56 protein-coding genes and 1 tRNA gene (1 of these 57 running past the window's edge) are annotated in these 57671 nt (G+C 58.0%); 55 read left to right on the forward strand and 2 right to left on the reverse strand.

Features of this window, described 5'->3' with window-relative positions; genetic code table 11:
• The 12 genes from O6929_07460 to O6929_07515 form a co-directional block, all read left to right on the forward strand.
• On the forward strand, positions 1–636 hold a 636-nt coding region (locus O6929_07460; GenBank protein ID MCZ6480223.1), incomplete at its 5' end, for a class I SAM-dependent methyltransferase.
• Positions 637–1163: 527 nt separating this feature from the next.
• The gene (locus O6929_07465) at positions 1164–3581 is read left to right on the forward strand and encodes a DNA internalization-related competence protein ComEC/Rec2 (GenBank protein ID MCZ6480224.1); all 2418 of its coding nucleotides are present in this window, start codon (positions 1164–1166) and stop codon (positions 3579–3581) included.
• Positions 3582–3612: 31 nt separating this feature from the next.
• Complete coding sequence (xseA, locus tag O6929_07470; protein ID MCZ6480225.1) at positions 3613–4821, forward strand: exodeoxyribonuclease VII large subunit; 1209 nt, start codon at positions 3613–3615, stop codon at positions 4819–4821.
• A gap of 57 nt (positions 4822–4878) precedes the next feature.
• Positions 4879–5118, forward strand: a complete 240-nt coding sequence (gene xseB, locus O6929_07475) for an exodeoxyribonuclease VII small subunit (protein MCZ6480226.1) — start codon at positions 4879–4881, stop codon at positions 5116–5118.
• An 88-nt stretch (positions 5119–5206) separates the two neighbouring features.
• Positions 5207–6034: a TlyA family RNA methyltransferase gene (locus tag O6929_07480; GenBank protein ID MCZ6480227.1), complete on the forward strand. Its 828-nt coding sequence runs from the start codon at positions 5207–5209 to the stop codon at positions 6032–6034.
• A gap of 44 nt (positions 6035–6078) precedes the next feature.
• The gene (locus O6929_07485) at positions 6079–6915 is read left to right on the forward strand and encodes an NAD(+)/NADH kinase (protein ID MCZ6480228.1); all 837 of its coding nucleotides are present in this window, start codon (positions 6079–6081) and stop codon (positions 6913–6915) included.
• Positions 6916–7069: 154 nt separating this feature from the next.
• On the forward strand, positions 7070–8785 hold the full coding sequence (gene recN / locus O6929_07490) for a DNA repair protein RecN (protein MCZ6480229.1): 1716 nt from the start codon (positions 7070–7072) through the stop codon (positions 8783–8785).
• 499 nt (positions 8786–9284) lie between these two features.
• The gene (locus O6929_07495) at positions 9285–9758 is read left to right on the forward strand and encodes an energy transducer TonB (GenBank protein MCZ6480230.1); all 474 of its coding nucleotides are present in this window, start codon (positions 9285–9287) and stop codon (positions 9756–9758) included.
• Between the two features lie 15 nt (positions 9759–9773).
• Entirely contained in the window at positions 9774–12146 is a 2373-nt protein-coding gene (locus O6929_07500) for a penicillin acylase family protein (protein MCZ6480231.1), read from the forward strand.
• Between the two features lie 34 nt (positions 12147–12180).
• Complete coding sequence (locus O6929_07505) at positions 12181–13260, forward strand: site-2 protease family protein (protein MCZ6480232.1); 1080 nt, start codon at positions 12181–12183, stop codon at positions 13258–13260.
• A gap of 11 nt (positions 13261–13271) precedes the next feature.
• The gene (locus O6929_07510) at positions 13272–14288 is read left to right on the forward strand and encodes an AIR synthase family protein (GenBank protein ID MCZ6480233.1); all 1017 of its coding nucleotides are present in this window, start codon (positions 13272–13274) and stop codon (positions 14286–14288) included.
• A gap of 93 nt (positions 14289–14381) precedes the next feature.
• Positions 14382–14987, forward strand: a complete 606-nt coding sequence (locus O6929_07515; GenBank protein MCZ6480234.1) for a DUF4013 domain-containing protein — start codon at positions 14382–14384, stop codon at positions 14985–14987.
• Positions 14988–15392: 405 nt separating this feature from the next.
• Here O6929_07515 and O6929_07520 read toward each other — a convergent pair.
• A tRNA-Leu gene (locus O6929_07520) sits at positions 15393–15479 on the reverse strand.
• 522 nt (positions 15480–16001) lie between these two features.
• Between O6929_07520 and O6929_07525 the strand changes: the two genes are divergently transcribed.
• The 40 genes from O6929_07525 to ndk all read left to right on the forward strand — a co-directional run bounded on the left by O6929_07525 (position 16002) and on the right by ndk (position 55680).
• Positions 16002–16400 (forward strand): PaaI family thioesterase, encoded by a 399-nt coding sequence (locus O6929_07525; protein ID MCZ6480235.1) that lies wholly within the window; start codon positions 16002–16004, stop codon positions 16398–16400.
• A complete protein-coding gene (locus O6929_07530) occupies positions 16397–17209 on the forward strand; it encodes an SAM-dependent chlorinase/fluorinase (protein MCZ6480236.1) in 813 nt (270 codons plus the stop codon). Before O6929_07525 ends, O6929_07530 begins: the two co-directional genes overlap by 4 nt.
• 463 nt (positions 17210–17672) lie before the next feature.
• Positions 17673–19775 (forward strand): hypothetical protein, encoded by a 2103-nt coding sequence (locus O6929_07535; protein ID MCZ6480237.1) that lies wholly within the window; start codon positions 17673–17675, stop codon positions 19773–19775.
• Positions 19766–20920: a DUF4388 domain-containing protein gene (locus O6929_07540; GenBank protein MCZ6480238.1), complete on the forward strand. Its 1155-nt coding sequence runs from the start codon at positions 19766–19768 to the stop codon at positions 20918–20920. Before O6929_07535 ends, O6929_07540 begins: the two co-directional genes overlap by 10 nt.
• 63 nt (positions 20921–20983) lie before the next feature.
• Positions 20984–22441 (forward strand): DegQ family serine endoprotease, encoded by a 1458-nt coding sequence (locus tag O6929_07545; protein MCZ6480239.1) that lies wholly within the window; start codon positions 20984–20986, stop codon positions 22439–22441.
• A 12-nt stretch (positions 22442–22453) separates the two neighbouring features.
• Positions 22454–23302, forward strand: coding sequence for an RNA polymerase sigma factor RpoD/SigA (locus tag O6929_07550; GenBank protein MCZ6480240.1), 849 nt, complete (start codon positions 22454–22456; stop codon positions 23300–23302).
• A gap of 10 nt (positions 23303–23312) precedes the next feature.
• Complete coding sequence (locus O6929_07555) at positions 23313–24413, forward strand: DNA recombination protein RmuC (protein MCZ6480241.1); 1101 nt, start codon at positions 23313–23315, stop codon at positions 24411–24413.
• A 247-nt stretch (positions 24414–24660) separates the two neighbouring features.
• Entirely contained in the window at positions 24661–26172 is a 1512-nt protein-coding gene (locus O6929_07560; protein MCZ6480242.1) for a long-chain fatty acid--CoA ligase, read from the forward strand.
• A 22-nt stretch (positions 26173–26194) separates the two neighbouring features.
• On the forward strand, positions 26195–27208 hold the full coding sequence (locus tag O6929_07565; protein ID MCZ6480243.1) for an HD domain-containing protein: 1014 nt from the start codon (positions 26195–26197) through the stop codon (positions 27206–27208).
• 235 nt (positions 27209–27443) lie between these two features.
• Positions 27444–28004, forward strand: coding sequence for a winged helix-turn-helix domain-containing protein (locus O6929_07570; protein MCZ6480244.1), 561 nt, complete (start codon positions 27444–27446; stop codon positions 28002–28004).
• A gap of 64 nt (positions 28005–28068) precedes the next feature.
• A complete protein-coding gene (locus O6929_07575; GenBank protein ID MCZ6480245.1) occupies positions 28069–28443 on the forward strand; it encodes a hypothetical protein in 375 nt (124 codons plus the stop codon).
• A gap of 44 nt (positions 28444–28487) precedes the next feature.
• Positions 28488–28754 carry a hypothetical protein gene (locus O6929_07580; GenBank protein MCZ6480246.1) on the forward strand — a complete coding sequence of 89 codons (267 nt, stop codon included), beginning with the start codon at positions 28488–28490 and terminating at the stop codon, positions 28752–28754.
• Positions 28755–28969: 215 nt separating this feature from the next.
• Positions 28970–30139, forward strand: a complete 1170-nt coding sequence (locus O6929_07585) for an acyl-CoA dehydrogenase family protein (protein ID MCZ6480247.1) — start codon at positions 28970–28972, stop codon at positions 30137–30139.
• Positions 30140–30224: 85 nt separating this feature from the next.
• Positions 30225–30809: an LPS export ABC transporter periplasmic protein LptC gene (gene lptC, locus O6929_07590; protein ID MCZ6480248.1), complete on the forward strand. Its 585-nt coding sequence runs from the start codon at positions 30225–30227 to the stop codon at positions 30807–30809.
• Positions 30806–31318, forward strand: a complete 513-nt coding sequence (gene lptA / locus O6929_07595; protein MCZ6480249.1) for a lipopolysaccharide transport periplasmic protein LptA — start codon at positions 30806–30808, stop codon at positions 31316–31318. Before lptC ends, lptA begins: the two co-directional genes overlap by 4 nt.
• Positions 31319–31363: 45 nt before the next feature.
• The gene (gene lptB, locus O6929_07600; protein ID MCZ6480250.1) at positions 31364–32092 is read left to right on the forward strand and encodes an LPS export ABC transporter ATP-binding protein; all 729 of its coding nucleotides are present in this window, start codon (positions 31364–31366) and stop codon (positions 32090–32092) included.
• A 103-nt stretch (positions 32093–32195) separates the two neighbouring features.
• Entirely contained in the window at positions 32196–33620 is a 1425-nt protein-coding gene (gene rpoN, locus O6929_07605) for an RNA polymerase factor sigma-54 (protein ID MCZ6480251.1), read from the forward strand.
• A gap of 54 nt (positions 33621–33674) precedes the next feature.
• Complete coding sequence (gene raiA / locus O6929_07610; protein ID MCZ6480252.1) at positions 33675–34196, forward strand: ribosome-associated translation inhibitor RaiA; 522 nt, start codon at positions 33675–33677, stop codon at positions 34194–34196.
• Positions 34197–34290: 94 nt separating this feature from the next.
• Positions 34291–35148, forward strand: a complete 858-nt coding sequence (rapZ, locus tag O6929_07615) for an RNase adapter RapZ (protein ID MCZ6480253.1) — start codon at positions 34291–34293, stop codon at positions 35146–35148.
• Positions 35149–35152: 4 nt separating this feature from the next.
• Positions 35153–35971, forward strand: a complete 819-nt coding sequence (locus O6929_07620) for a lipoate--protein ligase family protein (GenBank protein ID MCZ6480254.1) — start codon at positions 35153–35155, stop codon at positions 35969–35971.
• A gap of 134 nt (positions 35972–36105) precedes the next feature.
• The gene (locus O6929_07625; GenBank protein ID MCZ6480255.1) at positions 36106–37740 is read left to right on the forward strand and encodes a tetratricopeptide repeat protein; all 1635 of its coding nucleotides are present in this window, start codon (positions 36106–36108) and stop codon (positions 37738–37740) included.
• A gap of 126 nt (positions 37741–37866) precedes the next feature.
• Entirely contained in the window at positions 37867–38436 is a 570-nt protein-coding gene (pgsA, locus tag O6929_07630; protein MCZ6480256.1) for a CDP-diacylglycerol--glycerol-3-phosphate 3-phosphatidyltransferase, read from the forward strand.
• A 1-nt stretch (position 38437) separates the two neighbouring features.
• On the forward strand, positions 38438–39670 hold the full coding sequence (locus tag O6929_07635) for an aspartate kinase (protein ID MCZ6480257.1): 1233 nt from the start codon (positions 38438–38440) through the stop codon (positions 39668–39670).
• Positions 39670–40068 (forward strand): helix-hairpin-helix domain-containing protein, encoded by a 399-nt coding sequence (locus O6929_07640; protein MCZ6480258.1) that lies wholly within the window; start codon positions 39670–39672, stop codon positions 40066–40068. The genes O6929_07635 and O6929_07640 overlap by 1 nt, the downstream gene beginning before the upstream one ends.
• Positions 40053–40757, forward strand: coding sequence for a segregation/condensation protein A (locus tag O6929_07645; protein MCZ6480259.1), 705 nt, complete (start codon positions 40053–40055; stop codon positions 40755–40757). Before O6929_07640 ends, O6929_07645 begins: the two co-directional genes overlap by 16 nt.
• Entirely contained in the window at positions 40754–41326 is a 573-nt protein-coding gene (scpB, locus tag O6929_07650) for an SMC-Scp complex subunit ScpB (GenBank protein MCZ6480260.1), read from the forward strand. Before O6929_07645 ends, scpB begins: the two co-directional genes overlap by 4 nt.
• A gap of 56 nt (positions 41327–41382) precedes the next feature.
• Entirely contained in the window at positions 41383–42462 is a 1080-nt protein-coding gene (pheA, locus tag O6929_07655) for a prephenate dehydratase (GenBank protein MCZ6480261.1), read from the forward strand.
• A gap of 80 nt (positions 42463–42542) precedes the next feature.
• A complete protein-coding gene (hisC, locus tag O6929_07660) occupies positions 42543–43706 on the forward strand; it encodes a histidinol-phosphate transaminase (GenBank protein ID MCZ6480262.1) in 1164 nt (387 codons plus the stop codon).
• Positions 43703–44716, forward strand: coding sequence for a 3-deoxy-7-phosphoheptulonate synthase (gene aroF / locus O6929_07665; GenBank protein MCZ6480263.1), 1014 nt, complete (start codon positions 43703–43705; stop codon positions 44714–44716). The genes hisC and aroF overlap by 4 nt, the downstream gene beginning before the upstream one ends.
• A gap of 111 nt (positions 44717–44827) precedes the next feature.
• Entirely contained in the window at positions 44828–45700 is an 873-nt protein-coding gene (locus tag O6929_07670; protein ID MCZ6480264.1) for a prephenate dehydrogenase/arogenate dehydrogenase family protein, read from the forward strand.
• A complete protein-coding gene (gene hflX, locus O6929_07675) occupies positions 45697–46833 on the forward strand; it encodes a GTPase HflX (GenBank protein MCZ6480265.1) in 1137 nt (378 codons plus the stop codon). Before O6929_07670 ends, hflX begins: the two co-directional genes overlap by 4 nt.
• 93 nt (positions 46834–46926) lie before the next feature.
• Positions 46927–47475 carry a CDP-diacylglycerol--glycerol-3-phosphate 3-phosphatidyltransferase gene (pgsA, locus tag O6929_07680; protein ID MCZ6480266.1) on the forward strand — a complete coding sequence of 183 codons (549 nt, stop codon included), beginning with the start codon at positions 46927–46929 and terminating at the stop codon, positions 47473–47475.
• Positions 47476–47652: 177 nt separating this feature from the next.
• Positions 47653–49008 (forward strand): ribosome biogenesis GTPase Der, encoded by a 1356-nt coding sequence (gene der / locus O6929_07685; GenBank protein ID MCZ6480267.1) that lies wholly within the window; start codon positions 47653–47655, stop codon positions 49006–49008.
• A 222-nt stretch (positions 49009–49230) separates the two neighbouring features.
• Positions 49231–49611 carry a hypothetical protein gene (locus O6929_07690; GenBank protein MCZ6480268.1) on the forward strand — a complete coding sequence of 127 codons (381 nt, stop codon included), beginning with the start codon at positions 49231–49233 and terminating at the stop codon, positions 49609–49611.
• Positions 49612–49634: 23 nt separating this feature from the next.
• Positions 49635–50411, forward strand: coding sequence for a hypothetical protein (locus O6929_07695; GenBank protein ID MCZ6480269.1), 777 nt, complete (start codon positions 49635–49637; stop codon positions 50409–50411).
• Positions 50411–52213, forward strand: a complete 1803-nt coding sequence (locus O6929_07700; GenBank protein ID MCZ6480270.1) for a fumarate reductase/succinate dehydrogenase flavoprotein subunit — start codon at positions 50411–50413, stop codon at positions 52211–52213. Before O6929_07695 ends, O6929_07700 begins: the two co-directional genes overlap by 1 nt.
• Complete coding sequence (locus O6929_07705) at positions 52214–52960, forward strand: succinate dehydrogenase/fumarate reductase iron-sulfur subunit (GenBank protein ID MCZ6480271.1); 747 nt, start codon at positions 52214–52216, stop codon at positions 52958–52960. It abuts the gene before it with no gap.
• Between the two features lie 43 nt (positions 52961–53003).
• Positions 53004–54185 (forward strand): ADP-forming succinate--CoA ligase subunit beta, encoded by a 1182-nt coding sequence (sucC, locus tag O6929_07710; protein MCZ6480272.1) that lies wholly within the window; start codon positions 53004–53006, stop codon positions 54183–54185.
• 93 nt (positions 54186–54278) lie between these two features.
• The gene (sucD, locus tag O6929_07715; protein MCZ6480273.1) at positions 54279–55154 is read left to right on the forward strand and encodes a succinate--CoA ligase subunit alpha; all 876 of its coding nucleotides are present in this window, start codon (positions 54279–54281) and stop codon (positions 55152–55154) included.
• Between the two features lie 100 nt (positions 55155–55254).
• Positions 55255–55680: a nucleoside-diphosphate kinase gene (ndk, locus tag O6929_07720; protein MCZ6480274.1), complete on the forward strand. Its 426-nt coding sequence runs from the start codon at positions 55255–55257 to the stop codon at positions 55678–55680.
• A 182-nt stretch (positions 55681–55862) separates the two neighbouring features.
• Here ndk and O6929_07725 read toward each other — a convergent pair whose 3' ends face one another.
• A complete protein-coding gene (locus O6929_07725) occupies positions 55863–56396 on the reverse strand; it encodes a hypothetical protein (protein MCZ6480275.1) in 534 nt (177 codons plus the stop codon).
• Between O6929_07725 and rpmF the strand changes: the two genes are divergently transcribed.
• The 3 genes in view from rpmF to O6929_07740 are tightly spaced (at most 36 nt apart) and all read left to right on the forward strand, a layout consistent with a single transcriptional unit that may run on beyond the window.
• Positions 56368–56550, forward strand: a complete 183-nt coding sequence (rpmF, locus tag O6929_07730; GenBank protein MCZ6480276.1) for a 50S ribosomal protein L32 — start codon at positions 56368–56370, stop codon at positions 56548–56550. The two genes, O6929_07725 and rpmF, sit on opposite strands and share 29 nt — an antisense overlap.
• Positions 56551–56586: 36 nt before the next feature.
• Positions 56587–57618, forward strand: a complete 1032-nt coding sequence (gene plsX, locus O6929_07735) for a phosphate acyltransferase PlsX (protein MCZ6480277.1) — start codon at positions 56587–56589, stop codon at positions 57616–57618.
• 8 nt (positions 57619–57626) lie between these two features.
• Positions 57627–57671, forward strand: partial view of a ketoacyl-ACP synthase III gene (locus O6929_07740; protein MCZ6480278.1) — the 5' portion only. 939 nt of this gene lie beyond the right edge of the window; 45 of the gene's 984 nt are visible here — the first part of the coding sequence; it begins with the start codon at positions 57627–57629; its stop codon lies off the right edge, out of view.

A 57671-nucleotide genomic window follows, 5' to 3' on the forward strand; every position in this document is an offset into this window, starting at 1 on the left:
GCGGAAGGCACGGACGAGATCGATCGCATCGCGAAGAGCCCAACCTCGATCTGGGCCGTGGTTCCGCGATACGGCAGGTTTCTGTTTACCCTGGTGATGATGTTCAAGCCCCGACGAATCCTGGAAGTGGGGATGGCAAACGGCGCGAGTTGCGCTTACATCGCCAAGGCGCAACTCTCCTACCTTCAGCAAGATGGGGCCCACGTGATCATCGACCCGTTTCAATCGACCCAGTGGCACAATGCGGGCCGCGCCATGCTTGAGCGCCTGGGGCTCGACAGAAACATCGAGGTGATCGAGGACTACTCGATCCATGCGATTCCAAATCTGGAGAAACAGGGCCAACGCTTTGACCTCGCCTTCATCGACGGGAATCACTGCCTCGATTACACCCTGGCCGACGTGTTGGCTAGCGACCGCGTCCTGCGCATTGGTGGACTTATCGTGTTGGACGATTCCAGGGCCTTCGGTGTGCGCATGGCGGTGCCCTATCTGGATCGTTACCGCGTCAATTTGACCCGGATCCAATTCGACAACTGGCTGGTGCACTGGTGGCGTGAGCACATCTCCGGGCGACGGCGAATGACGGTCTACCAGAAGAACAGCGAAGACGTTCGCGGGCCCGCGGGAACCTGACGCTGGCTGCCCATTCCCTGCATTCGTATGATCCCGCCTGCTTGTGCTTGGTCTGTGCGGTGCAGATGCAGGCTTTCTCACCTGGCTAGGACACCGGATCGCACCGCGCATCAATCGACTGCTGCCGCCACATCGTTCCAGCCGCACACCATCCTGCTGGTTTCTGCTTATGGCACCTCTCTCGCTGGCACTGAAACCTCACCAAGCACACACAGCTGGAGACTCCGAAGCAAAGAGACCCTCTCGGTTCCGACCCGAGAGGGCATCTCGTTTCATGCTGCACGAACAATTGTGCCCCAACGCCCATTTCCTGCTATTCCAACCCTATCAGGTCGTCTACCTTCCCTATCTCCTTTAAAAGCTCGGCCATAATTTCCAACTAAGTCGCTTCTAAAAAGTAAACATTCTTCCGGACGGGATTGCACCTGAGAGGGCATCTCCTTTTGTCTTGCGCCAACAATATAGAGGATTCTCTTCGATCACCATCGTCCCCTCATTTCCGGCGTCCTCTTCTCCCATTGGTTCTCATGTATGGGACCGGAGTGGTGGTCGGTCCCCTTCTGCCGATCGAGCCTCTTCTTCTCATATATATCCTTTTTCTCCTCTTGGGGACGGCGGGTTTGGCCTTGTGGACCAACCGTCGGATCCTCGCGACGATTCTCGTCCTTTTGGGGTTCCTTTTCTTCGGATCACTTCGATTGTTGCAGTCGGTCCACCCCCAAGGGCGGTTTCATCTCTCCAAGGTGTCCGATGCTTCGCTGACGGAGAAAGTAGAACTCGAGGGGATTATTGTGTCCCCGCCGGAAATCTTTCCTCCAGGAGGCGGGTGGCGGCGGGAGGGACGGCTCCGTTTCCTGTTGCAAGTGCAGGAGATCAACTTGGAGGGGGTTCGCTCCCCGGCTACTGGCGGTGCTCGACTCAGCATCATCGCTCCGGTCCAGGAGTACCAATACGGGCATCGGATTCGGGGGTATTTTCGGCTTCGCCGTCCGAGAGGGTATTGGAATCCCGGGGCCTTCAATTATCCCCGGTATGCCCTGACGAGAGGATTTTATTTGGAGGGGTGGGGTTGGGACAGGGGAGAGGTCCAGATCCTGGACCGAGCGGGGGGATTCTGGATTCTGCGGCGCGTTTTCGATCTCCGGAAGACGATGCTCAAGCAGATACGTGCCGGTTTCCCCGGTGAAGAGGGGGGAATGCTCCGTGCCATCGTCCTTGGAGACCGTTCTGGTCTGTCCCTGGAGACTCGGAATGTCTTCCTCAACTCGGGCACGTACCATATCCTCGTGATCTCCGGACTTCATCTCGGCTTTCTCGCTGGTGCTCTTTTTTTCTTGGCCCGCTGCCTTCGTCTCCCGCGCGCCGCTTCAAGCCTGCTCACCGTCCTCGGAGTGGTTTTCTACGCGCTTCTCACGGGTGGGAGCCCGCCGATTGTCCGAGCAGCCCTCATGGTGAGCCTGTACCTGTTAGCCCTCATCATGGGGCGGGACCGAGATCTCCTTAACGCGGTTGGTCTGGCGGCCTTCCTCCTTCTCCTCTGGAATCCTCTCTACCTCTTCGACGCAGGATTCCAGTTGACCTTCGTAGCGACAGGGGCCATCCTGGTCGTTCTTCACCGATTTGACTTCTCACGCCTCCGTCGCCTCTCGCGGTGGGTGTTGGCTTCTCTCGTGGCCTCGACGGCGGCGACGTTGGGGACTGCACCACTTCTTGCCCTGCATTTCAACAGAGCCTCCGTCACGGGGATCGTCGCTAACCTGCTGATCGTCCCGCTGGGCGGTTGCCTCACAGCGGCCGGGATGGCCTATAGCCTCCTCCTGCTTCCCCTTCAAGGTGGAATTCCCCTCCTTGCGTCGGGCGTTTCCTTTCTGGCCCGAGGGATGATGAATGTGGCATCCTTCTTTGCCGGGCTCCCCCTCGCTTCCATCCGCCTTTACACCCCCCCAGTATTGATGGTGCTCACGTGCTATACCCTTTTCGGTCTTATGGTCTTCCCGGTGGTGCGTCGTAGGGGGCTTGCTCTTGGAGTCACAAGCATGCTTCTTATAGGACAGGTGGCCTGGAAGTTATTTCCTATCGAGCGTCGGGGGATCGAGGTAACATTCCTCGATGTGGGGCAGGGGGATGCTATTTTTCTGGAACTGCCGGGCGGACGGACTATGTTGGTAGATGGGGGCGGCAATGTCGATGACCGCTTCGATATTGGGGAACGGGTAGTCCTTCCTTACCTCTGGCATCGCTGGGTGCGGCATCTCGATGTGGTGGTCCTCTCCCATTCGCAGCCTGACCACCTGAACGGGTTGCGAGCGGTGATTGAAAACATACCGGTGGGGGAGATCTGGGAGTCCGGGTATCCCTCTGCTTCCTCGACTTATGATTGGCTTCAGGCCTTCGTCCGAGAAGAGGGGATTCCCCTGCGGCGAATTACTCGGGGACAGAGCATTCAACTCGGTACCGAAGTGACGGTAACAGCCCTGCATCCACCCCGGTCCTTCTTGCATCCAAGGAAGGGACACCGTTCGGCCATTGTCAATAACAACTCCCTGGTCCTCCACGTCGATCATCCGGAGGTCCGTCTCCTGCTCACTGGCGATATCGAACGAGAAGGGGAGGCCTCGCTCCTCGATACAACCATGGTTCTCCAAGCAGACCTACTCAAGGTCCCTCACCATGGCAGTCGGGGGAGCAGTTCGATGTCTTTTCTCCAGCGGGTCAGGCCCCAGTGGGCCGTGATTCAGGCAGGCGACCGGAACCCCTTTGGACATCCGCATCCCGAGACCCTCGCACGGTACGCTGTACAGGGGGTCCAGGTTTTTCGTACGGATCGGCATGGGGCGATAACCTTTGCGTTTCGAAACGGCGCGGTGGCTATCAGGACGTATCGCCAACACCTCGGAGTCTGGGGAGGGACTGAAGTAGACTTCGTGCACCGGGGAAAGGTTTGACAAGGGAGGGGGGGTATGTTAAGTAGGGGCCGTGGAGCTTAGAAGGCCGCGCATCTACAGCGTCAGTGAGCTTACCTCCGAGCTCAAGATCCTCATCGAGGGTAGCTTTTCCGGGGTGTGGGTCGAGGGGGAGATCTCTAACTTCAAACTCCACACCTCGGGCCACATGTACTTTACCCTCAAGGATGACCGGGGGCAGCTCCGGGCGGTTATGTTCCGGGGGAGCAATCGAGCGATCCAGTTCCGGCCTGAGGATGGGTTGGTCGTCACCGTCTTTGGCAAGGTAACCATCTACGAGCCTCGAGGAGATTACCAAATCTATGTGGAATACATGGAACCCAAGGGGCTCGGGGCGCTCCAGCTCGGCTTTGAGCAGCTCAAGGCCCGCTTAGAGGCAGAGGGGCTTTTTGACCCCGCCCGGAAACGATCCATTCCCCTACTTCCTGGGAAGATCGGGATTATAACTTCCCCGACCGGTGCGGCAATCCGGGATATCCTGCAGATTATTCACCGGCGTTTCGCCAATGTGGAAATCGTGGTATTCCCCGTCAGAGTCCAAGGGGACGGGGCGGCCGCCGAGATCGTGGAGGGGATCGAGGTCCTGAACAAGCGGCGCGACCTCGATGTTCTCATCGTGGCCCGGGGAGGCGGTTCCATCGAGGACCTTTGGGCCTTTAACGAGGAAATGGTGGCCCGTGCCATTTATGCCTCCCAGACGCCGGTTGTCTCCGCCGTGGGCCATGAAACTGACTTCACCATTGCCGACTTCGTCTCCGATGTCCGGGCCCCGACCCCGTCGGCGGCCGCCGAGCTGGTGATCTCGAGAAAGGATGAACTCACCCAACGGGTGGATGATCTTCTGAGTCGTCTTGTGACTCACATGCGGTACCAAGCCGACAGGAACGCCGAGCGGCTGCGGAGTGTTGAGCGTCACCTCCAGCTGCTGAGCCCGTTAGAGCGGGTCAAGAGGCAGCGGGAACGGCTGAAGGAAGAAGCAGTGGGACTTCAATGGAGCATGAACCATCGCCTGGCCCTCTGGCGTGGAGAGCTCAGAACCTCGGTGGCGAAGCTCGATTCCTTGAGTCCGCTCGCCATTCTGGCACGGGGATACAGTGTCTGCCGGCGGCTTCCCGATCTCAGCATCGTGACTCGTGCCGCCTCTGTCGAGGAGAATGGGCGACTGGAGGTGCTCCTGGCCCAAGGGGGATTGATCTGTCGCGTCGAGGAGCGGCGGCAGTAGGCTCAAAGACTTGTCTTGGTGATTCCTGACGGATTGCAAGAGGAAAGTGGCCACCCAATGGAGGATGAAAAAGAGATCAAGTTCGAGGAGGCGCTGGCGAAGCTCGAGGGGGTGGTGAATCGCTTGGAGTCTGGTGAGCTACCTCTCGAGGAGTCACTCCGTCTCTTCGAGGAAGGAGTTCATTTCACGAAGCTGTGCGCCCACCGCCTGGAGGAGGCAGAACGGCGGATTGCGATCCTCAAGAAGGACGAACGGGGGGAGTTCTTCGAGGCGTCCTTTGAGGGAGCCGAGGGTTGAGCCGGGGGACGGTCTGGTGGCGGTGGTGACAGACACAGTGAGTCGTTCACGATCTGGTGGCTGATGGTCAACTGGTCGCGGCAGAGCGATGCATCGAAAACGTCTGGATCAGCGCTTACTGCAGGAGGGGCTGGTCGAGAGTCTGGAACGGGCACGAGGACTGATTCTCGCCGGACGGGTGTGGGTCGATGGTCGGAGGGTCGATAAGCCGGGAACCTTGATTGCGCCGAGCGCGGTGGTCAACGTCCGGAGACTGGAACACCCCTTCGTCAGCCGAGGAGGGCTAAAACTCCGGGCCGCGCTCGACACCTTTGGCATCATTGTCCAGGGTAAGACGTGCCTCGACGTGGGAGCAGGGACCGGTGGTTTTACCGATTGCCTCCTGCAGGCAGGGGCCTCCAGAGTCGTGGCCGTTGATGTGGGCCACGGCCACTTACACTACCGACTCCGAAACGATCCCCGGGTCCTCCTATTAGAACGGTTCAATGTCAGGCATCTCACTCCTCGCCACCTTCCATATCTACCCGATCTAGTCGTAATCGACGTTGCGTTCATTTCTCTTACACTCGTTTTTCCGGTCATAAGAGAGCTTCTTCCCGCTCACGGTGAAATCGTCGCTCTCATCAAGCCGCAGTTTGAAGTGGGCAAACGAGAGGTCGGCAAGGGAGGGGTGGTCCGGGACCTCCGAAAGCAAGGCGTGGCGATTCGTAGGGTGGCGGAAGCGGCGTGCGGGCTCGGTATGATGGTCAGAGGACTTTGCGCGTCGCCGATCGCGGGGGCGAAGGGGAATCGGGAATTCTTTATTCACCTGGCAAGGGATAGTGCACACGCAAAGGGTGTCGAAAACGTTGAACGGCTGATAGAGGAAACAATTAGCTCTCTCGACGCAAGTATTGTGGTAGGGAAGGCTCGTTGAGGTCTGACGTGGAGACAGGGGTGTTCCGGCGTGTCGGGATCGTAATGAAGCCGCATTGGCCAGAGGCGCGGGAGGTCCTTCGGCAGCTCATTCCCTGGCTCAAGGCGAAAGATCGTGAGGTCGTCCTTGACGTGGAAACGGCACATCTTGCCGGGACTGAGGAGACAGGGCTGGCGAAGGCTGATGTTCCAAGGGCGGCAGACCTTGTGGTCGTGCTCGGCGGAGATGGAACGCTCCTCTCAGTGGCCAGGTTGATAGAGTCTGGGGAGGTACCCATTCTCGGGGTGAATCTTGGTGGCTTGGGCTTCCTAACCGAGATCACGCTGGATGAGCTTTACCCGGTCTTAGGGGGAGTGCTTTCTGGGAAGTACCGGGCGAGTCGTCGCATGCTCCTGCAGGTAATGGTGCGCCGTGGTGGGGAGCCAATTGCCGAGGATATTGTCCTGAACGATGCGGTAATGACGAAGGCGGCCTTAGCTCGTATTGTCGACCTCGAGGTTTTCGTTGAACAGGAATATGTAACGACCTATCGGGCCGACGGTCTCATCATCTCTACTCCGACAGGCTCTACCGCCTACGGTCTCTCCGCTGGTGGTCCCATCCTCTTTCCTACCATGCATGCTCTCATTCTTGTCCCGATCTGTCCGCATACCTTGACCAATCGTCCGCTGGTCTTGCCTGAGGAGGTTGGGGTCCAGGTGGTGCTCAACTCTGAGAATGAGAATGTGTATCTGACACTGGACGGACAGGTGGGGTTTCCCCTCCAGTATCAGGATCAAGTGGAGGTCCGCCGAGCGGACCGAGAAATCACCCTGATCGTGTCTCCGAAGAAAAACTTCTACGAAATTCTTCGATCAAAGCTGAAGTGGGGAGAACGCTGACAGTACAGTTCATAGTTTAGAGTGTAGAGTTGAGGGTTCACGGTTTCGTCCGCGCACTCGCGAGCCGTCGGCTCACAGATAATTCTGTTCGAAAAACCCAAACCTACACGGGGCTCTGCTGATTGCTGACAGCTGACTGTGGATAGCTATTGAAATGTTGCAAGAGATTGCCATACGACACTTCACGATTGTAGAACAGGTACGCGCAAATTTCGGACCCGGCCTCAATGTCCTGACCGGGGAGACAGGGGCTGGCAAATCGATTGTCATAGAGGCCCTGACGCTTGCCCTGGGGGCGCGGGGGAGCTCAGAGATGATCCGATCTGGAGAAGAGGAGGCAGTGGTGGAAGCCGCCTTTAGCCTCCCGCACTTGAGCCCGGTAAATGACCTCCTCGACTCACAGGGGATCAGCCTGAAGGAAGAGGACCTTGTTCTGCGACGGCACCTGGCCAGGGAGGGAAGAAGCCGGGCCTATGTGAGTGGAACCATGACGGGGGCGGTTACGCTCAGGGGCTTGGGCGAGCATCTGGTGGACATTCATGGACAACAAGAAAGTGTTCTCCTGCAAAGTCCCCGCCGGCATCTCGAGCTGTTGGATGCTTTTGGTGGTCTCACAGAAGAGCTCCAAACCTATCACACCCTCTATCGTCGGTGGCAGACCCTGAAGGCAGAGCGGGAAGCGCTGGAGCGAGACGATCGGGAGAAAGCCCGATACAAAGATCTCCTGGAGCACCAGATTCGGGAGATCGATGCGGTCCATCTCGTGGAGGGAGAGGAGGACGCCCTGGAAGCGGAACGCGCCATCCTGACTCACCACGAGAAGCTTTTGCACGCGGTAGAGGAGGCTTATGCACGTATGGAGGGGGATGAGGGGGGGATCCTTCCCGGCCTCGCCGGGCTTGGCACGCGTCTCCGCGAGGCGGGACGAATTGATGCACGCCTCGCCCCCCTCGAAGGAATGGCAGAGGAGGGGAAGACCCTGCTGCAAGAGGTAGCACTTTCCCTCCGGGACTATCGAGAGCGACTTGATTTTGATCCTGAACGTCTGGAGGTCATTGAAGGTCGTCTCCACGCCATCAGCCGTCTCAAGAAAAAATATGGGGCCAGCATTCGCGAAGTCTTGAAATACCGGGAACAGGCAGCGCATGACTTGGAGCGGCTCGAGAGAGCGGAGGAGCGGCTTATGGCTCTCCAGGGGGAGATCGATACTGTTGAGGCAGACCTCTGGGAGCACGGAGAGTGCCTTTCCAAAGGGCGAAGGGAAGCGGCACAAAAACTCGCCCGGGAGATGATCAACGAGCTGCACGAGCTTGGGATGCCGCGGACGGATTTCCGTGTCGAGCTTAGGAGGACTATGGGAGAAGACCGGCGAGGCATGCTCAAGCCGGCCGGCCTGGAAGAGGGAGAGTTCCTTATTGCGCCGAACCCAGGCGAGGGTTTCAAAGCATTGGGGAAGATCGCCTCAGGCGGGGAGCTAAGCCGGATCATGCTGGCCTTGAAAAACATCCTCGCCTCGGTCGATAAAACTCCCACGTTAATCTTCGATGAGGTGGATGCCGGAATCGGCGGGAAGATGGCTGAGGTGGTAGGCAGGAAGCTCTGGAGGGTGAGCCGGGAGCGACAGGTGATCTGCATTACCCACCTTCCGCAGATTGCCGCCTATGCCGATACCCACCTCCGGGTAGAGAAAGGTCTGATCAGCGGTCGGACCGAGGCTCGGCTCATGCCGCTGTCCAGGGAAGCGAAAGTAGAGGAGCTAAGTCGGATGCTCGGGGGATCCGACACCTCCGCTACAGCCATAAAACACGCCCGGGAACTCTTTCAGAGCGCTGCGCGTTGGAAGCGACAGCACGGAAAGGGACAGGGATGACTGTAGGGCATGGGAGTATCAAGTGACGGGGCAAGACCACCCGCAATACATTCGAGCAGTTGGGGCTTCCGTACTGCTCCACCTGGTCTCTGCAGGTTTCTTCTGGAAGGTCCATATTGCGCCCCCCGCCTTCAAAACCCCATCACCTCTGATGGTACGTCTCGTTCCGACTACTCCGATCCCGCGCTTTATCGATCAACCCGACGCACCCCCGGCGGAGCGACCGATCAAAAGCCGAGATATCTCCCAGGTGACGAGTGAGGCTAGGGGTCCAGGAAAGATTCGGGGTCCGGTTACTACCCCCGAAACCTTAAAGTCGCCGACTCTTCCGCACTCGTCGCGTTCACCAGAGATTCAGAAAGTCTCTCCCCCAGTTTCTCCACCTGCCCGTCCTGAGCAACCCGCCAAATCCTCGACGCCGCCACCCAAACCCGATGCCGACCTCCAGGTAATTCGGCAGCCGACTCCTTCCGTGACCCCGAAGGCTCGCCCCTCACCAGTGCCCACGCCCGAATCGCCATTGGCACGCCTCTCCTTTCGAGACCAGATCGCTGCATTAGGGAGGGAGAGACTGTTCGGGAAGGAGAGGGAATTCGACGCGGGCCAATCTGGTAATACAGGTACTGACGAGCGGACTGTATCACTGGAAACTCAAAGTGCGGAGTTTGCCCCTTACCTCGCCACGGTAAAGCGTCGGATCGAGCAGCAATGGCTTGTTCCCCGTTATGCGAGAGAGGTGGGTCTCACAGCAAACCTTGTCATGCTCTTCAGTATCACCAGGGAAGGAAAGCTGGCTCAACTGCAGATCAACGAAAGCTCCGGCGTTTCAATCCTGGATGAGGCAGCGATCGAGGCGGTCAAGACCGCGGCCCCGTATGCCCCCTTTCCACCCCATTTCACGTTTCGGCAGCTCAACATCGTTGCGAACTTTCAGTATGTCACGCGGTCCGCTCCGGTCCCCCCTTCGCGGTGAGCCGGCGCGCCCGTGATGACATGGGTCGACCGGTACTCTCGGTTCCTGGTTGTCCTTGGTGCCCGTCTGCTCTCACTTCTCTTTCCTCAGATACGAGGCCGTCTTAGCCTCAAGCGGAGGGGTCGGGAGTCAGTCGCAGGCATCGATGGACCGGTGACCATTTCTCGGGACCATCTCGGAATTCCTACCATCCGGGCCCAGGCCACTTCAGACCTCTTCTTCGGCTTTGGGTACGCCATCGCCCAGGATCGGTTATGGCAAATGGATCTCTACCGGCGCGTGGCCCGAGGAAGACTGGCAGAAATCTTCGGGGACCTTCCGCTCGAAGTCAAGCCGGGAGCTCGGCTGGAACCTCCTTCAGTCGTTCAATTAGATTGCTTGCACCGGGCCTTGGGATTCTCTCGAGTGGCTCACGCCTCTCTGGAGGTCCTCTCTGGTGAGGCGTGTGCGGCTCTCGATCGGTATGCGTCTGGCGTCAACGCGGCCGTCGCGACAATGCAGAAGAAAAAATGTCTCCCCCTCGAGTTTTACCTGCTGGGATACGAACCGGAACCTTGGATGCCCGCGGATAGCCTGGCGATCGGCCGCTTCATCGCGTGGATGCTGTGTCTCGCCGCCAGGACGGAGCTCGTGCTGGCGCCCCTGGCACCTCATCCGGACCTTTCCTCCCTGTTGCCGGTGTACCCCGAAGGAGAACCGGTCATCGTTCCCGGGAGTGGATTCTTGGGCGGTGGTTGGGGGGGCAGTAACAGTTGGGTGGTGGGACCAGACCGGACACGAAGCGGGCGTCCCCTCCTCTGTAACGATCCGCATCTTCTCATGGGCCTTCCCTCCCTCTTCTACCAAGTAGCGTTGCGGGGGGCGGAATATCATGTGAGTGGAGCGACCATGCCGGGCATTCCAGCCGTGGTCGTCGGAGCAAACGCCGATGTTGCATGGGGTATTACATCAGCCGTGCCGGATGACGCAGATATTTACCGAGAGACATTGCACCCGTCGGACCCACAGTTGTATGCTTTTGATGGGGAGTGGTGCCGTCTCAAGGTGGGTGTGGAAGAAATCGCCATACGCGGTGGATCCACCCGCCAATGTACCATTCGGTATGTCCCTCACGGCGGGGCTGACTGTCCCCTCCTGAGCGATTTCCTTCCCCTCGAGGCTCCGCTTTCCCTCCGCTGGACGGGTCTCGAACCCTCTCGAGAGATGGATGCACTGCTTGGGATCTGTCGGGCTCGAGGCCTAGAGGAGTTTCGTGGGGCATTGCGGGACTTTGCCGTCCCTGCCCAAAATTTTCTCTATGCCGACCGGCAGGGAAACTACGCCTACTTCTGCGCCGGACGATTTCCAGGGCGCCCGCAAGGCGGGGGGCCCTTCCCCTTGAATGGAGCTTCTTCTTCCTCAGAATGGCAGGCGGATGTCCCCTTTGAAGAACTTCCATGCCTGATCAACCCGCCCTCCGGTTTGATCGTGACTGCCAACCACCGCATTGTGGATGATACCTATCCCCATGAACTGACTTACCTTTGGGAAGCCCCGTATCGGGCCCGACGAATCCTCGAACTGTTGGAAAGGCGAGAGCTTGACGTACCGGAAATGACAACCATTCAGGGCGATGTTTTGTCGCTGCAGGCCAAGATGGTGGTCACACAGGTGATTGCTCCTGTTGTCGGGGAACTTTGCGGGGAGGCCCGCCGAGCGGCAGAGCGGCTCCTTCACTGGGATTTTCGGATGACGACGGAGAGCGGGCAGGCGGCGTTGTACCACAGCTTCTATGAGCGCCTCCGGTTCCTGGTCTTTGCTCACCGACTCGACCAGGTGGCCCCGGATCTGTACCAGGGTTACTGCTCCCTTATGCATCTGTCGGTGATGCCCATGGACCGGATTCTGGAGGCGGGCGATCCTGCATGGATGCCCGAGGGGCGAGGTCCGGTGGTGAGCCAAGCGCTTGAAGAGGCGATGGCTTTTTTGGAAGAGAAACTGGGAGGGGAAGGGGAGTGGGCCTGGGGAAAGATTCATGCCTTCACCCTCCGGCACCCGCTAGGCGTGGGGCGTGGTCGGGGAAGCCGTTTGCTCAACGCCCTCCTGCAACTGAACCGCGGACCATTTCCCCATCCAGGCGATGGGATGACCGTTAACGTTGCCGCTTATCTCCTCTCGCACCCTTTCGAGCCCCTAGTAGGACCTGCCTACCGACAGATTGTGGACCTGGACGATCTCAACCGTTCCCGGTGGGTCATCCCAGGGGGAAGTTCTGGAGACCCGCTCTCTCCTCATTACAGTGATCAGTTAGAGGATTGGCGGTGCGGGAGGAACCACCCGATGTTCCATGATTCCATGTTTCCTGCGACTGTGCTAGAGCTGGTCCCGGCCGGCGGAAAAAATTTTTGACTCACCTCTGCGACGATGGTATAAGTCGAGAATTATGGCTGAGTGGGGATCGGAAGAAATCGGATTTTTCCTTGCCCGACAGCTCTCCGGTGTCTTTGAGATTGAGGAGTGGCAGATCCAGGGAGCGGGCGTTCGGTTTCATGGGACCCTCGTGGCTGAACCTGAAACCACGGTATCGGTCCTCCGCCAGCGGCTGGAGCCATACGGGTTTTCGCCGCTCCTCTTGAGCCAACGAGAGATCCTCATTCTCCCCACGCCCGCTGTAGGAAAGCGCACCGAAGCCGAGCGACCCTGGACCCAGATTCTGCTCTTCATTGCCACGGTCATCACTACCCTTTTCGTCGGAGCCATTCAGCTCGGAACCGATCCCCTCACCGACCCAACAAGCCTCTTGGCGGGGCTGCCGTTTTCTTTCAGCCTTTTGTCAATCCTGGGGGTTCACGAGTTTGGCCATTACTTCACGGCAAAACGATATGGGGTCCACGTCACCCTTCCCTATTTCATTCCCGCACCAGTCGGCCTCGGTACTTTCGGAGCTTTTATCAAGATGAAATCTCCGGTAATTGACCGGCGAAGTCTCTTCGATATCGGGATCGCCGGACCGATAGCCGGCCTCATTCTCGCCATTCCGATTTTGATGATTGGGCTTACCCTGTCCGAAATCGTCCCCACCCGTGGAGTAATGGGAATCTCCCTTGGATCCCCCCTCCTGTTTACGTTCGTCCAGGAAGTGACCTTGGGCCAAATTCCGGAAGGGATGGATATCGTGTTGCACCCAGTTGCGTTCGCCGGGTGGATTGGCTTTTTTGTCACCGCGCTCAACCTGCTTCCTATTGGACAGCTAGACGGCGGACACATTGCGTACGCCCTCCTGGGCCGCCAGTCTGAGAAGCTGGCCTTTCTCACCGCCATCGTGCTTGCCATTTTGGGAATCACCTTTTGGCCCGGATGGCTCTTCTGGGCCTTTCTCGCCTTCATGCTGGGGTTCAAACATCCCCCACCCATGAACGATGTGACCCCTCTCGATCCTCGTCGGCGCCTCTTGGCCGTGGGTGCTCTCATCCTCCTCTTCTGCTTGTTAACCCCTGCTCCATTCATCTCTCCCGAATTCTAAGGGAAGGACCGGTGGCGGACCGCCTCTTGGCCGGCAAGCTTCCGCGGGGCCTCCTGGCCTCTCTACTCGACAGGTATGCAAGCCCTGTTACAGGTGTGATTCTCGGGCCCCGAATCGGGGAGGATGCCGCGGCTATAGAGATGGCTGACCGCTATCTCGTGGTGTCGACCGACCCGATCACCTTTGCGACCCGCGATATCGGATATTACGCGGTAACAATTAACGCCAACGATGTCGTCACATGCGGGGCGAGGCCCCGGTGGTTCCTGATGACCCTCCTCGTTCCGGAGGGAGGCACCCATGCCGAGGTCGAAGGGCTTTTTGAACAGGTAGATGCTGCGTGTCGCCAATTTCAGGTCGGATTGATCGGAGGCCATACCGAGGTGACCCCGGGACTCGATCGGGCTGTCGTGATCGGAACGATGATCGGCGAGGTGGCGAAGGATCGCTTAGTGGTCACCTCTGGTGCACAAGTAGGAGATGATCTTCTCCTCACCAAGGGGATCGCGGTGGAAGGAACGGCTATTCTCGCCCGGGAGCGGGAAGGTTTTCTGAGATCACGCGGCTATGCTGAGGCATTCATCCAGCACGCTCAAAGATACCTCTACGATCCAGGCATCAGTGTTGCGGCAGAGGCGCTGGCAGCGGTGGAGACGGCGAGGGTGAGTGCGATGCACGACCCGACAGAGGGGGGACTTTCGGGTGGTCTGTATGAGCTCAGCGAGGCGGCAGGCGTGGGTCTCGAGGTGGACCAGGCCGAGATCACGGTCCTGGATGAGACCCGCGCTCTCTGTCAGGAGTTTCACTTGGACCCGTTGGGGCTCATCGCCTCCGGCGCTCTCCTGATCACCTGTCGCCCAGGAGATAGGGACCAACTGCTCGGGGCGGTGAGGGCAGCAGGGGTCGCTGTGCGGCATATCGGTCGCGTGGTCTCACCGTCGAGGGGCGTCCTCCTCATTGGGCCAGAAGGGGAAAGATCCTTTCCCGCCTTTGAACGGGATGAGATTGTGAAGAGTTTTGAAGAATAGGTATGCATCTCGCCATCTTTTGTTGCCTCTTGTTGTCCTGAGACTGAGGAAGCTGGGGGATCTTGGCCCAGGAGCAAAAACAGGAGTCTCTCCATGCGCCAGATGATCCTTGATGCCTTTCAACATCCGTTTCGGGACCCCCAAGCGGTTCGGAAGCTTCTCCTCGGTGCCGCCCTCAATATCCTACCGGTAGTAAACCTGTTGGCCCTTGGATATACGTTACGACTGCTCGAGCAGGTGCTCGGAGGAGAGGAGCAGCGCCTTCCCGAGTGGACGGGCCTCGGCGATCTATTCATCCGAGGGGTGAAAGTCTTACTTGTCGGTTCTGTCTACATGGCCTTTCCCCTGCTGCTCCTGGCTGCGGGGGCAGGTTCTTTCCTCTTCTCGATCGCCGCACTCCTCTCTGGGACGTTCGAGCCGATGGCCCAGGTACATCTCGCCCGGACGGGCCAGATTTGGCCGGCCTTTGCCCTCCCGCAGATCTGGGCTGAGATCCAGTTGGTCTTGCGTGACTACCTGGGCGCGCTCGCCATCTGGTACGGGGTCTTCTTTCTCATCGCCCTCGTCCTGTCCGGGACGGCACCTCCTCTGCTTTGGATCCTCGGCTCCTTCCTCGGCTTCTACCTGTATCTCTTCTTTGCTTCTTTGTTCGGACGCGCCTGTTCTCGGACCCGCATCGTTGGCTACCATCCCTCCTGAGTCTGTTGTTCCTGCCCGCGGTTTTCAATCAGAACATCTACCCTGTATCCTCCCACACTCTTCCCACGAATCATCCGGCCACCGCTCATCAACCAGGCCAATCTTCGCCCGCGATCCGTGAAGTGGGCTTGTAAGCAGGGGAAGGCGTGTGTAGAATATCGCACGACCTGTGGCATGGGTGGAACGGCAGATGATTCAAGGAGGGGTTGAACAGCGGCCCGCGATGCCGATTTCCTGAACCAAGAGCGCCCCCTTTCTTGACTGGTGTCGGTTTGCACATTAAAGGGGATATTCTTGAGGGAGAAACGGGCGATACGTTTGCTGACTGTTGGAAATTTTGGTGAGAATGGGTAGGCCGGAAGGCCCGATCTAGCGGGAGGCAGCGTAGAAAGGCCGCTTCACGATTGGTGCCGAAGGGGGGACTCGAACCCCCACGGGCTGACGCCCACATGGCCCTGAACCATGCGCGTCTACCAATTCCGCCACTTCGGCAACCAGTTTCTTTCTAAAGAAGCTGGAGGGAAAAGTCAACGAGAAAGTTGGCAAAAGTGAGGGCTCGGGGAGTGGGCCTTGGCCGGCGGAACATTTTCTACGGGGTGCGTTGGCGCGGCCAACGGGTCCTGTCGCCTGTAGGCTCACCGGCTCGGGAGAGCATCCTTCGTCGGCGGAAAATTCCAGGGGGTGCCTGGGTGGAAGTCCTGTATTACGCGCCGAGTGGATTGTGAGGCATTAGGACGGCCATCCCCCACCTCCGCTTTGCTCCGGAGGGCGGGACCCCCTGGCCGAACGCAAACCAGGTTCCGCCTTCCTCAGGATTTCCTCCCCTCGCCGGCTCGCAAGTCGTGCCAACGGGTGGCGCCGGGCGGGCGCCCAGCCGCCCGCAGGAGAATTTCGCCACCGACAGCTCTTTTCCGAATGAAATGGAGCGTTAATTCTCCGAGGACGGCTGGGCTGCCAGGCGACAGGACCCGTTGGCCGTCGGAGGTCAGGACACGGCGATCTTAGGAGGCCATCATGGAACTCGTGGATGATCAGCATTGTTTCGTCTGTGGCAAGAAGAATGCTGCCGGACTTCAACTCGACTTCGAGCTCGTGGGGGAGGCAGAGGTGCAAACCAGCTTTCTCCCGACAAAACAGTTTCAAGGGTTCAAGGACATTGTCCACGGGGGTATCATCGCCGCCATCCTCGATGAAGTGATGGTGAACGGAGTATGGCTTCGGGGGATCAGGGCCGTGACTGGAAAGTTGGAGGTTCGCCTCAAAAGCCCTGCAAGGGTGGGGGAACGTCTGCATTTTACCGGGAGGATTCTCCGAGACACGGGCAAGACCGTGGAGATGGAAAGTTACGCTGCCACCTCCGGAGGGGCCATCGTCGCTGAGGCATCGGGGCTTCTCGTGAAGGTAGGCAGTTGAAGATCATCACTCTTCTGACCGATTTCGGGAGTGCCGATCCCTTCGTCGGGATCATGAAAGGGGTAATCCTCGGGATCAACCCGCGGGTGGAAATCGTCGATCTGTGCCATGGGGTATCCCCGCAGGATGTCCTGGAAGCTGCCTTTCTCCTCCACTGTTCGTACCGGTATTTTCCCAGGGGGACCATTCATGTGATAGTGGTCGATCCGGGTGTGGGAGGCCCACGGAAGTCCCTCCTGGCCGAGGGGGTTCATGGATACTACATTGCCCCGGACAACGGGGTCTTGAGTTATCTCTTCGCATCGGGTGAAATTCAACGGGTCGTGGAAATCACGGCGGAAGGATATTTCCTCCATCCCGTGAGTCAGACGTTTCACGGGCGAGATATCTTCGCACCGGTGGCGGCGCATCTTTCGGGTGGGGAGACACTCGACCGCTTTGGCAGACCTACCACCACCTACGTGCGCCTGGTGCTCCCCACACCCGAGAAAAAAAGGGAAGGACACCTTGTTGGATCCGTGCTTCATGTGGACCGGTTCGGGAATCTGGTGACCAATATCTCCACCTCCGATATTTCGGGATTTCGTGAATTCAGGGTTTCGGTCAAGAACAGGAAAATTCACGGGCTTGTGGAGAGCTATGAATCTCTGACGGCGGGAGAAATAGGCACCATCCTGGGTAGTGCCGGCTATTTGGAGATCTTTACGAACCGCGGCAGTGCCGCGCGTGTCCTGAAGGCGGGACGGGGGGCAACCGTTCGCGTGGTGCCGGAGAGAAAGGCGAGAGGGAAGGGCAGGATCTCGGGCTGATTGAGCCGCGTGGGCATTACGTACACGATGCCTCCTCAGCGCTGGGGGCGAATAAACCAGACCAGCTTTTGTAGTCAACGCATTAACCGGGATGGCATAGCTCGAGCCGATAGGGGGTTACCTCAGCAACATAACTTGCAGGAATCACTGAAAAAATTTCGTGAAATGCAAGGTCAAAAGATTTACGAACTGCTCACGAGTCTCAGGAATGGCAACAAGGGCATCAAACAGGTAGTTCGAACCTCGTAGAGAAGAAAAAGCGTGATGCACGCAAGCCCCTGTCGAAGAGAAAGGGTGAATACATTGCCACGCCGAAAACCCTCGAAGTGAGCCAATCCACTCGATTTCCCTCCTCGATGTGACCCCCCCTACATGGCATAGTTTGTGCAAGCGTGGAGCGTGGAAGTGTGCCCAATAGTGCCAATGCGGTAATCGATTTCTGTTCCAAGCGGTGGAGAGACGAGTGAAGCATCTCAAGAAGATCGGTCTGCTGCTCTTTCTCTTGGTGATGATCCCGGGATGGGGGGAGACAGCAGGTCTCGATGACGTGCGAGAAGCCGTAGCGCTCTGGGACCGCGTTTTTGTGAGGCTTCCGGCCCTTGAGCAGTACATTCAAGAGGGGAAGCCGCTGGAGGGCTCGAACCTCGAAGTAGTCGGGGCGGCCCTCACATCAGTGAGCCGAGAGGAGGTCTCGAATCCCTTTCTCCCCCTGGCCAGGGGAGTTCTGACGGCCCTAAACCGAGGACCGTTCGAGGCGGCAGCCGCCGAGGCCTCCGCCAAGGCAGGAGACCGGGTGGCGGTCCGATGGCTGCTCTACCGGACGTATCTCCGCCTGGGAGAATGGGAGGCGGCAGATCACGAGCTCCGACAGATCCGAGAAATTCGAGACCGGTTGGGTCTCGACCGCATCGCCTATATCGGGTGGGACTTGGTCCGTATGGCCGAAGGATACGCTGCTCACGGGGATCGTCAAGGGGCGGAGGATGCTTTAGCTTTGGCTGGGGAGTTCGCCCCCGACGACCCTCGGGTTTTGTTTGCCAGGGCCCGGATCTTTCTCCCTCGGGGTTCCCTGGGAGCACTTCGCTCCCTGATGAAAGGTTGGTGGATCAGTCTTACCTCGCCCTTTTATGGCCCGAGCCGTTGGACGAATATTCTCGCTTCATTCCTGCTCGCGATCCCCTTGGGCCTCCTGTTCGTGGGACTCTTGCTCATCCTGCGCGTTACTCCTCTATTCAAACACGACCTTGCCGAATGGACGCGACAAAAATACTCTCCTGCTACGCTGGCGGTCCTCCCCATCGCACTATACCTGCTCCCCATCATCTTCGGGCTAGGGTTCCTCCCGGCCGTATTACTCTGTCTGTTACCGCTCGGGATCTATATGACGGGTCGAGAACGTCTGCTCGTGGGTGCTTTGGTCCTTTCCCTTTTGCTTCTTCCAGGAGGATACCAGTTTCTCGCAACCATGCTCACGAGCACTTCCTCTCCCCGATTCGAAGCCCTCCTGCAGGTGGAGGAAGGGAATCAAGGAGGGGGGACCGAGGCCGCGCTCCGTCAGTGGGCGGAAGAGGCCCCTCATGATCTCCTCCCCCGGTTTTATCTGGGGAGGGTGCATCGTACCCGAGGGAAGCTGAAGCAGGCGGGCAAGAGTTACGCCGATGCCCAGGCGCTGGCACCACATGAAGCGGCGATCTGGAACAATCGAGGGAATCTGGCCTATCTGGCGGGGGACCTGCCTCAAGCGCAGTCGGCCTATCAAAAAGCCATCGGCTTGAGTCCTACCCTTCCGCAACCGCACTTCAACCTAAGCCAGGTATTGACAGAACAGCTCCTCTTGGATCAGGCACAACAGGAGTATGCTCAGGCGATGCGGGAAATGCCGAGCCTGGGGGATCGCCTGCAACAGGTCGAAGCAGAAGAGAGGAAATTCGTCGCCGTAGACGCGCCGCTACCGGTAGAACAGGTCTGGCGCCAGCTTCTCTTTCTCGATAGTCCGTCCCCGGAGATGGCAGAGTTCCTCTGGGGCGAAAGGTTTTTGGGAGTTCCTTTGGCCACGCTTCCCTGGGTGGTCGGAGGATATCTCTTGGCGTTCGGAGTAGCCTTCTGGCTCCGGAAGCAACGAAGGTTTGCCCGGGCCTGCCAGGAATGCGGAAAGGCTTTCTGTCCTCGCTGTCAGCGAGTGTTAGGTGAGGTGCGGCTCTGCACCCGCTGTGGAATCATCGAGAGGGCACGGGCGGGGGACTCGACTCGCGGGGTTAAGAATCTTCCTACAGAAGCGCCCTATCGGGAACCGAGATGGGTCGGGCCAGCTCTTGCGCTCATCCCAGGAATGGAGGGGATGTACCGAGGAAGGACTGTTTGGGGTTTTCTCTTGCTCGCCACCACTCTCGTAGTGGTCTCCCCACTCCTACGACAGGTCCTGACCCCCGGAACGTATCTGACCGGAAATCCCTTGCCCTACACCGTACCCGCAAGCCTGTTCATGCTCATATGCCTGTACCTCTTAGCCGCCGCAACCTACACCAGGAGCCGCCGTAGGCGGCTGGGGAACGTCCGATGGCACTAGAGGGCACCCTCCAAGACTTTGCCCTGGTCGATATCCTGCAGCTCGTCGGAATGCAGCGAAAGACCGGGACCCTCACGCTTACCCGGAAAGAGGAGACGATCACCGTCCTGTTGCAGGATGGGATGGTAGTCTGGGCCTCCCCTGGGGAGGAGGCCTTTGAGAAGACCATGGGCCGGATTCTGGTCCGTCGCGGACAAATCACCTCGCAGCGCTGGGAGGAAGCAAGGCAGCTCCAAACCCGCAAGGGGCAGCCGCTGATTCCGTTCCTCTTGGCGGGGCAATGGGTTTCCCCTCACGATCTCGAACGGGTAGTGCAGCGGCAGATTCTCGAAACCCTCTACCGGACTCTGCGGTGGGGAGAAGGGAAGTACACGTTTGTCGCTCAATCACAGATAGACACAAGTCGAGGTCAGGTCCCTCCCGTGGGGACTGAAACCATCCTTCTCGAGGCGGTCCGACAGATGGACGAATGGCCTCTAGTTGAGCAACGGCTTCCGTCGCCCGATGTGGTGGTTGAGCGCAAGGGCCGATTGGTCGATCGCGAGAAGGTGGCACCGGAGTCGCTGGAGGTTCTTGAACTGGTGGATGGGACGCGGACCGCCCGTGAGATCGCAGAACTTTGCGACTTCGGAGAATTTGACACGTATAAAAGCATCACCGATCTGGTTTCAGATGGGGCCCTCGAGCTCGAGCGGCGGGCCGAGACCACCGAAGGGGTCCGCACGCCGCGGGTGCGTGTACGGATTCCAAGGAGACTCCCCTCGTGGCTGTCTGCGGCTACGCTGGGGGCCGTCACGCTGGCCGCTCTCCTGTTTCAGTTCTCTTTAGGATACGACCTCTTCTACCTTCGTTCTTCGGACAGGCCCTCTACACAATCTGCAGTGCTGGCATGGAAGCTCAACGTGGCCAGATCCGAGCTTCCTCAGGCCTTAGACCTCTACCTCCTACTCCGTGGGGCGTACCCGGATAATTTGACACGGCTGCGCGCCGAAGGTCTTCTTTCTGGTGAGCTTCTGGATCCTTGGGGAAGACCCTGGGTCTATCAGCAACAGGAATCGACCTATCGTTTGATGAGCCCTGGCCCCGATGGCCGGATTGGAACCACCGACGATCTGGACATCTCCTCGTCCTGGCACCCTGATTGACACCACCCTGCCCCTGTGCTAGCGTTATAAAGTTTTAAGGAGTTTACGGGGAAGGGGTGTGTCTTGGAATACATCCGAACGAAGGCTCCTGCCCGGGGAGCCTGTGGGACAATCGGGGTTTCTCTCGCCGCCCTCGTTATACTCGTCTATTCCCCCCCTGTTGCTGCCGAACAGCAGTCCCGGGCCTTGGTAGAACAACTACAGCAGGTATTCGTGGGGGTGGCGGAACGGTTAAAGCCCTCGGTGGTGAACATTAATACCACCCAGAAGGTACAAACCCGTCGTCGCCCGGAGCCTTACTTCCGCGGCCCCTTCCGGGAGTTCTTCGGAGAAGAGTTCTTCGAGCGATTCTTCAATCTCCCCCGTGAGTTTGAGCGTCGGAGCTTAGGCTCTGGCGTCATCGTGGATGGCAAGGGTTTCATCCTGACTAACAATCATGTGGTGGAGCGGGCGACCGAGATTCGCGTCACGCTGGTGGATGAGCGGACCTTTGAAGCCAAAGTGATCGGGACTGATTCCAAGACCGATCTGGCCGTGATCCAGATTGAGGGGGCCAAGGATCTTAAGCCAGCGACCCTCGGGGATTCCGACAAGATTCGGACCGGTGAGTTTGTAATTGCGATCGGCAATCCCTTCGGATTGAGCCATACAGTGACAATCGGTGTTGTCAGCGCGACTGGGCGTGCCGGCATGGGGCTTGCGGCCTTTGAGGACTTCATCCAGACCGATGCCTCCATCAATCCAGGTAATAGCGGCGGTCCCTTGTTGAACATCGACGGGGAAGTGATCGGAATTAACACCGCCATCGTGGCCACTGGGCAAGGGATTGGCTTTGCCATACCAATCAACCTGGCCAAGGAGATCATGGAGCAACTGATCAAGACAGGCCAGGTGACCCGGGGATGGCTCGGGGTTGTAATCCAGCCCCTCACTGAGGAGCTTGCTGAGCAGTTTGGGGTTAAGCCGGGGGCGGGTGTCTTGATCGCCGACGTGGTGGAAGGAGGACCTGCGGACGAGGCGGGCGCAAAAACCGGGGATGTTGTTGAAATGTTTGCTGGAATGTCAGTTACCGATGTCCGCCAGCTTCAGCGACTGGTTGCTTCGATCAGACCGGGAAAATCAGTCCAGGTAAAGGTGAAGCGAGGGAAGGAGGATCTTACCCTTACCGTGACCGTAGGGGAGATGCCCAGTGAAGAGGTTGCAGCCGTCACCCCCCAATCCATAGAACGATATGGATTTGGGGTGCAGGATCTGACCTCTGAGTTGCGAGAAAGATTCCAGGTGGAAGAGGGCGGGGTATTGGTCTCCTCGGTGGAGCCGGGGAGTTCCGCCTTCCGACGCGGCTTGCGGCCAGGGGATGTGATCTTGGAGGTCAATCGTCAACCGGTCCAGAGCCGCCGAGATCTGTTGGAAATTCTACGAGCATCCCGACCCGATAGTGACTTGCTGTTGTTGACTCAGCGCGGAAAGAGCACTCGCTTTATTGTTGTACCTCCGGTGAAGGGTCAACCACCCCCATGATAGGTTCCGAGTATGGCACGCAGGACACCTCAGTTTTACGAAGAGATAACCGACGAGGCTCTCTCTACCTATCTCCGGCGCATCGTCAAGATCCCGCTCCTCAGCAAGGCCGAAGAACTCCACCTCGCCACGCAGATCCACAAGAGGGATGAAAATGCAGTCAGGAAGCTTGTCGAATCCAACCTCCGGTTTGTGGTGAAGGTGGCGTTACAGTACCAAGGCTATGGCCTCTCCCTTTTGGATCTGATCAACGAGGGGAACCTGGGACTCCTGGAGGCCTCCTGTCGCTATTCCCCAGACTACAATGTCAAATTCATCACCTACGCCGTTTGGTGGATTCGTCAAGCGATCATGCAGGCCTTGGCCCGGGCCAGTGGAGCCCTGCGCTTCCCTCTCCGGAAGATCCGCCTCGCCAGCAAACTGCGGAGCCGCCGGGCAGAGATGCTTCAGCAAGAGGGGAAAGAGCCGACAGAAGAAGAACTCGCGAGGGACCTGAAACTGACTCGCGCCGAGGTTGACGCATTACTTCAGACAAATATACCTCCAACCTCACTGGAGGAGATACAGAGGCGAGAGGAAGCCCGGGAGCCAGGGATGGAGCGGGTCCCTCCCGCCGACAATGAACTGGTCCGGAAATCGTTTGAGCAAGAAGTCGAGCGGCTGCTCAAAGTGCTGACTCCCCGAGAGCGCGCAATTATCGAGCTGCGTTACGGTCTCGGAAAGGAGGAGCCCATGACGCTCGAGGAAGTGGGTAAGCGATTCAGACTCTCCCGGGAACGCATTCGGCAAGTAGAGGAGAAGGCCAAAAAGAAACTCCTCGCCATGGCAAGGGCTCGGCATCTGCAGGACTTTCTGAACTGAGGAGGACCAGGTGGCCACCTGGACAGTAGTTGTGCTCATCGTGCTCGCGATGGCTGTGGTGCTTATGGCATGGGCGTTGTGGCAAACCGTCAGCCATCTGAAGAGGCTCGAGGCCACTAAGGGGCAACCGGACCAGGGCCTGCTGCTGCTGCAGAGAGAGATCCAAGCTTCCCGTGGCGAGGCGCGACAGATTCAGGCCGACACTCTGGCGTCAGTAAGGCAAGAGCTTTATCAGTTCAGGACAGAGATGAGCAGCCACATGGGCACTATGGGAAGCGGAGTACAAGAGCAGCTTCGCCATGTCACGCAAGTAGTGGGTACGGTGCAAGGCGGACTCGGGAAACTCGGTGAGGCGACCCAACGGGTGTTTGACATCGCCAAGGACATCGCCGGCCTGGAGCAAATCCTCAAATCCCCTAAACTCCGAGGCGGACTCGGGGAGATTTTTCTCGAAAATCTCCTCGCTCAGATGCTCCCACGAGACCACTATGTGCTGCAGCACACGTTCTCGACCGGCGACCGCGTCGACGCAGTCATCAAGATTGGTGACCGGCTGGTCCCGGTGGATGCGAAGTTTCCCCTGGAGAACTTTCGCAGAATGCTGGAGGAGCCCGACGAGGAGAAGTGTCGGCAGATGCGGCGAGCCTTTGCCCGCGACGTGAAGGGCAGGGCGGATGAGATCGCCAAGAAGTACATCCTGCCTGACGAGGGAACATTCGACTTCGCCCTCATGTATATCCCCGCCGAAAACGTCTATTACGAAATCATCGTGAAGGATGAGGCCATAGAGGAGGAAAGCGCGGCGGCCTACGCCATCGGTCGTCGCGTCATTCCCGTTTCGCCCAACAGCTTCTACGCCTACCTACGAGTCATCGTGCTGGGATTTCGAGGGCTCCATATCGAGCGCGACGCTCGGGAAATCCAGGCGCGCCTCATGCGACTGCGTGGAGACCTTGAGAAGTTTCGCGAGACCTTTGAGGTCCTCGGCAAGCACCTGACCAACGCTCGAGGCAAGTACGAGGAGGCTTCCGTCGCGTTGAACCGAGTCGAGGCGAAGCTGGAAGGGATCGAGGGAATGGGCGAGCAGCCGGCCCTTCCAGGAACCGTATAGCGCACCGCTTCTTAATCCTCTGGTGTAAGCATCGTTTCCTTTTCTCTGAGGAAGTGCCCCCAAGCTTTTCTACGGTGCTTGAGAACCCTTTTTCACACCTCGCTTCTTCTTTAGAACTGTCCATCTGGCCTTTGTATACCCATGCGAAAGTCTCTGGATGGCTTCTGGATTTCTCATCACGCTCCCAATTGACTTCGCTGGAGTGCTCTGATAGCATCCCGGAAAACTCACTCCTGAGGTGTTCATCGTGACTCTGTTGGACCTCCTGCAGCAATCGACAGAGAAGTTTGCGATGAGAACCGCCCTGGTAGCGGGCGATCACTCAATCACCTACGCCGAGCTGTGGGCGTCTGTTGTACGCTTAGGGGCCGCATTGCGCCGTCTAGGAGTCGAACCGGGAGAGAGGGTCGGTGTCATGCTGCCCAATGTGCCGGCATTCGTTCAGGCGTACTTCGGCATCCTGGCGGCTGGCGCGACGGTTGTTCCCTTGAACATCGTCTATAAGGCGGAGGAGATTCGCTACGTTCTTGAAGATGCGGCGATTCAGCGGATTCTCACCACTCGAATCTTCGAGACTCTCCTCCGGGAAGCGGCCCATCAGGTTCCGCACCCCCTTCGGGTGATCCCCATGGACTCAGAGTCGGGAGCATTGGAATATGGCGCTTTCGGCGATGTCGGCCAGACGCCGGGAGGTGGGCCAACGAGTACAAGCCCTGAAGACGTAGCCGTGTGCCTGTACACATCGGGGACCACGGGCCGTCCCAGGGGAGCCCTCCTCACCCACAGAAATTTGATGAGCAATGTCATCTCCTTCCACCAGATAGCTCCGTGTAACGAGCGGGATCTTTTTCTTTGCCTTCTTCCTTTGTTTCACTCCTTCGCCGCCACCGTCCTCATGCTGTTTCCGTTGAGTCTTGGGGCAGGAATTGTTTTGGAGTCTCGATTTGTTCCCGAACAGACCCTGCGAACTCTGGCGAAGCACAAGGTTACCGTCCTTTGTGCGGTTCCCTCCATGTATGCTGTCTGGTCACACCTGCCGCCCCTCGAGGTGGATCTTTCCTCAGTACGACTTGGCATCTCGGGTGGGGCAGCCCTCCCCGTAGAAGTCCTTCATCGGTTTGAAGCGCGGTATGGGGTTCCGATTTACGAAGGTTATGGCTTGACCGAGGCTTCTCCGGTCCTGACCGAAAATGCTCTGTTGGGTGCTAGAAAGGTAGGATCCGTGGGAAAGCCGCTTCCGGGGGTTGATCTGCGCGTGGTGGATGCTGCAGGGAAAGACGTCCCTCCGGGAGACGTGGGGGAGATCGTGGCGAGGGGTCCTAATATTATGCAGGGCTATCTCAATCAGCCTGACACCACTGCTGAAGTCTTGAGAGATGGCTGGCTCTACACAGGGGATTTGGGCCGACAAGATGCAGACGGATATTTGTATATCGTAGACCGCAAAAAAGACCTGATCATCGTGGCGGGGCTGAACGTTTATCCTCGGGAGGTCGAGGAGGTATTGGTAACCCATCCCGCGGTGGTGGAGGTGGCAGTGATCGGAGTTCCAGATCCCACACGCGGCGAAGTTCCGAAGGCTTACGTGGTCGTGGAGCCGGGAGCAACCACCTCAAAGCGGGAGCTGCTGCGCTTTGTTCGGGAGAGGCTCGCCTCTTTCAAGGTCCCTCGGGAAGTGGAGTTTTGCCAGAACTTGCCTCGGACCATTTCTGGGAAGGTCCTGCGCCAGCAGCTTCGGCCCCCTGCTGAGGCATCATAGACAACGAAATGGGAAGAGAGTGATGGGGGAGCGGGTGGCTGTCAAAGATCTGAAGCTCAACGAGACTGTGACCTCATTCTTTTTGGTACGAAATCCTCAACACCGCCTCCGCAAGACGGGCGAACCCTTCTTAACCCTCCTCGTGGCAGATCAGACAGGTGAACTCCCGGCGGTGATGTGGGAAGACCTGGAAGAGGTCGGAGAGCGGATTCGAGAGGGGGATCTGGTAAAGGTACAAGGCATCGTCGGAAGCTATCAGGGAGAGATGCAGCTCACCATTCACCGGCTGCGCCCAGCTCGAGAGGGCGAGGCCGCTTTGGAAGATTTTCTGCCCACCACCGAAGCGGATGTAACCTCGTTGCTCGCCTTTCTCCAGGAGACGGTCAACACTTTCACGAGCGAACCCCTGAAGCAGCTCCTTTCTCGGATTTTTGAGGGGGAGGGTTTTCGCGAGGCCTTTGCCGGTGCCCCAGCAGCCAAAGGACTCCACCATGCGTACCTGGGAGGTCTACTGGAGCATACGGTGTCCGTGGTGCAGCTGTGCGAAACCATCGCCGCTCACTATGGGGAGGCGGTCGATCGTGATTTGCTCCTCGCCAGTGCGATCCTGCATGACGTGGGAAAGATCTTTGAACTCACGTGGGATCGTGGGTTCGATTACTCCGATGAGGGGCGGCTTCTCGGTCACATTACGCAAGGAGTGCTGTTTGTAGAGGAGCAGATTCTGCAGATCCCCGATTTCCCGCCTCTGGTGCGGATGGAGCTGTTGCACAACATCCTGAGCCATCACGGCCAGTACGAGTGGGGGTCGCCGCGGCGACCAAAAACGTTGGAAGCCCTGATTCTCCACGCGGTGGAGAACCTGGATGGGAAAGTCAACCTCTTCTTGAAGCTGGCCAAACGCCACCCCGATCCCCACCGGGAGGGCTGGACCATCTTTCACCGGAGCTTCGAGCGTCCCCTATTCTTTGGGGAGGCAGACTTGTCCAAGGGGAGTACTGGGGGTGACACGGGAGGAGCCATGAGTACCCCATGATGGGCGAGGACTCCAATACCCGCTTGCCTTTGAAGGCCCTCCTGTTACGGAAACCCTATTTCTACCGGAAAGAGATCACTTTCCTTCCTGAGGATTGGCCACCTCTGTTCAAGCAGCCTATCACCCGAGGAGAGATATCTTTTGATGGCAGCTTATTTTTTTGAAATAGGTGTAAAATTATGTTGACAAAAAGCTATCGCTTGATGTATTTATTTCATCATGGGGTTGGAGCGAGATGTTGGTTCAACTATTTTCGTCCGAAACCCGAGTAGCAATGCTCGAGTTATTCTTGACCCGGCCGGACCAACGGTTCTACGTGAGGGAAATTGCCCGAGAGCTTCGACGCGATATCTCGGGAATTAAGCGGGAGCTAGATAATTTGGAAAAGGCAGGCCTGCTGACGAGCACGAAGGTTGGCAATCTCCGGTATTACACTGTCGAGAAGTCCTTTCCCCTGTATCCAGAATTGAAGGCGATCATCGATAAGACCCGTGGAATACCTCAGGCGATTGGCGAGGCGCTTCGGGGTATTTCAGGAATCCGGACCGCATTCATCTTTGGCAACCATGAGGCCACTCAGGGAGAAGCCATTGATGTGTTAGTGGTGGGGCGCGCCCACATGGCTCGATTAAATCGGGTCGTGGCGGATCTGGAGTTGCGCCTCGGGCGGAGTGTCAATTACCTGGTCTTTGACGAGGGCGAGTATCAGCGGCGGAAGACAGAGGGAGATCCTTTCCTGCGGGAGGTGCTACAGGGAAGGACCACTCTGCTGATCGGGACAGCGCATGATCTTTGAACACCTAAAGGCGAAAGGGCTGGTAGAAGCGGTGGCACCCGACTTGCACCGGGGGAGCCGTCTAATGGCAAGGGCTCACAAAGACCTGAAGACCGCTCAGGCCATGGTGGGAACCGATCCGGAATGGGCTTACCTCATTGCCGCCCATGCTATTCTCCGAGCAGCCCGGGCCCTCGCGTTGGTAGAGGGCCTTCGTCCTCGGGGGCGGGAGCAGGCACGAACGCTCCTCCAGATGGCGGGGTACCTTGTCGGTGAAGGCGAAGCTTCGATGGTGAACGACCTTGACCAAGTGCGAAAGAAAGGGCAGCATTTTTTGGAGGCGGCAGATCGGCCGATTTCTCATTATGAGCTAGAGGCAACGCTGAATCTCGCAGAGCACTTAGTCGGAGTCGTGACCAAGCACGTCTATGCGAAAGAGCTTCAGATGCCGTTATTGTGAGATCCCCCGGACAGGGTCGCGGGGGAAGATTCCGAGGAAAGGGGGTGAGAAAGAGTGGCCAAGAAGAAAAAGAAAGCCGCAGGCAAAGCCAAGAAGGCAGCCAAGAAGAAAACCACCAAGAAGAAGAAATAGGAGCGATACCTCACAAGGTCGCGGGTAAAGACCTGCGAGGAAAGGGGGTGAGAAAGGGTGGCAACGAAGAGGAAAGCTGCAGCAAAGAAGACGAAGGCCAAGGCTGCCCCCAAGAAGAAGAAGAAATAGGGGTGCCTCGCTGGGGGGAAGTCCCCCCAGCTGTCTTCATAGTGTTATAATCTGCGTCGAAGGAGTTCGTATCATCGGGGCTCGTCGTCAAAAAGAAGGAAACCGCGAATGAGGGTGGTAGAGGTGCCAGCCACCTGACGATCGCGGACCCAGAAATTTTTCTCTCCTCCCTCAGGGAGTGTGGGAAATTTGTCTTCCCTGGGCGGCTACGGTATTTTCCTCCCTCGAACGGTCTTCTCCATTTTCCTCTCTTCCGGGTATGGATATGGAATCATTTGTCGGCCTTGACTACTATCGGGTGAACGAGTTGTACAGTGATGGAGAGCGTTTGATCCGTGACACGGTGCGCGATTTCGTCGATGCAGAAGTGCTTCCGATCATCGAGACCCATCACCGGCAGGGGACATTTCCTGTCGGACTCATCCCCCGCCTAGGCGAGTTGGGAGTCCTGGGAGCCAACCTTCAGGGTTACGGGTGTCCTGGAATTTCTGAAGTGGCTTACGGACTGATCATGCAGGAGCTCGAACGAGGGGACAGTGGGCTCAGAAGCTTCGCAGCCGTCCAAGGGGCGCTCGTCATGTATCCGATCTACGCCTTTGGGACAGAGGCGCAGAAGAAGGAGTGGCTTCCTCGCCTTGCCAAGGGGGAAAAGGTCGGGTGCTTCGGCCTCACCGAGCCCGACCACGGATCCGACCCTGAAAGTATGGTAACGAAGGCTATCCGAAGGGGCGATGACTACATCCTGAATGGGAGCAAGCTGTGGATTACCAATGGGACGATAGCTGATGTTGCAGTGGTTTGGGCGCGGACCGACGAAGGAATTCGGGGCTTCTTGGTGGAAAAGGGGACACCGGGGTTCACCGCGAGGGAGATCCATGGGAAGTTCTCCTTGCGAGCCTCCGTGACCTCCGAACTCATCTTCCAAGAGTGCCCTATTCCCAGGAAAAATCTGCTGCCCGGAAGCGAGCAGGGAGTAAAGGCGGCTTTCATGTGTCTGAGCCAGGCGAGATACGGCATCGCTTGGGGGGCTGTGGGGGCGGCCATGGCTTGCTACGACGTTGCCCTCAAGTACGCCAAGGCCCGGGTCCAGTTTGGTCGGCCGATCGCCGCATTTCAGCTGGTGCAACAGAAGCTGGTGTATATGCTCACGGAAATTACCAAGGCGCAGCTTCTGTGTCTTCGGCTTGGCCAATTAAAGCAAGCAAAACAGATCCATCACACCCAGATCTCTCTGGCCAAGATGAACAATGTGGAGAAGGCCCGGGAGATCGCCCGGCAGGCCCGGGAGATCTTGGGGGCCGCTGGTATTGTGGATGAGTACCCGGTTATTCGCCATATGCTAAATCTCGAGACGCTGTACACCTACGAGGGGACGCACGAGATCCACACCCTCATTTTGGGCAGGGACATCACCGGGCTCAGTGCCTTCGCCTAATCCCCCCCCTCCTGCCACGCTCGTGGCATGATCGCTGGCTTCCTCCTTCACTTGTCGGCCCCCCGTGTGATATACTGGAAAAAGTATGCGATTCTCATTGTCCAACCTGGCGGTCATGGGTGCCCTCGTGGGGATGGGTGTCGTTGGACTTTCTCTCCTGGCAGGGGCAGAAGGGCACAGCAGACCCGGCATTGCCGCGTCGCCGAGCTCATCACCCGATGCAACCATCGACCGGATTCGGATGACCGAGTCGCGAATGGGAAAGCCGCTTTGGGAGGTTGAGGCAGACAAAGGAGAGATCTTTGAGGATCGAGGAATCGTCATTCTCACTCGGGTGGTTCACCCCGTGCGGATCGTTATTCATAATGGTAAGGAATCGTTAACTACTCTTGCCGACAAGGCGGTCGTGGACCTTACGACAAAAGATTTGCAGCTCTTCGGCCATGTCCGGTCCGAGTCCAGCAAAGGGATGAAGTTTTCCACCGAACACCTCACCTGGTCTGCGGGAAAACGGCAGATCAGCACCGATGCTCCGGTTGTGATCAAAAAGGCGGGGTTGGAGATCCGGGGGAAGGGGATGGTGGCCGACACGATCTTGGAGCACATGACCATCCGCAAGCCGGTCACGACTCTGATCACGCTGTCGAGAAAACAGGAGCCCGGTCGATGACTCGACTAGCGGGTTGGGTGGGCTGTGTCCTGTTGCTCCTCTGCGGAACGTCCGCACTGGCAGCCCAGGCCCCGTCCTTAAAAGGGAGGGAGCCCGAGGGGCCTACGACCGTTACCGCGGATCGACTGGAGGTGAGCAGAAAAGAGCGCCGAGCGGTTTATACGGGAAATGTCGTGGCGAAAATGGCCGATTTTACGGTCACCGCCGATCGGATGGAGTTTACCTTTGATGAGAAGATGGAAGCGGTTGAACGCATGGTGGCGATCGGTCAGGTCCAGATTTCCCGTAGCGACGGAACCAAGGTGATCTCCGAACGGGCCATCTATTACATCCCCCAAGAGAAGGTGGTTCTGGAGGGGCACCCCAGGGCCTCACAGGAAGGAAACACGGTGAGTGGGACGCGAATCATCCTGTATTTCAAAGAGGACCGCCAGGTGGTCGAGGGGGATGGAAGCGAACGAGTAACCGCCGTCATCTACCCCAAGCGGCAGCCGCGGCAGGCGAGGTGAATCTGGCTGGTGAATCAGCGATCTTCCGTCAGGTCTGGGACGGACATTCCAGAGGATGGTCTTCGAGCGGAGAAGTTGGTCAAGGCCTTCCGGGGGAGAAGGGTTGTTTCCGGGGTCAGTTTAGCCATCCGACCGGGGGAGGTGGTCGGCCTTTTGGGACCAAATGGCGCGGGGAAGACGACCACTTTTTATATGATCCTTGGCCTTCTCCAACCGGATGGCGGACGTGTCTTGCTAGACGGGGAGGAGATTACCAACCTTCCAGTCTACCAGCGAGCGCAGCGCGGGATGGGATTTCTTCCCCAGGAGGCATCGGTCTTCCGGCGGCTGACGGTCAGGGAGAATCTGATGGCCGTCCTTGAGATCCTTCCCTTGAGTGAGGCGGAACGGATGAAGCGTCTGGATGATTTGCTCCACGAGCTGAACATCGCTCACCTCGCCGAGGCACCCGCCTATAGTCTCTCCGGTGGTGAACGACGGCGCACGGAAATCGCACGCTCTCTGGCGACGTCGCCGGCTTTTATCCTCCTGGATGAGCCATTTTCCGGTATCGATCCCATCGCCGTGTATGATATTCAGACCCTGTTAATGCAACTCAGGAGCAGGGGTATTGGTCTCCTCGTTACCGACCACAATGTGCGAGAAACATTGCAAATTGTTGACCACGCTTATATCATTCATCATGGTGAGGTATTGCTGTCCGGGACCGCTTCTGAGCTGGCCGCCGACCAGAAGGCGCGGGAGATTTATCTCGGGGAGCGTTTTACCCTGTAGGCTGATGGTAGATGACGCGAGGCGCCTGTGAGCAGGGATAATACGAGGGAACCACCGAGAGATTTGGGCGAAAGGGCAACCACCAACAGTGATTTGAGCAGCTATGGCTATGGAACTCCGGCTTAGCCTTCGTCAGACCCAGCGGATGATCATGACTCAATCGCTGCAGCAGGCGATCGGGCTGCTGCAGCTGTCGCGGCTGGAGCTCCTCCAGACGGTAACGCAGGAACTGGAACAGAATCCACTTCTGGAAGAAGAGCTTGAGGAGGATGCCCAACTCCCGGCGGAGGGGACGGGGGAAGGAAAGGAAGGGGAGGAAGAGGGGGAACGAAGTGAGGACCCCCTCAGCGATTTTGACTGGGAGAGCTATCTGCAGGACGCCTCAGACTATCGCCGGGAGTTTCCCCGGGAAGAGGTCGAAGGCTGGTCTTCAGAGGAACGCCTAACCCGTCCCCGCTCCTTGTCGGATCACCTTCTCTTTCAGCTTCACCTTTCCACCTCGGATCCGGTCATGATCGAGTGGGCCACCGAGATTATAGGAAATCTCGATGAAAACGGGTACCTGAATGTATGCCTGGAAGAACTGAAGGAGAGTAGGTCGGTAGATCTAACTGTGATAGAGGAGGGTCTCCGGCTGGTTCAGAGCTTCGATCCCGTCGGGGTGGCCGCGCGAGACCTCCGGGAGTGTCTCGTCCTTCAGCTCGATAGTCTGAAGGATGGAGCAGAGGTCGCCCTGGCGGGCACCCTGGTCGCCGATCACTTGGCAGAACTCGAAGGGCGCCATCTGACGAGGATTGCAGATAAGCTGAAGGTCCCGGTGAAGTCGATACAAGATGCGCTCCTCCTGATCTGTTCTCTCGAACCGAAGCCGGGGCGTACCTTTAGCACCGAGGAACCCCGATACATTACCCCCGATGTCTTTATCCTGAAGGTTGATGATCGCTTTGTAGTAGTCCTCAACGATGATGGTCTTCCCCGCCTCAGAATCAGCTCTTACTACCGCGGACTGTTGAGCAAGGGACGCTCGGGTTCCAGGGAGACCCGGGACTATGTCGAGGGCAAGATGCGGTCTGCCCTGTGGCTCATCCGCTCCATTGAGCAGCGTCAGCGCACTTTGTTCAAAGTAACCGAATCGATTGTGAAGTTTCAACGAGACTTCTTGGAAAACGGTATCACTCGCATGCGGCCGCTGACACTCAAGGAGGTGGCCGAGGATATTAGTATGCACGAGTCTACGGTGAGTCGGGTCACTACGAGCAAGTATGTTCACACCCCCGAAGGTCTCTTCGAGCTCAAGTACTTTTTCCATCGAGGAGTCCAGGCCGTAGATGGCGGGTCGGTTTCCTCCCTCACAGTCAAGGAGCTGGTCCGAAGGCTCCTCACTGGAGAAGATACAGGCAAGCCTCTCTCTGACCAGAAGGTCGTAGAGATCTTGAGACAACAGGGCATTGAGATCGCCCGCCGGACCGTCGCCAAGTATCGGGGACAACTCAAGATCCCTTCCTCCAGCCGGCGTCGGAGATACTAGTCTCCCTCCGGTCCCCTTCCCGCTGGTTCCTTTTGCTCAGGAGGTTACAAAAACATGCAGATCTTTCTCACCGGGCGCAATCTAGAGGTCACCGAGGCCCTCCGGCGATATGCGGAAGAAAAGGTGGGGAGGCTCCAGAAGTATCTCGACAAGATCACGTCCGCCCACATTGTTTTGTCCTTGCAGAAATACCGTCAGATCGCAGAGGTGACCCTCCACGTGAGGGACCTCACTATCCGCGGGGAAGAGAGCACAGAGGATCTGTATTCCTCGATCGATCTGGTGATGGAGAAGGTGGAACGCCAGTTACAGAAATATAAGGGGAAGATAGTGAGCCATGCCAATCGGAGCGCGAGGACTCAGGGCATGGCAATATCCCCGCTGGAGGAGGAGGGGCCTCGCGTGGTGAAGACCAAGCGCTTTGCCATGAAGCCGATGTCACTCGATGAGGCCATGTTGCAGATGGATCTGCTCGGTCACAACTTTTATGTCTTCCGCAACGCCCGGACCGATGAGGTCAATGTGTTGTACCGACGCCATGAGGGCAACTATGGCTTGATCGAGCCAGAGACCTAAGAGCCGTTGGTGGCGCATCGGAAGGAGTCAACGATGCCACTGCCTCTCGTTTGCTTCAGCGGTTAACAGCGGACAATCGGCCAACCGGGGACCCATGGAGTTTATCATCATTACAGGGATGTCGGGTGCCGGCAAGAGCCAGGCGATCAAGACCGTGGAAGACCTCGGTGTTTTTTGCGTTGACAACCTTCCCGCCTCCCTCATTCCAACTGTCGCAGATCTCTGTGCCCACTCGGAACGCCACGTCGACCGCGTTGCTTTCGTTATCGACATTCGAGAGGGGGAGTTCCTTGGCCCCTTACACGAGGTCTTGGCCACCCTAAGGCAGCGCGGACATGCCGTCCGCGTCCTCTTCTTGGAGGCGGATGATCAGATCCTGCTCCGGCGGTTCAGCGAGAGCCGTCGGCCCCATCCCCTCGCGCCGCGGGGGTCGATTCTCCAGGGGATCAGTCTAGAACGGCAGCGAATGGCCCAGCTCAAGGCCGAGGCCGACATGGTTCTCGATACAGGTGACCTTACCATCCATGACCTCCGGAGACTCTTGGTCAGCGCCTTTCACGACCATCGACCAGGCAGCAAAACGACGATCACAATGGTTTCTTTCGGATACCGGCACGGTCTCCCCCCCGATGCCGACCTCATCTTCGATCTCCGCTGCCTCCCCAATCCGCATTTCCAGGAGGAATTGCGGCCGCTTAGTGGGCAAAATCCCGAGGTTGCCAAGTTCCTCCTAGACAATCCCAGGGCTCGATCGTACCTAGAGCAGCTCTGGAATTTTCTTCGATTTACATTTCCTTACTATCTGCAAGAAGGAAGGGCCTATCTCACCGTCGCCCTTGGCTGCACCGGCGGGCGGCACAGGTCGGTAGCCGCCGCCGAGTATCTAGTCGGCCAGTTTGAGGCTGAAGGCCACGAGGTGGGGGTGCGGCATCGCGACATCGATAAAGAGTAATTCGATGTCCGGAGTCATGAGCATTCCCGGGCGGGGGAAGCACGAAAGCCGCTGGCGTTTTATTCTGGACGAGCCCCGCGATGGTCCGACCAACATGGCCATCGATGAGGTACTAGCGTCCGGTTGCGCCCGAGGCTGGAGTCCCCCTACTCTCCGTCTCTACCGCTGGACCATCCCTACCGTCTCGCTGGGCTACAACCAACCCATTCACGGGCAAGTGGACCTGTCTACTTGCCATCAGCGTGGGGTCCCCGTAGTGCGGCGGCCCACGGGGGGCCGGGCCCTCCTTCACGACCAAGAGCTTACTTACAGCCTTGCCCTGCCCAACCGCCGGGGGAGCCGGGGTGTCCTTCAAGACTATCTATGGATAAGCAAATGTCTCCTCCTCGCCGTGAGAAAATTAGGAGTGGTGGCGACCTTGAGCCGGGGCGATCGCGCCGCAGGCGCGGCAGGCGGCCTCTGTTTCAACTCTTCTTCGCGGTATGAGCTGACGGTCGATGGACGAAAGTTGGTTGGGTCGGCACAAAGGCGGTATGACCACGCCCTCCTCCAGCAGGGATCCCTCTTGATTGAGATAGACCTTGCCGCCTGGATTGCACTCCTTCCACAGGCGAGGGAGATGGCAATGCGGGCAACTGCTCTCCGGTGTGTGCTCGGGCGATCCGCCTCGTGGGAGGAGTTAGTTGAGGCCATACATGTTGGGTTCGAGGAGGGGGCCGGAGTCGGGCTGGACTTGGGCGAACTAACACCGCGAGAGTTGAAGACGGCTCAGACTCTGGTGCAGAAACAGTACGGAACCAGCGATTGGACCTTTCGCCGATAGAACATAGGGCTCAGAAGGTGCTTCTGACGGCCCCGTGACTGAGTTGCGCCTTGACAGGTGTAGCAAAAGTCTGGTATCCTAAAGCCGGCAATTGTTTGATTTTTGAGGCTTAGAGCCGATCAGCGAGAAGTTGCGTGAATAAAGACAAGCGAAAGGGCCTTGAAAGGGCCTTGGCTTACATCCAGCAGGGAAAACTCGACCGGGCCTTCGACGCATACCAGACGGTCTTAAAGGCGGATCCGGCTGATTCTAACGTGTTAAATGCATTGGGGGATCTCTGCGCTCGCATGGGGAATAAGGCCGAGGCCATCACCTATTTCATGCGCCTAGGCGGAGCCTATCGAGATGATGGTCTTACTGTGCGCGCTATCGCGGTCTACAAAAAGGTGCTCAAGCTTGACCCCTCGCATACCGAGGCTTCGTTAGCTTGCGCGGACCAGTATGCCGAGCAAGGCCTCCGCGCAGAAGCCAAACAGCAGTTTCAGGGGATCGCCGACCACTACCTCAGGAGGGGCAACTTATCCAAGACCCTGGAGATCTATGAAAAGATGATCCGGGTTGACCCGGCGCATCGCCCGACCCTCTCGAAGGTTGCGGGGATCCTTACACGGCCGGGCGGAGTGGAGGAGTCCCTCACCGGACTCAATTCGCTGGGGGAACGTCTCCTCGGGTCCGGACACGCGGAAGTTGCTCGACAGCTGTATGAAGCCGTGGTGGACCTATTCAGGTCTCATGGACGGGAGGCCGAAGCGACCCGAGCCGCTGAGGGGCTCAACGCTATCCGTCTCGCTGAGGAGGAAGCGAAGACCGCCGAGGTCGCAACAGTCCCGTCCGCCGGAGAAAAGGGTCTCATCGAGGCGGAAGAAATGGTAGGGGCGGGTGTCTCGGCAGATTTCGTTGAGGAGTCCCAGGTTGCCACTATGGAGATGGACACCTCGGGGGGAGCTCAGGAGGTGACCTCTCTTGTAGACCAAGTTGAGGAGGTGGTCGAGGTGGTTGGGTCCCAGACACTGACAGATGAGCTACAGGAAGCGGAGTTCTTCGTGCAGCAAGGGATGATGCAGGAGGCGCAAAGTGCCTTTCAACGAATCCTCGTACGGGACCCAGAGCATACCGTGGCTAAACAAAAGTTAGCGGAGATCGAGCGCAAGATTGCGGCACCCGCAAAAGAGAAACCTCGTCGGCCGGCCGCAAAGAAAGATACGGTCTTTAAAGTTGCTGACACGCAAGTTGTCCAGGGAGATTTCATAGACCTCGCCGGTGAACTGAACGAGGAGCTGGCCCTGGAAGAGAAAGCTTCGTCTGCGGACATTGAACCCGAAGTGCAGGACTTACTTCACCAATTCCAGGCAGGGGTCCGTGAACAGATCGATGTGACCGACTACGAGACGCATTACCATCTAGGGATTGCCTATAAGGACCTAGGACTCTACGATGAGGCCATTGAAGAACTGCGATTGGCCGCTAGCGATGCCGCCAATCGGGTCCGATGTGCGGGTCCCCTGGGCCTCACCTATCTTGCCAAGGGGGAACCGGAGCAGGCGGTAGAAGAGCTGCTCGAGGGGCTTGCTGCAACACAGAACGGGACTGAGGAACGTTGGGGAGTCCTTTACGATCTTGCGACTGCCTATGAGGCACTGGGGGACGCACAAAAGGCGCTCGAGGCACTCCAATCCATCCACAGCGAGTCACCGAAGTTCCGAGACATTCGCACGCGGGTCCGGGACCTGCGAGGCCGCCTTGGTACCGGCCGGGAATCCGTTGGATGACATTGCAAATGAGGACGGCTTGCTCGGGCACCGGACTTTCGTTATCGCAGAGGGGGGTGCCGTTACGCAAGATGCGCCCGGTTGGAGAACGCGTTCGCCCGGTCACGTGATGCCAGGTGGCCATCAGTGAATCTGCCGAATACGCTCACCCTGGTTCGAATCTTTCTGGTTCCCTTCCTTGTGGTTTTCCTGATCGCGAGTGCTGAACCCCGCAATTATCCGGCGGGGGCTATCTTTCTCGCGGCGGTCCTCACCGACTGGCTGGACGGTCGAATTGCCAGGAGCCGCAGACAGGTCACCACCCTGGGGCAGCTTCTGGACCCCATCGCCGACAAACTGCTCATCGCTGCGGCGCTCATCTCGCTGGTGGAGATTGGGCGGGTGCCGGCCTGGGTGGCCACGGTAATCATCGGCCGGGATATCGCCATCACTGGGCTTCGAGGCATTGCTGCATCCCAGGGACTCATCATTGCCGCCTCCCAGTTAGGGAAGATCAAGATGGTGACAGAGGTCGTCGCAGTGAGCCTCCTGATCCTTGATCTGGGGACCTCACGGGTTCCCGGTCTCCCCCTTAGTCTTGGTGGTATTGCTCTGGGGGTAGCAGTCGCCATGAGCGTGGTTTCTGGAATCGACTACTTTGCTCGGTTTTGGCGGCAGCTCGGCCTTGGGGGCACAATTCGGCCGAAAGGAGATTGAGTTGGCCTTGATCATTCAGAAATACGGCGGGACCTCGGTACGAGACGTTGGACGGCTCCAACAGGTCGCCAGAGGCATTGTTGAGGTGCGGGAGAGTGGGAATGATGTGGTGGTGGTCGTCTCGGCTATGGCTGGAGAGACCAATCGGCTCCTTCAGCTCGCCCATCAGATCACCGATGCCCCCAATACACGGGAGCTGGATGTTATCCTTGCCACGGGAGAACAGGTAGCCATCGGGCTGCTTTCCTTGTCCATCCAGGCCTCTGGCGCCAGGGCCCGATCCTTTACCGGGACACAGGTGCGCATTCTCACGGACAATGTGCACACCAGGGCCCGGATTGTCAATATCGACGTTGAGAGGATCCGGCACGCGCTCCGGGAAAACGAGGTCGCTATCGTGGCAGGGTTTCAGGGGGTAAACGCTGAGGAGGAAGTCACGACCCTTGGCCGTGGAGGGTCGGACCTGACCGCCGTGGCCTTGGCCGCTGCCCTGAACGCAGACATGTGCGAGATCTATACCGATGTGGAAGGGGTCTACACGGCGGATCCCGGCATGGTTCCCACGGCTCGGAAGCTCTCCCGGATTACTTACGAGGAGATGATCGAGATCGCCAGCCTGGGGGCTAAGGTGCTGCAGCCACGGGCGGTCGAGTATGCCAAGAACTACAATGTCTCTATCCACGTGCGTTCGAGCTTCACCAAGAGTCCAGGGACGTTGGTGGTCCAGGAGGATCAAGACATGGAAAGGGTCGTGGTCTCGGGGATTGCGTATAACAAAAACGAAGCAAAGATCACCATTACCCGGGTGGTCGACCGCCCCGGGATCGCCGCCAAGCTGTTTGGCAACGTGGCAGATGCGGGCGTCGTGGTGGACATGATCGTTCAGAACATTAGCCAGGACGGGCACACCGATATTTCCTTTACGGTCCCGCGAGTCGATTTTCACAAGGCGAAGGAGCTTGTCCAGGGCGTGGCCAAGGAGATCGGGGCGGACCAGGTCCTGGGCGATGATCGGATTGCGAAAGTATCCATCGTGGGGCTGGGAATGCGGACGCACTCTGGGGTGGCGGCCAAGATCTTTGGGGCCTTGGCGGCAGAACAAATCAATATTATGATGATCAGCACCTCGGAAATTAAGGTTTCCTGCGTGATAGACGAACGGGACACCGAGCGGGCGGTGCGGGTTCTCCACGATGCCTTTGAGCTGCAGACCGAGCCGCCGATAGGGGAATGATGAGACTTCGCATCTTCGCCCCCACAGATGCCGCTTTGGCGGCGCTCCTTCTGCTGATCCTAACTCTCGTGGCTGTCTCAGGGCTCGTGTTGAAGGAGGAAGGGCCGGGGTTTGCTGTCCAATTGCAGTCACAAGCCGGGGAGCGCCCGACACAAGAAGTATTCCGATCCGCAAGGGATTTGCGCGTCAATCTCAATCGTGCGGGGGCATTCCTTCTGGCCACCCTGCCGGGGATCGGTCCGACACTGGCCGAAGGGATCGTCCGGTTTCGCGAAGTGCATGGTCCCTTCCGGCACGTTTCGGATGTGAAAGGAGTTCCGGGGATCGGTCCCAAGCGCCTGAGAAAGATGCTTCCATATTTAACCTTGGGGGAGGAGGCGACATGGTCTACCAGGTAAGACTTCCAGCTTTTGAAGGACCCCTGGACCTTCTCTTACACCTCGTCCGAGTCAACCAGGTCGACATCTATGACATTCCCATCGCTCGGATCACCGATGAATATTTCCAGTATCTCCGTATGATGGAGGAGCTGGATCTAGAGCTAGCGGGGGAGTTTCTCGTAATGGCGGCGACACTGGTTTATGTCAAATCCCGAATGTTGTTACCGCTGGAGCCGACCGAAGAGGAGGGATTCGAAGAGGACCCGCGGACTCCCCTGGTGGACATGCTGGTAGAGTACCAGCGTTTCAGGACTGCCTCTGAGGAGTTTGCACTCCACGAGGATCGGCAGCGACAATACTTCCTCCGCTCCGAGCCGGTTGAGCTCCCGTCTACCGGAGCACCACTGGAAATTGACCTCGCGGATCTCCTTGATGCTTTTCGAGCCGTGTTGACTCGTGCAAAGGACCGGCCCGTCTTGGAACTCATGGCTCGGCCGCTGACAACGGGGGAGCGGATGGTCGCCATCCTCGACCGGTTGGCGCTAGAGGAGCCGGTCCCCTTTGAGGCGCTATTCTCTGCGGAGGCGGACCGGGCACTGGTTGTTGTCACTTTTCTTGGGCTACTCGAGCTGATTCGGCAGGGCGCGGTGCGAGTCTGGCAGACCCTTTCCTTTGGAGAAATCGTCATCGCCCGAGCAGTGCCATGAGCCGGGGGCATCTTCCCATCCTCGAGGCGCTACTCTTTGCGTCATCGGATCCTCTTTCGATCCCACAGTTACAGGAACTGCTCGAAGAGGGAGACAAAGAAAATATCATAAACGACATGAAATATCTTCAGGAACTATATGAAAACAAAGGCTCTGGATTGACAATAATTGAAGTTGCCGGGGGCTTTCGAATGTCCACGCGTCCTGACCTCCACCCCTGGCTTACCCGGCTGGCAACGGTGCGCCCTAGCAGGCTGTCTCGCCCAGCGTTAGAGACGGTAGCCATTATTGCCTACCGGCAACCGGTTACCAAAGCAGAGGTCGAAGCCATTCGGGGAGTTACGGTGGACGGTGTCCTGAGAACGCTGATAGAGCGCGGGCTTATCCGGATTGTAGGCAGGAAGCGAGATGTGGGGCGGCCCATCCTCTATGGGACCAGCCGGACCTTCCTAGAGTACTTTGGCTTCCAGAATCTCAGCGAGCTCCCCTCACTAAAGGAAATTGAGACTCTCACCCCTACGAGGGAGGGGACGGCTGAAGCAACGGAGATGCAGAGTGAAAATTCTTGAACCACTTGCATCCCATGCCTCGAACCTCAGGTGTGCGTGTGGGTGAGCAGGGAGCCATGGGAATCGAAGAGTTCAGACGCAAGATCGACGCCATTGATAGCCAGATCCTTGAGCTCTTGAATCGGCGTGCCGAGATCGTCGTCCGCGTCGGTGAGGAAAAGGCCAAGGGAAACATGGCGTACCACTCCCCTCAGCGGGAGGAGGAGATCATCGATCGTCTCACGCGTGAGAACCGGGGGCCCTTCCCCGGCAGGGGGGTCAAGGCCGTCTACCGCGAGATCCTTTCAGCCTGCCTCGCGCTCGAGCAAGCCCTCAAAGTGGCCTATCTTGGTCCCCAGGCTACCTTTACTCATATGGCCTGTATGAAACGTTTCGGTCTGCTGGCGGAGTATGTCCCCCTCCGAGGGATCGGAGAGGTCTTCAACGAGGTGGGAAAGGGGAAGGCCGACTATGGGGTCGTGCCAGTCGAGAACTCGACCGAGGGGGTGGTCAGTCATACCCTTGACCTGTTTGTCGACTCCGATTTGACGATTTGTGGCGAAGTCCTGATGGAAGTTTCCCATCACCTCCTTTCGAAAGGTGGCGAGAAGGGCCAGATCATCAAAATCTACTCCCATCCCCATGCCATCGCCCAGTCCAGAAAGTGGTTGGAAACGAACATGCCGTCGATTGCACTCTTCGAGGTTGCCTCAACAGCCGCAGCGGCCGAGCTCGCCTCCCAGGATGAGACGGCAGCGGCCATCGCCTCCGAGCTAGCTGGCCGCCTGTACGATTTGAAGGTGGTGGCGGCCCGGATTGAGGATAGCCCGTATAATTTTACGCGGTTCCTTGTCATCGGACAGCAGCCATGTTCCGCGACTGGCCAGGATAAGACCTCTATCCTCTTCACAATCCGCGACCGGGTTGGGGCCCTGTACCGAATGCTGGAGCCGTTCGCTCAGAATCAGATTAACTTGACCAAGATCGAATCGCGACCCTCTCGGTACCGGGTCTGGGAATATATCTTCTATGTGGATTTTGAGGGGCATGTCGAAGACGCGCTGGTGCAGGCAGCCCTGGAGCGGCTTCGGGAAGAGTGCCTCTTCCTGAAGGTCTTGGGCTCTTACCCGAAAGAGCCCCTCCGTGCAAAGAGTTGAGGGTGGAGAACAATGTGTGCGGCTGCCAAGGGGGACTCGCTCGGATAAAGACGGAGACGAGTCGTGGATGAAGGGCAGAGATGAACCGCGAAGTTAAAAAGCTCCAGAAGCTCGCTCGACCCCAGGTTCTGGGACTGGTGCCTTACAGTCCGGGGCGACCGATCGAGGAAGTGCAGCGGGAGCTCGGCTTGGATGAAGTGCTCAAGCTCGCTTCCAATGAAAACCCACTCGGTCCCTCGCCGTTGGCTCTGCAAGCCATTCGCGAGGGACTTCAGGGCCTTCACCGGTACCCCGATGGGGGCTGTCACAATCTACGGGAGGCGCTTGGCCGAAGCCTCGGCGTCAAACCGGAACAACTCTGTTTTGGTAACGGGAGTAATGAATTGTTGGAGCTTGTCACCCGAGCTTTTGTCGGACCTGAGGATGAGGTCGTGATGGGTCACCCGGCCTTCATCGTCTATCGAAGTGTCTGTCGAGCAGTGGGAGGCCAGGTCCGAGAAGTTCCTCTCAAGGAATTCACCCACGATCTGGATGCGATGCTGCAAGCGGTGACACCACGGACAAAGCTGGTCTTTCTCGGAAACCCGAATAACCCCACCGGGACCTGTGTTCCGGTGACCGACCTCTACAATTTTGTGCGGGAGCTTCCGGGCCATGTCATCCTCGTGGTTGATGAAGCCTATCGGGAGTATCTCCCCCAGCATCTTCAACCGGATCTCCTCAGGTATATCCGGGAGGGACGTTACCTCCTAGCCCTGAGAACTTTTTCAAAGGCGTACGGTCTGGCAGGACTTCGGATGGGATATGGGGTCGGCCCCCCGGAGATGGCGGAGATCCTGAACCGGGTCCGGCAGCCCTTCAACGTAAATGCGTTAGCCCAGAGAGCGGCAGTGGCGGCCTTGGACGATACGACCCATCTCGAGGAGACGCTGCGGATCACTGAGACAGGACGGCAAAGCGTGCAGTCCCTCCTGGAAGGGTTGGGCCTCTCCTATGTTCCAAGTGTGACCAACTTCGTTCTGGTTAATGTCAAAGCTGAGGGTGCGGCGATTGCTTCTGCTCTTTTCCGTAAGGGGGTGATCGTCCGGTCCATGGAGGGATATGATCTCCCCACATTTATTCGTGTGACGATCGGAACACCTGAGGAGAATATCCGAGCGATCGAGGCCTTAGGTACGGTTCTCGAGGAGATGGAGGTTGCGGTAAAGCCCTCGACTCCTCCAGGTGGAAGGAGTGGGAAATGATCATCGTAATGCGATCCGCCGCTACCCAGACGGATATCGACCAGGTGGTGGAACGAATTATTCAGCATGGCCTTAAGCCACACATCTCTCGGGGGGTGGAGCGGACCATTATTGGCGCCATCGGGGATGAACGGATCCTTCGAAATGTCCCCTTCCAGGCCTTGCCCGGCGTCGAGGAAGTCCTCACCATTCTGAAACCGTTTAAACTTGCCAGCCGAGATTTCAAGACTGAGCCAAGCGTGGTAGAGGTGAACGGCGTGGCGGTAGGAGGAGGGCGCCTAGCCGTGATTGCCGGCCCCTGCTCGGTGGAGGGGCGCGAGATGCTGCTGGATACCGCCCAGAAGATCAGAGAGGCGGGCGCGACGCTGCTCAGGGGAGGGGCATTTAAACCTCGGACCTCTCCGTATTCCTTCCAGGGACTGGGGGAGGAGGGGTTGAGGTATCTGGCCGAGGTTCGCGAGGTCACCGGGCTACCCGTGGTTACGGAGCTCATGGACCCTCGGGATGCTGAACTGATTATGAAATATGCCGACATGGTACAGATCGGGGCTAGGAACATGCAGAACTTCCGCCTCCTCAAGGAGGTTGGCATGCACCACAAGCCGGTCCTCCTCAAACGGGGAATGAGTTGCACGATTAAGGAGCTCCTGATGTCGGCCGAGTACATCATGTCCGAAGGAAACTACAATATTGTGCTCTGCGAGAGGGGAATCCGGACCTTCGAGGATTACACCCGCAATACGCTTGATCTTTCCGCGGTTCCGTCTCTCAAACAACTCTCTCACCTCCCGGTGATTGTTGATCCGAGTCACGGGACCGGAAAATGGGACCTCGTTGCTCCTCTCGCCCTGGCGGCCATCGCCGTGGGTGCAGACGGGATCATGGTCGAGGTCCATCCTCAGCCAGAGATGGCTTTGTCCGATGGACCCCAGGCCCTGATTCCCGACCGGTTTAGCACACTCATGGAGCAAATCCGAGCCTTGGCACCTATCGTAGGCCGAACCCTGTAATTTTGTCCGTTTCCTGATATCGGACGGCCGAGGGCCAGATGCTAGAGTGGTATCGCTCTACGGGCGTCCGTCACGTCTGGGCCCGGTACTGCCAAGAAGGTTCAGGAGAGCATGTCAGACGTGAGCCACAGGCCTTTGTTTAATCGGATTGCGGTAGTCGGCGTAGGGCTGATTGGTGGTAGTCTCGCACGTGCGTGCCGGGACGGCATCGCGAGTCGCGTGATAGGCTTGGATGTCGACCAAACACACCTGCAGCAGGCCCTCAGCCTGGGTCTCGTAGATCAGGCGGACGATCTGCCAGTAGGAGTAGAGGGGGCCGATTTGGTCGTTGTTGCCGTTCCCGTTGGCGCCATCGTGGGGGTCGTTCGTGCGATTGCACCGCACCTAGCGGGGGGGTCTATTGTGACCGATGTGGGAAGTGTCAAGGGAGATTTGGTCGCAGAAGTAGAAGAAGAAATCCCTGCCGGTCGGGCGTATGTTGGCGGTCATCCCATCACGGGGACGGAACGCTCTGGACCCGAAGCCTCGAGCGCAGGGCTCTTTCGGAATAGCTTATGCGTTCTCACACCGACTTCCCGGACACCTGCGGACGCGTTGGGAAAGGTGACGCGCCTGTGGGAGATGGTAGGATCTCGGGTGATCCCCATGGATCCGTTCCAGCATGATCGAATCTTCGCTCTGGTCAGCCATCTCCCCCATGTGGTCGCCTATACCCTCATGGCGCCTCTTCTCAGTCCCACGGAGGATGGAGAAGAGCTATTACGGTTCAGCGCTGGCGGACTTCGCGACTTTACTCGGATTGCGGCGTCTGACCCGGTCATGTGGCGGGATATCTTGATCAGGAATCGGAAGGAGGTGCTGGAGTCGATCGCCAGATTCCAAAAGGCACTTCAACGGTTTGAGGAGATGATCAGAACGCAGGACGCGGCCGGCTTGATGGAGGAGTTTCAACGGGCCAAGGAGATACGCGAGCAACTTCGATGAAACGATGGTCGAGTTCCCGGCGAGAAGTGGCGCTCCTCATTGGGCTTAAGCAGCCTCATCAGCCCCGCTGGGAGGCAGAGGAGTCCTTAGAAGAGCTGGCCCAACTGGCGGTCTCGGCAGGGGCCGAGTCGGCGTTCCGTGTCCTTCAGGAGCGGTCCGTACCCGATCCCCGTACCCTGATCGGCCGCGGGAAGGCGGAGGATATCCGCGAATTGTGCGAAGAGGGGGTTGACCTGGTCATCTTTGACGACGATCTCACCGGTTCGCAGCAGCGGAATCTCGAAGCGACACTCCAGCGCAAGGTGATTGACCGAACCGGGCTCATCCTGGATATCTTTGCCCAACGGGCCCGATCAAGGGAGGGAAAGCTCCAGGTCGAGCTCGCCCAGCTGAAATATCTGTTACCCCGTCTCACAGGGCATGGAGCCGATCTGTCTCGGCTGGGTGGCGGAATTGGAACGCGAGGACCGGGCGAGACCAAACTGGAGGTGGACCGTCGCCGGATCCGGCGGCGTGTCATCAAGATCGAGGAGGAGCTGGAAAAGGTGCAGCGCCATCGCGCCCTGCTGCGTCGCCGTCGCCAGAAACAGGCCTTACCGACCGCGGCCCTTGTGGGATACACCAACGCGGGGAAGTCCTCTCTGTTGAATGCGTTGACTCATGCTAAGCTCCCGGTCGCCGACAAGTTCTTTGTCACCCTAGACCCGACCTTACGGAAGGTGATCCTGCCCGGCGGGCGCGCGGTCCTCCTTTCTGACACCGTGGGATTCATCAAGAAGCTTCCCCATCAGCTGGTGGCGGCCTTCAAGGCCACGCTGGAGGAGATGCGGGCCTCAGATCTCTTGCTCCACGTGATCGATATCGCTCATCCTCAATGGCAAGACCAGGAGCAGGCAGTGACAGCGGTACTGGAGGAGCTAGGGATGGCCACAAAACCGCTGATCAGTCTCTATAACAAGGTAGATAAACTCCCACATCCCGAGGCGATCGCATTCCTGAGCCGAAGACCGCGATCAGTGGTGACCTCGGCGAATACGGGTGCAGGCCTTTCCGAACTCAAGACTGTAATTGCAGAGATGCTGGAGTCCCTCGAAGAGTCCAGAGCTCAACGGCAGGTACGTAGGCGGGGCTGAGACGTTCGAGGTCAAGATCCTTGATGTGGTGAGGCAGAGGGGGCAGAGTTCAAGAATCTCCTCGGCAGATCTCGGACACGAGGTGCAGTAACGGTGATTCTTAATCTTCCCAATGGACTTACCTTCCTTCGATTGATTCTAACGCCCGTGATCGTCATGTTCCTCCTCGATGGAGCATTCTTTTGGGCCCTCATGCTCTTTCTGGTGGCCGGAGTCACCGATGGACTCGACGGATTTTTGGCCCGCTCATTACGGGGGTCGACGGAATTTGGAAGAATTCTTGACCCGCTGGTGGATAAGATCCTCATGGGCTCCTCCTTCATCACCTTGGCGTTTCTAGGACACCTTCCCATGTGGCTTGCGGGAATCGCTGTGGGGAGGGACTTGGTGCTGATGATCGGATCCTGCATCCTCTATATGGTGACTGGCCGCTTCGGGTATCCAGCGTCGGTGATCGGGAAGCTGAGCACCTTTCTGCAGGTGCTCACGGTCTTGGCAGTCATGGTCATGACGAAGGGGGATGGGCGCCTCGATCCCCTCTTCTGGGGAATGGCGATCTTAAGCGTTGCGTCCGGCCTTGACTATGTTTACCGCGGGTCGGTTGAATTAATCGCGCGTTTGCGGAACACCTCACCGGCCTAGAAAACGCCATCCTGTCCGTTCATTTCCTCCTCGCGCTTTCCCTCTTTCATTCGATTCCCATCTGGCAGACAGAGCTATCCGTACGTGTCACCGCGGTGATGGTCTGCGTCTGCATTGCGTGCCCTTCACCAATCGAGTATGCTACTCGTGGATGACGTGTAAAGGGAGCGAATTGGCATGAAAAGACTGCCCACCGTTGCCATCGTGGGCCGCCCCAACGTCGGCAAATCTACTTTCTTCAACCGGTTGGTGGGGGGACGCCGAGCGATCGTGGCGGTAACACCTGGAGTTACCAGGGACCGCAATTACGGTACGGTCCAGTGGCGAGGGCAATCCTTCTTGCTTGTGGACACGGGTGGCTTTGAGCCAGCGACCTCCACACCTCTAACCCAGCAGGTGGTAGAACAGGCTCAGCTGGCCATGGAGCACGCGGATCTCATTGTTTTTCTCGTCGACGCCCAAGACGGGCTCACACCTCTCGATGAGGAGATCGCCCTTCTGTTACGCCGAATGCTGCAGAAGCATATTGTCCTGGTAACCAACAAGGTGGATCCACCCATGAAAACCTCCCTTGTCGCTGAGTTCTACCGACTCGGGTTTTCTGAAGTACTACCGGTTTCAGCGGAGCATGGGACGGGAGTGGGGGATCTGCTTGACCACCTCCTGGGTTTCCTGCCACCGTCCGAGGAAGCGCAAGTAATCTCGGATGCTGTGACCATCGCTGTCGTGGGGCGGCCCAACGTCGGGAAGTCCTCCCTGGTGAATCGAATCCTGGGCGAATCCAGGGTCATCGTTAGCCCCGAACCCGGCACCACGCGCGATGCTATCGATACGCCCTTTACCTACCAAGGACGTCAGTATGTTCTTATAGATACCGCAGGGATCCGGTCCAAGGGGCGAAAAGGATATCCTCTCGAGTATTACAGTATCCTTCGAGCCATCAAAAGCGTAGAGCGCTGTGATGTTGCGCTTATTCTCCTCGATGCGACCAGTGGTGTTGTACAGCAGGATGCCCGGATCGCCGGCTATGCCTTCGAGGCGGGGTGTGCTCTTATCCTCCTCGTGAACAAATGGGATCTTGTCGAAAAGGAGGCGCGGGCTGCGGATCAGCACCTGCGGCGTATTCGAGAGCAACTGAGGCATGTCGACTATGCCCCGGTCCTTTTCATCTCGGCTCTTACCGGGCAACGCATTTTCAAGATTTTCACCTTGATCGAGCGTGTTATGAAAGAACAGGACCGCCGGATTCCGTCGGGGGAGCTCAATCGCTTCATTCGCCATGTGGTGGAAGAATATCCTCCTCCGTCGGCGAAAGGACGACAGATCCTGATCCGCTACGCCACCCATGTCAGCCGCAAACCACCAACCTTTGTTCTTTTCGTAAACGATCCTGATGGGGTTTCTACCTCGTATGAACGCTACCTGGTGAATCAGCTTCGTTCAAGATACGGATTCGAGGGAAACCCCATCCGCATCCGCTTTCGCGGTGAGCATCGGCGCCGGGAGCGGCGAGTGTGCGACTCTGGAGAGTGACTGACTCTCGGAGTAGTGCGGCTCATGGCCAAAGCTTGAGCCAGCTCCATAAGGGCGCGAAATGTCAGTCTTTTCCTTGACAGCCGCGACCCTCCGTGGTAACTTTACGCCGACTGATGTCTTCCGAAAGCATGCCGCAAGGATAGCCAAACGACGCCGGCGATTTGGAAGGAGTCGGCTGCGTTTCTGACCATACGTTTTACACAGGCAGGGGAGGAGGCGATGGGACGCGAAGGATCGCACAACCCCCCTCCTGATCGACCACCGAATCCAGTTTACCGAAAGGAAATTCCGCATCCTCGACAACCTATTATTCCCTTCATCCAGGGGGGATGGGATAGGCCTCGCTATATGGCCGGCCAGGCTGCGGGTCCTCGATACCTCCGTAAAGAAGGCCTTTGGGGAGCGAACAAGATCCTTCCGTGCGCCGTTAATCTCAACGGCGAGTACGATATGACGAGACTCTTTGTGGGTGTCCCGGTCAAGCTCGGCCGGGGTAGGATCGAGCAGGTAGTCGAAGTTAAATTCACTCCGGAAGAGCAGGCCGCATTCGACAAGTCCACTGGGGCAGTCCGCGAACTCGTGGAGAAGTTAAAACTGTAGACCTGCCGGCAGGAGACCAACACATGATCGGGAAGGTACTCAAGAATCAACGGGGACAGGTGGCAGGTGCGATGGCGCTCCGAAAGGATAGCTGGTGGATCCAGCCCTTGCTGACAGTGCTCGGGCTGGGAGCATTCATTGTCTATGCCACCTGGGCTGCCTTTCAGAACGCCCACTATTACACCGCCCCCTATCTGTCGCCCTTCTATTCTCCCTGCATTTCTGCCAATTGCGAGCACATTACCCTCCCGCTCGTGGGTCCCTGGTGGACCTGGTCCCCCGCGTTCCTGATTTTGTGGGCCCCGGGCATATTCCGCCTCACATGCTACTACTATCGGAAGGCCTACTACCGTTCGTTCTGGTGGGCGCCGCCAGCCTGCGCCGTGCCTGATGCACGCAGGGGCTACGACGGAGAAACGGGCTTCCTGACCTTCCAGAACATTCACCGCTACACCTTTTATATCGCTGTACTCGTCATCCTTTTCCTCGCTTGGGATGCGATTAACGCTCATCGCTTTCCTGATGGGTTTGGCGTGGGCGTAGGCACGCTCGTGCTCTGGGCCAACGTCGTGCTTCTTTCGCTCTATACCTTCTCGTGCCACTCGTGCCGCCACCTCTGCGGGGGTCAGCTCGACGTCTTTTCCAAGGCTCCTTCCCGATACCGGATCTGGACTCTTGTAACCACCCTGAACGAGCGGCATGCACTCTTTGCCTGGATTAGCCTTGTCGGCGTGGGTCTCACCGACCTGTATGTTCGGCTTGTGTCTATGGGTATCGTTACAGACGTGAGGTTATTCTAATGATATTGGATAAATATGAGACGCACGACTACGATGTGATTGTGGTGGGGGCGGGGGGCGCAGGGCTCCGCGCCGCCATTGAGGCCTCAGCACAGGGCGCCCGGACGGCACTCGTCTGCAAGTCACTCTTAGGAAAGGCCCACACGGTGATGGCCGAAGGAGGCATTGCGGCGGCGCTGGGGAACATCTACCCCGAGGACAATTGGCAGGTGCACTTTCGCGACACCATGCGCGGAGGCAAGATGCTCTGCAATTGGCGCATGGCGCAGCTCCATGCGCAAGAAGCGCCGGCGCGCGTACTCGAGTTGGAGGCGTGGGGGGCGCTTTTTGATCGGACGAAAGATGGTCGAATCCTCCAGCGCGACTTCGGGGGCCACCGCTACGCACGCCTCGCGCACGTTGGCGACCGCACCGGCTTAGAGATGATCCGGACCCTTCAGCAGCATGCGGTCCACAAAGGGATCGATGTCTTCATGGAATGCACTATCTTCCGCCTATTGAAGGACGGAGACCGGATCGCTGGAGCCTTCGGATACTGGCGGGACAGCGGTTGTTTTGTTGTCTTTAAAGCCAAGGCGATCGTTCTCGCGACCGGTGGCATCGGCAAGGCCTGGAAGATCACGTCAAACTCCTGGGAGTACACCGGAGACGGCCTTTCCCTCTCCTGCTGGGCTGGTGCGGACCTGATGGACATGGAGTTCGTTCAATTTCACCCGACAGGAATGGTCTGGCCTCCAAGCGTCCGCGGCATCTTGGTTACTGAAGGCGTTCGGGGCGATGGCGGAACGCTCACGAACTCGCTCGGAGAGCGTTTTATGTTCAAGTACATTCCCGAGTTCTTCCGGGCGGAGACTGCCGAGACGGAGGCGGAAGCTGACCGGTGGTATACCGACAAGAAGAACAATCGACGCACGCCGGATCTGCTGCCACGTGACGAGGTGGCCCGGGCGATCAATGCGGAAGTGAAAGCCGGGCGGGGGAGTCCGCACGGCGGCGTCTTCCTTGATATCGCAAACCGCCGCGACCCCGAGTATATCAAGCGGCGGCTTCCCTCCATGTACCACCAGTTCAAGGAACTGGCCGACGTCGACATCACAAAACAATCCATGGAGGTCGGTCCCACCTGCCACTACGTCATGGGCGGGGTGCGAGTAGATGCCGATACGACAGCAGCGACTGTTCCGGGGCTCTTTGCCGCGGGCGAAGTAGCCGCGGGTATGCACGGGGCAAACCGTCTAGGCGGCAACTCGCTCTCCGATCTGGTCGTGTTCGGGCGTCGAGCGGGCTTGTACTCGGCTGAGTATGCGAAAAACTTTCAGGGAACGCTCACGATTGATGTGGGCCAGGTCGAAGCGATGGCCCGGGAGTGTCTCGAGCCATTCGAGCGGAGTGGGACAGAGAATCCATATACGATTCACCAAGACCTCCAGGAGTGTATGCAGAGCCTGGTCGGGATAATTCGGACCGAGGGTGAGCTGAAGAAAGCACTGGACGAAATCGGGGTGCTGCGTGAACGGACCCGTCGGATCAAGATCGGTGGGAACCGCGAGTATAACCCTGCCTGGCATCTGGCCCTCGATTTAGATTCGTTGCTCACGGTCTCCGAAATAGTGACTCGAGCAGCAATGGAGCGGAAGGAGAGTCGCGGCGCCCACACCCGCGAGGATTATCCAAAGATGGATCCGGCTTTCGGCAAAGCCAATGTCGTGGTGCGACAGGTGAATGGAGAAATTACCGTTCCCCAAGAGCCACTCCCGGAGATGCCTGACGACCTCAAAAAGCTGTTCGAAGGAGACAAGTAGATGAGGGACTTCACCTTTCGCGTCTGGCGAGGCGACGAGACCGGCGGAGGCTTGCAGGAGTACCGTGTCCCCGTCGAGGAGGGGATGGTGGTCTTGGACGTCATCCACCGGATTCAGGCGATGCATGCTAACGATTTGGCCGTCCGGTGGAACTGCAAGGCAGGCAAGTGCGGCTCCTGCAGTGCCGAGGTCAACGGTAAGCCACGGCTCATGTGTATGGCCCGGATGAGCCTTTTTTCGGCGGACGAGCCCATCACTGTCGCCCCCATGAAGACGTTCCCCCTTGTCAGAGATCTGGTGACCGATGTGTCGTACAATTACGAGGTGGCCAAGCAGATCCCGACCTTCAAACCGGGGCCGCCCGAGCCGGATGGCACTTATCGAATGATGCAGGAGGACATCGACCGAGCACAGGAGTTCCACAAGTGCATCGAATGCTTTCTCTGCCAGAACGTCTGTCATGTCATCCGAGATCATCCAGATAAGATGAGAGCATTTGCCGGCCCGCGGTTCTTTGTGCGTATCGCCGCCCTCGAAATGCACCCCCTGGACACCGATTCCCGGACCGAACTGCTCCGTGCGAAAGCAGGACTTGGATTCTGCAACATTACCAAGTGCTGTACCGAGGTCTGTCCAGAACACATTCACATTACGGACAATGTCATCATTCCCCTCAAAGAGCGGGTGGTAGACGAATACTACGACCCGGTCGTGTGGCTGATTAAGAAGGTAAGAGGAAAAAAATAGGTCCCCTGGCTCCATCCGCTCCGGTCGAACCTGCGAGGTGAACATGAAGATTCACGAGTATCAAGCAAAAGAAATTCTCGCTGCTTACGGCGTCCCTGTTCCCCAAGGAGAAGTTGTTACCGCTGCCTCCGATGCCAAGAGGGCGGCTTCACGGCTTGGGGGGACTGTGGTGGTTAAGGCCCAAATCCATGCAGGGGGACGAGGAAAAGGGGGCGGGGTGAAGTTGGCCCGATCAGCAGAGGAGGCGGAACGGATTGCTAGTGAAATACTCGGAAAGCCTCTTGTCACTCCTCAGACCGGACCTGAAGGAACGATTGTCCGGCAGGTGCTGATCGAAGAGGGAGTTGACATTCGCCGGGAACTCTATGCTGGAATTGTTCTCGATCGAAAGGCAAGCATGCCTGTCGTGATGGCCAGCGAGGCCGGAGGGATGGAAATTGAAGAAGTGGCGGCCCGCAGCCCGGAAAAGATCTTGAAAGTTGCCGTCGACCCCGCGGTCGGATTCTCTGCCTTCGCCGGGAGAAAACTCGCATACGGGCTTGCGCTGGACGGAGGATTAGCAGCCCAGGGTGCAGACCTCTTCTCAAAACTCTATCGTGTCTTTCAAGAAAAGGACTGTTCATTGGCCGAAATTAATCCTCTGGTGCAAACGGACGGAGGGCTCCTCGCGCTTGATGCAAAGATTACTTTTGATGATAATGGCCTCTTCCGCCACCAGGAGATCGTTGCGCTTCGAGATCTTCACGAGGAGTCCCCACTGGAGGTTGAGGCATCGCACTTTCGCCTCAGTTACATCAAGTTAGATGGGACCGTGGGGTGTATGGTAAACGGGGCTGGCCTCGCCATGGCCACCATGGACATCATCAAGCTCGCTGGAGGCGAGCCGGCAAATTTCCTTGACGTAGGAGGAGGGGCGAGCGCGGAACAGATTGAAAATGCCTTTCGCATCCTCCTTGCGGACAAAGGGATCCGGGCTGTTCTGATCAATATCTTTGGAGGCATCCTTCGTTGCGATCGCCTTGCAGAGGGACTGATTCAGGCGGTGAAGACCCTGCAGGTAAAGGTCCCTGTGGTGATCCGGATGGAGGGGACCAATGTAGAGCTGGGCAGGCAGATGCTTGAGGAATCTGGACTCAATTTCCTCACCGCCAGCACGATGGCCGATGCCGCAACCCGGGCGGTCGAGGCCGCCAAGGGGGTTCACAGTTCAGGGTTCAGAGTCTAGGGTGAAGAGTTCCGGGTTGGGTTCGTCGGTGATGGGGGAATCGCTACAATTTTCATGAACTCTGAACCTTGAACCCTGAACGGGTCAAGAGCGATGAGCATACTGGTCGATAACAATACACGGCTCGTGGTCCAAGGGATTACGGGAAAAGAAGGAAGCTTCCACGCCCGGGGGTGTCTCGAGTATGGCACGAAGGTAGTGGCGGGGGTGACCCCCGGCAAGGGAGGGGTGATCCACGAGGGAATCCCTGTCTTCAATTCCGTTATCCAAAGCGTGCAGGAGACCGGTGCTAATACCTCCTTGATCTTTGTTCCCCCAGCCTTTGCCGCGGATGCTATTCTCGAGGCAGCTGATGCAGGCATCGCCGTGATCGTGTGCATCACCGAGGGCATTCCCGCCCTGGACATGGTGAAAGTCTCACGATATCTGCAGGGAAAGACCACTCGGCTCGTGGGCCCCAACTGCCCCGGAGTGATCTCTCCAGGCAAGGCCAAGGTGGGGATCATGCCTGGTCACATCCATTTGCCGGGTCCAGTTGGAGTGATATCACGAAGCGGAACCCTCACCTATGAGGCAGTGTGGCAGTTGACCCAGCGAGGGATCGGACAATCCACGTGTGTGGGGGTTGGTGGCGATCAAATTATCGGGACCAACTTTGTAGATTGTCTCCATCTCTTTCGAGATGATCCCCAGACGGAGGCCGTTCTCCTCATAGGGGAGATCGGAGGGACCGCTGAAGAGGAAGCCGCCACCTTCGTCAAGGCACACATCGATAGGACAGTCATCGGGTATGTGGCGGGGATGACGGCCCCGCCGGGCCGCCGCATGGGACATGCCGGTGCCATTATCGCGGGAGGAAAGGGAACGGCCACGGAGAAGATCCACGCTATGGAAGCTGCAGGAATCCGTGTCTGCCGGTCCCCAGCTGAGATGGGGATGATGGTGGAAAAAAGCCTCCAAGGTAGATAGCCAGGAGGAGGCGTCCAGGGAGCTGTGTCGTTGAATTCACGGCGCTCCGAGACAAGGCCACCTGTGTTCCAGGTGGCCTTTGTTCTGAAAGGGGGCAGGCATGGAGCAGACGTTGGCGATTGTAAAACCGGATGCGGTCGACCGCGGGAAGACCGGCGAAATCATCCGCCGTTTCGAGGAGGCAGGGCTCCAGATCTGTGGCCTGAAAATGGTTCGCATGGAAAGACAAGAAGCCGAGCAATTTTATCGTGTCCACCGTGAACGTCCCTTTTTTGAAAGCCTGACTACCTTCATGAGCTCGGGGCCCTCGGTGGTCATGGTCTTGCAGGGAGAAAAATCGATCTCGACCGTGCGTGCTATAATGGGGGCTACAGACCCGGCCCAGGCGTCCCCCGGAACCATTCGGCGGGAATTTGGCACGGGTATTGAGCGAAATGCGATCCACGGGTCTGATTCGCCAGAGTCTGCGACCTTTGAGGTCCCCTACTTCTTCGCGGAGATTGAGATCTTGAGATTCGGGATGTGAGGGTTGCGTTGCTGGCACAGTGGCGGAGCACTGAAGCGTGTGCATCGCATAGAACGCTGTTATGTCGCGGGGTTATCTGGAGATTGTTCAGGTTTTTCCCTTGACATCGCGAGGTACCCTCAGTATAATTCGCCACATTTGTGAGGTGAAACTGGATGTTCGTTGACATCACCCAGATTCCGTCAGAGGGTCTGGAAGTTCAGTTCCGTGAGGCCGAGGATTTTCTTGATCCCTCTGGGGAAAGGGTTCATCCGCTCCGGCCAGTTGAGGCCACGCTGCATTTCTGTCGGTCCTCTACCGGGGTCTCGGTGCGGGGGGAGATCTCGTCGCACCTCGAGCTCCATTGCAGTCGGTGTTTCGAGTTCTTTAGCCTGCCGGTTTCTGAGGGTTTCGAGGTTCGATATCGCGGCCCCCTCGGGGCCAGTGTTGAAGAGGACCATGAACTGGGTCCTGAAGAACTGGATGTAAGCTTCCTCGAAGGGGCACAGATTAATGTCGCGGGGCTCGTCCGGGAGAATGTCCTCCTGGCCCTGCCGGTAAAGCCCTTGTGCCATGAAGGATGCCGGGGGCTCTGCCCCCAATGCGGGAAGAACCTGAACGAGGGGCCCTGCCCTTGTTCCAGTGCCCGCCTTGATCCACGTTGGAGGGAGTTGGAGTCGCTCTTGTAGCAGGCAAGAGGAGAGGATCGTGGGGCTTCCCAAACGTCGCCATTCCAACGCGCGAACCAGGAAACGCAGAGCGCATGATGCTCTTTCTGTGCCCGCGGTGACGGTGTGCCCTCACTGTCGAGAGAGGAAACTCCCCCATCGGGTCTGCCCGAGCTGTGGCACCTACCGGGGCCGTGAGGTCGTCAAGCAGCAAGAGACATAGGGAAGAAGCCGTCAATGCCCGGGACGGCGAGGCGGGATGGATATCAAACCCTTTTGGCTAGCCCACCGCGGTCGAGTGACGATTGCCCTGGACGCCATGGGCGGAGATGGCGGTGTCGCCGTCACCGTGAATGGCGCAGTTGCGGCTGCCCGAGAGTTAAACCTTTCTGTGATCCTCGTCGGGGTTGAGGATGAGATTGCCAGAGAGCTTTCCCGACTTGACACCCGGAAGGTGGACATCCGCATTCGACACGCCCCTGAGGTGGTGGAGATGCGTGAGTCCCCTGCAGTGGCACTCCGGAAAAAGAAGGATTCGTCAATCAGGGTAGGGGTTGACCTCGTCAAGGAGGGGGAAGCCGAGGCTATCGTGAGCGCTGGAAACACCGGGGCGGTCATGGCCACCGCTTTGGTCATTCTGGGGCCCCTGGCCGGTGTGGAACGGCCTGCGATTGCTGCCCAATTGCCCACCCTCGGTGGATACGCCATTCTCGTGGATGCCGGGGCAAACGTGGACAGTAAGCCTCGGCACCTTGTTCAATTTGCCATCATGGGCACGGTCTATGCAAGGAAGGTCCTGGGAAAATCGGATCCGCGGGTCGGCCTGCTCAGCATTGGAGAAGAAGAGACGAAGGGAAACGAGCTCACCAGGGAGGCATTCCGTTCGTTGGAGGATGAGCCTGGAGTAGACTTCATTGGCAACATCGAGGGTGTTGATGTCTTCAACGGAAAAGCCGATGTGGTAGTTTGTGATGGCTTTACTGGAAATGTTGCGCTGAAGATCGGTGAGAGTGCGGCTGAGATGATGCTCACCCTCTTCAAGGAGCAGTTGAATCGCGGCCTGCTCGGGAAGGTGGGCATGTTGCTTCTCCGGTCATCGCTGGAGCGTTTCCACCGACGCATCGATTACACGGAGTACGGCGGCGCCCCGCTCCTCGGTGTGAGCGGGGTTGTTGTCATTGGCCACGGGCGATCGACGGCCAAGGCGATCAAGAACGGGGTTCGCGTAGCGGCGGACTGCGTCAAAAATCGGATGATCGAGAGCATTCGGGAAGGGGTCGCCCACAGCTAGGGGGGGTCATGGAGCGGAGCCGAATTATCGGCACGGGATCAGGGGTACCATCG

The organism is Candidatus Methylomirabilota bacterium, assembly GCA_027293415.1.
GTDB lineage: Bacteria > Methylomirabilota > Methylomirabilia > Methylomirabilales > CSP1-5 > CSP1-5.

Excerpts from the sequence above, each read along its gene's own strand:
- ndk (MCZ6480274.1), top strand. The coding sequence starts at position 55,255 with ATGGAGCAGACGTTGGCGATTGTAAAACCGGATGCGGTCGACCGCGGG.
- O6929_07705 (MCZ6480271.1), top strand. The coding sequence starts at position 52,214 with ATGAGGGACTTCACCTTTCGCGTCTGGCGAGGCGACGAGACCGGCGGA.
- O6929_07485 (MCZ6480228.1), top strand. The coding sequence starts at position 6,079 with ATGAAGCCGCATTGGCCAGAGGCGCGGGAGGTCCTTCGGCAGCTCATT.
- O6929_07620 (MCZ6480254.1), top strand. The coding sequence starts at position 35,153 with ATGTCCGGAGTCATGAGCATTCCCGGGCGGGGGAAGCACGAAAGCCGC.
- O6929_07570 (MCZ6480244.1), top strand. The coding sequence starts at position 27,444 with ATGTTGGTTCAACTATTTTCGTCCGAAACCCGAGTAGCAATGCTCGAG.
- O6929_07575 (MCZ6480245.1), top strand. The coding sequence starts at position 28,069 with ATGGCAAGGGCTCACAAAGACCTGAAGACCGCTCAGGCCATGGTGGGA.
- pheA (MCZ6480261.1), top strand. The coding sequence starts at position 41,383 with ATGGGAATCGAAGAGTTCAGACGCAAGATCGACGCCATTGATAGCCAG.
- rapZ (MCZ6480253.1), top strand. The coding sequence starts at position 34,291 with ATGGAGTTTATCATCATTACAGGGATGTCGGGTGCCGGCAAGAGCCAG.
- O6929_07550 (MCZ6480240.1), top strand. The coding sequence starts at position 22,454 with ATGGCACGCAGGACACCTCAGTTTTACGAAGAGATAACCGACGAGGCT.
- scpB (MCZ6480260.1), top strand. The coding sequence starts at position 40,754 with ATGAGCCGGGGGCATCTTCCCATCCTCGAGGCGCTACTCTTTGCGTCA.
- sucC (MCZ6480272.1), top strand. The coding sequence starts at position 53,004 with ATGAAGATTCACGAGTATCAAGCAAAAGAAATTCTCGCTGCTTACGGC.
- O6929_07515 (MCZ6480234.1), top strand. The coding sequence starts at position 14,382 with ATGCGCCAGATGATCCTTGATGCCTTTCAACATCCGTTTCGGGACCCC.
- O6929_07505 (MCZ6480232.1), top strand. The coding sequence starts at position 12,181 with ATGGCTGAGTGGGGATCGGAAGAAATCGGATTTTTCCTTGCCCGACAG.
- aroF (MCZ6480263.1), top strand. The coding sequence starts at position 43,703 with ATGATCATCGTAATGCGATCCGCCGCTACCCAGACGGATATCGACCAG.
- O6929_07525 (MCZ6480235.1), top strand. The coding sequence starts at position 16,002 with ATGGAACTCGTGGATGATCAGCATTGTTTCGTCTGTGGCAAGAAGAAT.
- xseB (MCZ6480226.1), top strand. The coding sequence starts at position 4,879 with ATGGAGGATGAAAAAGAGATCAAGTTCGAGGAGGCGCTGGCGAAGCTC.
- lptA (MCZ6480249.1), top strand. The coding sequence starts at position 30,806 with ATGACTCGACTAGCGGGTTGGGTGGGCTGTGTCCTGTTGCTCCTCTGC.
- hisC (MCZ6480262.1), top strand. The coding sequence starts at position 42,543 with ATGAACCGCGAAGTTAAAAAGCTCCAGAAGCTCGCTCGACCCCAGGTT.
- lptC (MCZ6480248.1), top strand. The coding sequence starts at position 30,225 with ATGCGATTCTCATTGTCCAACCTGGCGGTCATGGGTGCCCTCGTGGGG.
- der (MCZ6480267.1), top strand. The coding sequence starts at position 47,653 with ATGAAAAGACTGCCCACCGTTGCCATCGTGGGCCGCCCCAACGTCGGC.
- plsX (MCZ6480277.1), top strand. The coding sequence starts at position 56,587 with ATGGATATCAAACCCTTTTGGCTAGCCCACCGCGGTCGAGTGACGATT.
- O6929_07565 (MCZ6480243.1), top strand. The coding sequence starts at position 26,195 with ATGGGGGAGCGGGTGGCTGTCAAAGATCTGAAGCTCAACGAGACTGTG.
- O6929_07640 (MCZ6480258.1), top strand. The coding sequence starts at position 39,670 with ATGAGACTTCGCATCTTCGCCCCCACAGATGCCGCTTTGGCGGCGCTC.
- rpoN (MCZ6480251.1), top strand. The coding sequence starts at position 32,196 with ATGGCTATGGAACTCCGGCTTAGCCTTCGTCAGACCCAGCGGATGATC.
- O6929_07465 (MCZ6480224.1), top strand. The coding sequence starts at position 1,164 with ATGTATGGGACCGGAGTGGTGGTCGGTCCCCTTCTGCCGATCGAGCCT.
- O6929_07700 (MCZ6480270.1), top strand. The coding sequence starts at position 50,411 with ATGATATTGGATAAATATGAGACGCACGACTACGATGTGATTGTGGTG.
- O6929_07690 (MCZ6480268.1), top strand. The coding sequence starts at position 49,231 with ATGGGACGCGAAGGATCGCACAACCCCCCTCCTGATCGACCACCGAAT.
- O6929_07500 (MCZ6480231.1), top strand. The coding sequence starts at position 9,774 with ATGACATGGGTCGACCGGTACTCTCGGTTCCTGGTTGTCCTTGGTGCC.
- O6929_07585 (MCZ6480247.1), top strand. The coding sequence starts at position 28,970 with ATGGAATCATTTGTCGGCCTTGACTACTATCGGGTGAACGAGTTGTAC.
- raiA (MCZ6480252.1), top strand. The coding sequence starts at position 33,675 with ATGCAGATCTTTCTCACCGGGCGCAATCTAGAGGTCACCGAGGCCCTC.
- O6929_07480 (MCZ6480227.1), top strand. The coding sequence starts at position 5,207 with ATGCATCGAAAACGTCTGGATCAGCGCTTACTGCAGGAGGGGCTGGTC.
- O6929_07540 (MCZ6480238.1), top strand. The coding sequence starts at position 19,766 with ATGGCACTAGAGGGCACCCTCCAAGACTTTGCCCTGGTCGATATCCTG.
- O6929_07670 (MCZ6480264.1), top strand. The coding sequence starts at position 44,828 with ATGTCAGACGTGAGCCACAGGCCTTTGTTTAATCGGATTGCGGTAGTC.
- O6929_07645 (MCZ6480259.1), top strand. The coding sequence starts at position 40,053 with ATGGTCTACCAGGTAAGACTTCCAGCTTTTGAAGGACCCCTGGACCTT.
- O6929_07695 (MCZ6480269.1), top strand. The coding sequence starts at position 49,635 with ATGATCGGGAAGGTACTCAAGAATCAACGGGGACAGGTGGCAGGTGCG.
- sucD (MCZ6480273.1), top strand. The coding sequence starts at position 54,279 with ATGAGCATACTGGTCGATAACAATACACGGCTCGTGGTCCAAGGGATT.
- recN (MCZ6480229.1), top strand. The coding sequence starts at position 7,070 with ATGTTGCAAGAGATTGCCATACGACACTTCACGATTGTAGAACAGGTA.
- hflX (MCZ6480265.1), top strand. The coding sequence starts at position 45,697 with ATGAAACGATGGTCGAGTTCCCGGCGAGAAGTGGCGCTCCTCATTGGG.